Source organism: Cupriavidus sp. IDO (assembly GCF_000812465.1).
GTDB lineage: Bacteria > Pseudomonadota > Gammaproteobacteria > Burkholderiales > Burkholderiaceae > Cupriavidus.
The window spans coordinates 1-56512 of the sequence record NZ_JWMA01000001.1 but is presented as its reverse complement, the minus strand read 5'-3'; the positions used below and the strand labels follow the sequence as shown (position 1 = coordinate 56512).

Annotated in this window: 49 protein-coding genes, 1 tRNA gene and 3 pseudogenes; 16 read left to right on the top strand and 37 right to left on the bottom strand. The window is 65.1% G+C overall.

Features of this window, described 5'->3' with window-relative positions:
• Window positions 1-232: 232 nt before the first annotated feature.
• The 3 genes from RM96_RS00260 (at window position 233) to RM96_RS00250 (ending at window position 3183) form a co-directional block, all read left to right on the top strand.
• Window positions 233-1234 carry an ornithine cyclodeaminase family protein gene (locus RM96_RS00260; protein WP_039006431.1) on the top strand — a complete coding sequence of 334 codons (1002 nt, stop codon included), beginning with the start codon at window positions 233-235 and terminating at the stop codon, window positions 1232-1234.
• On the top strand, window positions 1231-2064 hold the full coding sequence (locus tag RM96_RS00255) for a phosphate/phosphite/phosphonate ABC transporter substrate-binding protein (protein WP_039006429.1): 834 nt from the start codon (window positions 1231-1233) through the stop codon (window positions 2062-2064). The genes RM96_RS00260 and RM96_RS00255 overlap by 4 nt, the downstream gene beginning before the upstream one ends.
• 96 nt (window positions 2065-2160) lie before the next feature.
• On the top strand, window positions 2161-3183 hold the full coding sequence (locus RM96_RS00250) for a tripartite tricarboxylate transporter substrate binding protein (RefSeq protein ID WP_039006427.1): 1023 nt from the start codon (window positions 2161-2163) through the stop codon (window positions 3181-3183).
• 290 nt (window positions 3184-3473) lie between these two features.
• Here RM96_RS00250 and RM96_RS00245 read toward each other — a convergent pair whose 3' ends face one another.
• From RM96_RS00245 to RM96_RS00150, 21 genes and pseudogenes are all read right to left on the bottom strand, one after another.
• Complete coding sequence (locus RM96_RS00245) at window positions 3474-4268, bottom strand: ABC transporter ATP-binding protein (RefSeq protein ID WP_039006425.1); 795 nt, start codon at window positions 4266-4268, stop codon at window positions 3474-3476.
• A gap of 1 nt (window position 4269) precedes the next feature.
• Complete coding sequence (locus RM96_RS00240; protein ID WP_039006424.1) at window positions 4270-5166, bottom strand: ABC transporter permease; 897 nt, start codon at window positions 5164-5166, stop codon at window positions 4270-4272.
• Between the two features lie 167 nt (window positions 5167-5333).
• Window positions 5334-6302, bottom strand: a complete 969-nt coding sequence (locus RM96_RS00235; protein WP_039006422.1) for an ABC transporter substrate-binding protein — start codon at window positions 6300-6302, stop codon at window positions 5334-5336.
• A 252-nt stretch (window positions 6303-6554) separates the two neighbouring features.
• Window positions 6555-7613 (bottom strand): aldo/keto reductase, encoded by a 1059-nt coding sequence (locus RM96_RS00230; RefSeq protein ID WP_039006420.1) that lies wholly within the window; start codon window positions 7611-7613, stop codon window positions 6555-6557.
• Window positions 7614-7644: 31 nt separating this feature from the next.
• Window positions 7645-8679, bottom strand: coding sequence for a quinone-dependent dihydroorotate dehydrogenase (locus RM96_RS00225; protein WP_039006418.1), 1035 nt, complete (start codon window positions 8677-8679; stop codon window positions 7645-7647).
• Between the two features lie 95 nt (window positions 8680-8774).
• Window positions 8775-9575, bottom strand: a complete 801-nt coding sequence (locus tag RM96_RS00220) for an arginyltransferase (RefSeq protein ID WP_052279243.1) — start codon at window positions 9573-9575, stop codon at window positions 8775-8777.
• 71 nt (window positions 9576-9646) lie between these two features.
• Window positions 9647-10399, bottom strand: a complete 753-nt coding sequence (gene aat / locus RM96_RS00215) for a leucyl/phenylalanyl-tRNA--protein transferase (RefSeq protein WP_039006416.1) — start codon at window positions 10397-10399, stop codon at window positions 9647-9649.
• A 28-nt stretch (window positions 10400-10427) separates the two neighbouring features.
• On the bottom strand, window positions 10428-11012 hold the full coding sequence (locus RM96_RS00210; RefSeq protein ID WP_039006415.1) for an NUDIX hydrolase: 585 nt from the start codon (window positions 11010-11012) through the stop codon (window positions 10428-10430).
• Window positions 11013-11230: 218 nt separating this feature from the next.
• Window positions 11231-11306, bottom strand: a tRNA-Met gene (locus RM96_RS00205).
• Between the two features lie 123 nt (window positions 11307-11429).
• Window positions 11430-12182, bottom strand: a complete 753-nt coding sequence (locus RM96_RS00200) for an RES family NAD+ phosphorylase (protein WP_082016371.1) — start codon at window positions 12180-12182, stop codon at window positions 11430-11432.
• Window positions 12142-12531, bottom strand: a complete 390-nt coding sequence (locus RM96_RS00195; protein ID WP_039006409.1) for an MbcA/ParS/Xre antitoxin family protein — start codon at window positions 12529-12531, stop codon at window positions 12142-12144. Before RM96_RS00195 ends, RM96_RS00200 begins: the two co-directional genes overlap by 41 nt.
• Window positions 12532-12617: 86 nt before the next feature.
• Window positions 12618-12809, bottom strand: a pseudogene (locus tag RM96_RS40760) (IS3 family transposase); the annotation flags it as partial.
• A 112-nt stretch (window positions 12810-12921) separates the two neighbouring features.
• A pseudogene (locus tag RM96_RS00190) lies at window positions 12922-13322 on the bottom strand (transposase); the annotation flags it as partial.
• A gap of 21 nt (window positions 13323-13343) precedes the next feature.
• Window positions 13344-14579, bottom strand: a complete 1236-nt coding sequence (locus RM96_RS00185) for an adenylate/guanylate cyclase domain-containing protein (protein WP_039006407.1) — start codon at window positions 14577-14579, stop codon at window positions 13344-13346.
• Between the two features lie 214 nt (window positions 14580-14793).
• Window positions 14794-15738: a SphA family protein gene (locus tag RM96_RS00180; protein ID WP_039006404.1), complete on the bottom strand. Its 945-nt coding sequence runs from the start codon at window positions 15736-15738 to the stop codon at window positions 14794-14796.
• 44 nt (window positions 15739-15782) lie between these two features.
• On the bottom strand, window positions 15783-16562 hold the full coding sequence (locus RM96_RS00175) for a cyclase family protein (protein WP_039006403.1): 780 nt from the start codon (window positions 16560-16562) through the stop codon (window positions 15783-15785).
• A 27-nt stretch (window positions 16563-16589) separates the two neighbouring features.
• The gene (locus RM96_RS00170) at window positions 16590-18188 is read right to left on the bottom strand and encodes a phytoene desaturase family protein (protein ID WP_039006402.1); all 1599 of its coding nucleotides are present in this window, start codon (window positions 18186-18188) and stop codon (window positions 16590-16592) included.
• A 100-nt stretch (window positions 18189-18288) separates the two neighbouring features.
• Window positions 18289-18813, bottom strand: a complete 525-nt coding sequence (locus tag RM96_RS00165; protein WP_039006401.1) for a flavin reductase family protein — start codon at window positions 18811-18813, stop codon at window positions 18289-18291.
• A 76-nt stretch (window positions 18814-18889) separates the two neighbouring features.
• Window positions 18890-20179 carry a styrene monooxygenase/indole monooxygenase family protein gene (locus RM96_RS00160; RefSeq protein ID WP_039006399.1) on the bottom strand — a complete coding sequence of 430 codons (1290 nt, stop codon included), beginning with the start codon at window positions 20177-20179 and terminating at the stop codon, window positions 18890-18892.
• Between the two features lie 80 nt (window positions 20180-20259).
• On the bottom strand, window positions 20260-21048 hold the full coding sequence (locus RM96_RS00155; RefSeq protein WP_039006397.1) for an SDR family oxidoreductase: 789 nt from the start codon (window positions 21046-21048) through the stop codon (window positions 20260-20262).
• A gap of 305 nt (window positions 21049-21353) precedes the next feature.
• Entirely contained in the window at window positions 21354-22433 is a 1080-nt protein-coding gene (locus RM96_RS00150; RefSeq protein ID WP_039006396.1) for an AraC family transcriptional regulator, read from the bottom strand.
• 199 nt (window positions 22434-22632) lie between these two features.
• Between RM96_RS00150 and RM96_RS00145 the strand changes: the two genes are divergently transcribed.
• Window positions 22633-23091, top strand: a complete 459-nt coding sequence (locus RM96_RS00145; RefSeq protein ID WP_039006394.1) for a MarR family winged helix-turn-helix transcriptional regulator — start codon at window positions 22633-22635, stop codon at window positions 23089-23091.
• A 27-nt stretch (window positions 23092-23118) separates the two neighbouring features.
• On the opposite strand, the gene RM96_RS00140 is transcribed toward RM96_RS00145, so the two are convergent.
• The 10 genes from RM96_RS00140 to RM96_RS00095 form a co-directional block, all read right to left on the bottom strand.
• The gene (locus RM96_RS00140) at window positions 23119-23736 is read right to left on the bottom strand and encodes a flavin reductase family protein (RefSeq protein WP_039006393.1); all 618 of its coding nucleotides are present in this window, start codon (window positions 23734-23736) and stop codon (window positions 23119-23121) included.
• 59 nt (window positions 23737-23795) lie between these two features.
• Window positions 23796-24569 (bottom strand): maleate cis-trans isomerase family protein, encoded by a 774-nt coding sequence (locus tag RM96_RS00135; RefSeq protein WP_039006391.1) that lies wholly within the window; start codon window positions 24567-24569, stop codon window positions 23796-23798.
• Window positions 24569-25603 (bottom strand): carbon-nitrogen hydrolase family protein, encoded by a 1035-nt coding sequence (locus RM96_RS00130; RefSeq protein ID WP_039006390.1) that lies wholly within the window; start codon window positions 25601-25603, stop codon window positions 24569-24571. Before RM96_RS00130 ends, RM96_RS00135 begins: the two co-directional genes overlap by 1 nt.
• Window positions 25604-25655: 52 nt before the next feature.
• Window positions 25656-26567: a fumarylacetoacetate hydrolase family protein gene (locus tag RM96_RS00125; protein WP_039006386.1), complete on the bottom strand. Its 912-nt coding sequence runs from the start codon at window positions 26565-26567 to the stop codon at window positions 25656-25658.
• Window positions 26568-26637: 70 nt separating this feature from the next.
• Entirely contained in the window at window positions 26638-27762 is a 1125-nt protein-coding gene (locus RM96_RS00120; protein ID WP_039006385.1) for a cupin domain-containing protein, read from the bottom strand.
• A 57-nt stretch (window positions 27763-27819) separates the two neighbouring features.
• Window positions 27820-30141 (bottom strand): bifunctional salicylyl-CoA 5-hydroxylase/oxidoreductase, encoded by a 2322-nt coding sequence (locus tag RM96_RS00115; RefSeq protein ID WP_039006384.1) that lies wholly within the window; start codon window positions 30139-30141, stop codon window positions 27820-27822.
• Window positions 30142-30203: 62 nt separating this feature from the next.
• A complete protein-coding gene (locus RM96_RS00110) occupies window positions 30204-30659 on the bottom strand; it encodes an acyl-CoA thioesterase (RefSeq protein WP_039006383.1) in 456 nt (151 codons plus the stop codon).
• Window positions 30660-30687: 28 nt separating this feature from the next.
• Window positions 30688-32148, bottom strand: a complete 1461-nt coding sequence (locus RM96_RS00105) for an indolepyruvate oxidoreductase subunit beta family protein (RefSeq protein ID WP_052279247.1) — start codon at window positions 32146-32148, stop codon at window positions 30688-30690.
• Window positions 32149-32227: 79 nt separating this feature from the next.
• Entirely contained in the window at window positions 32228-34423 is a 2196-nt protein-coding gene (locus RM96_RS00100; RefSeq protein ID WP_039006380.1) for a thiamine pyrophosphate-dependent enzyme, read from the bottom strand.
• 137 nt (window positions 34424-34560) lie between these two features.
• Window positions 34561-35898: an MFS transporter gene (locus tag RM96_RS00095; protein WP_039006374.1), complete on the bottom strand. Its 1338-nt coding sequence runs from the start codon at window positions 35896-35898 to the stop codon at window positions 34561-34563.
• A 297-nt stretch (window positions 35899-36195) separates the two neighbouring features.
• Between RM96_RS00095 and RM96_RS00090 the strand changes: the two genes are divergently transcribed.
• A complete protein-coding gene (locus RM96_RS00090; RefSeq protein ID WP_082016369.1) occupies window positions 36196-36546 on the top strand; it encodes an amidase family protein in 351 nt (116 codons plus the stop codon).
• A gap of 406 nt (window positions 36547-36952) precedes the next feature.
• On the opposite strand, the gene boxA is transcribed toward RM96_RS00090, so the two are convergent.
• From boxA to RM96_RS00070, 4 genes are all read right to left on the bottom strand, one after another.
• Window positions 36953-38200 carry a benzoyl-CoA 2,3-epoxidase subunit BoxA gene (gene boxA, locus RM96_RS00085; RefSeq protein WP_039006372.1) on the bottom strand — a complete coding sequence of 416 codons (1248 nt, stop codon included), beginning with the start codon at window positions 38198-38200 and terminating at the stop codon, window positions 36953-36955.
• 222 nt (window positions 38201-38422) lie between these two features.
• Entirely contained in the window at window positions 38423-39847 is a 1425-nt protein-coding gene (gene boxB / locus RM96_RS00080; RefSeq protein ID WP_039006370.1) for a benzoyl-CoA 2,3-epoxidase subunit BoxB, read from the bottom strand.
• 43 nt (window positions 39848-39890) lie between these two features.
• Complete coding sequence (gene boxC / locus RM96_RS00075; protein WP_039006369.1) at window positions 39891-41561, bottom strand: 2,3-epoxybenzoyl-CoA dihydrolase; 1671 nt, start codon at window positions 41559-41561, stop codon at window positions 39891-39893.
• Between the two features lie 119 nt (window positions 41562-41680).
• Window positions 41681-42619 carry a helix-turn-helix transcriptional regulator gene (locus RM96_RS00070; RefSeq protein WP_039006368.1) on the bottom strand — a complete coding sequence of 313 codons (939 nt, stop codon included), beginning with the start codon at window positions 42617-42619 and terminating at the stop codon, window positions 41681-41683.
• Window positions 42620-42871: 252 nt separating this feature from the next.
• Between RM96_RS00070 and RM96_RS00065 the strand changes: the two genes are divergently transcribed.
• The 8 genes from RM96_RS00065 (at window position 42872) to RM96_RS00030 (ending at window position 52316) form a co-directional block, all read left to right on the top strand.
• Window positions 42872-44524, top strand: a complete 1653-nt coding sequence (locus RM96_RS00065) for a benzoate-CoA ligase family protein (RefSeq protein ID WP_039006366.1) — start codon at window positions 42872-42874, stop codon at window positions 44522-44524.
• Window positions 44525-44538: 14 nt separating this feature from the next.
• Window positions 44539-45354: an alpha/beta fold hydrolase gene (locus RM96_RS00060; protein ID WP_039006365.1), complete on the top strand. Its 816-nt coding sequence runs from the start codon at window positions 44539-44541 to the stop codon at window positions 45352-45354.
• Between the two features lie 86 nt (window positions 45355-45440).
• Entirely contained in the window at window positions 45441-46628 is a 1188-nt protein-coding gene (locus RM96_RS00055) for an ABC transporter substrate-binding protein (protein ID WP_039006363.1), read from the top strand.
• Between the two features lie 76 nt (window positions 46629-46704).
• Window positions 46705-47571: a branched-chain amino acid ABC transporter permease gene (locus tag RM96_RS00050; RefSeq protein WP_039006361.1), complete on the top strand. Its 867-nt coding sequence runs from the start codon at window positions 46705-46707 to the stop codon at window positions 47569-47571.
• Between the two features lies 1 nt (window position 47572).
• Window positions 47573-48640, top strand: a complete 1068-nt coding sequence (locus tag RM96_RS00045) for a branched-chain amino acid ABC transporter permease (protein ID WP_039006358.1) — start codon at window positions 47573-47575, stop codon at window positions 48638-48640.
• The gene (locus tag RM96_RS00040; RefSeq protein ID WP_039006357.1) at window positions 48637-49404 is read left to right on the top strand and encodes an ABC transporter ATP-binding protein; all 768 of its coding nucleotides are present in this window, start codon (window positions 48637-48639) and stop codon (window positions 49402-49404) included. The genes RM96_RS00045 and RM96_RS00040 overlap by 4 nt, the downstream gene beginning before the upstream one ends.
• Window positions 49401-50114 carry an ABC transporter ATP-binding protein gene (locus RM96_RS00035; RefSeq protein ID WP_039006355.1) on the top strand — a complete coding sequence of 238 codons (714 nt, stop codon included), beginning with the start codon at window positions 49401-49403 and terminating at the stop codon, window positions 50112-50114. The genes RM96_RS00040 and RM96_RS00035 overlap by 4 nt, the downstream gene beginning before the upstream one ends.
• A 294-nt stretch (window positions 50115-50408) precedes the next feature.
• The gene (locus RM96_RS00030; protein ID WP_039006350.1) at window positions 50409-52316 is read left to right on the top strand and encodes a potassium transporter Kup; all 1908 of its coding nucleotides are present in this window, start codon (window positions 50409-50411) and stop codon (window positions 52314-52316) included.
• A 109-nt stretch (window positions 52317-52425) separates the two neighbouring features.
• Here RM96_RS00030 and RM96_RS00025 read toward each other — a convergent pair whose 3' ends face one another.
• Window positions 52426-53406: a hypothetical protein gene (locus RM96_RS00025; protein WP_039006346.1), complete on the bottom strand. Its 981-nt coding sequence runs from the start codon at window positions 53404-53406 to the stop codon at window positions 52426-52428.
• A 444-nt stretch (window positions 53407-53850) separates the two neighbouring features.
• Between RM96_RS00025 and RM96_RS00020 the strand changes: the two genes are divergently transcribed.
• The 3 genes from RM96_RS00020 to RM96_RS00010 all read left to right on the top strand — a co-directional run bounded on the left by RM96_RS00020 (window position 53851) and on the right by RM96_RS00010 (window position 56288).
• Window positions 53851-54282, top strand: a complete 432-nt coding sequence (locus RM96_RS00020) for a hypothetical protein (RefSeq protein ID WP_039006345.1) — start codon at window positions 53851-53853, stop codon at window positions 54280-54282.
• 217 nt (window positions 54283-54499) lie between these two features.
• A complete protein-coding gene (locus tag RM96_RS00015) occupies window positions 54500-54898 on the top strand; it encodes a hypothetical protein (protein ID WP_052279241.1) in 399 nt (132 codons plus the stop codon).
• 310 nt (window positions 54899-55208) lie between these two features.
• Complete coding sequence (locus RM96_RS00010; protein WP_039006531.1) at window positions 55209-56288, top strand: alpha/beta fold hydrolase; 1080 nt, start codon at window positions 55209-55211, stop codon at window positions 56286-56288.
• Between the two features lie 4 nt (window positions 56289-56292).
• On the opposite strand, the pseudogene RM96_RS00005 reads toward RM96_RS00010, so the two are convergent.
• Window positions 56293-56512 (bottom strand): annotated as a pseudogene (locus tag RM96_RS00005) (bifunctional UDP-4-keto-pentose/UDP-xylose synthase); the annotation flags it as partial.

Here is a 56512-nt window from a genome sequence, read left to right as displayed (position 1 = left end):
ACTTGATGTTAAGGCTGGCGGACATATAAGCATATGACAGTCAATGGCGCCATACCTACACTGGATTCCATCGATACACGCTTTGCTCGCAGGGCAGCGACCCGGTAACTGCTGCACCGAGGCGGAGCGCACCGGCGGCGCGAGGCACCTGAAGTGTGAGTGCCGGGCTGCAGTCCGGTGCACGACGCACCTGCGGCGTGCAGGCATTTTTATCTTGGAGGCAGGGGACTGTATGAGCGACATCCATCTCACCTATATCAACGGCAACGACATCGCGCGGCTGGAAATGACCGACGCCGAAATCCTCGACGCGGTCGAGCAGGCGCTGGTAGCGCAGGGCAACGGCCAGACCGTGATCGAGCCGCGCGTGCACCTGATTCCGGATCCCGCCTTCAACGGCCATTTCAATGTGCTGCGCGGCTACGTTGCGCCGCTGGGGCTGGCCGGCGTCAAGATCGTCGGCGACTTCGTCGACAACTACAAGCTCGGCCTGCCGTCGGAGATGGCAATGCTCAACCTGTTCGATCCGCGCACCGGCATGCCGGTGGCGATGGTCGACGCGACCTTCATCACTGATGCACGCACGGGCGCGCTTACCGCGCTCGGCGCCAAGCACCTGGCACGCCGGAACAGCAAGGTGCTGGCCCATATCGGCGCGCGCGGCACCTCCTACTGGAATGTGCGCCTGCTGGACAGCCTGTTCGACTTCGACGAGATTCGCGTGCACTCGCGCCGCCCGGAAAGCCGCAATGCCTTCGCCGCGCGTCTGGAGCGCGATCTTGGCAAGAAGATCGTGGTTACCGAAGACTGGGAATCGTGCGTGCGCGGCGCCGACATCGTGGTCGAGGCCTCGCGCCTGGAGCGCCCGACGCCGATGCTGAAGACGGAGTGGATCAAGCCGGGTGCCTTCGTCGTGCCTTACGGCACCATGAGCGCGGTCGAGCTTTCGCTGACCGACATCATGACGAAGATGGTGGTGGATGACTGGGGCCAGTGCAAGGGCGGGATGTTCGGCTCGCTGCGCGCGCATGTGGAAGCTGGCAAGCTGTCGGAGCAGACGCTCCATGCCGAGCTGGGCGAGATCGTGGCCGGACGCAAGCCGGGCCGCCAGAGCGACGACGAGACCAACCTGTTCTGGCACCGCGGGCTGTCGCTGAGCGATATCGCGCTCGGCCACGCGATCCTGAAGAAGGCCGAGCAGCGCGGCCTGGGCCAAAAGCTGCTCTACGCATGATCGCCAACGCTCGCATGTACTCGGTCACTGCCTTGGCGGAGCAGGCATGGCGCGCGCTGCTCGCGCACGTGTCCGAGCGCGCCGGCGTGGCACTGCCCTATGTCGAGCATGCCGCGCCGGCCCCGGTCAGCGCGCTGTGGGCGCGGCCGGACTGTGGCTGCGTGTTTATGTGCGGCTATCCCTATGCCCGCGCCGCGGTGGCGCCGCAGTTGCTGGCCGCTCCGGTGCCGGCGCTGGCGCGCTACGAAGGGCGTCCGGTCTACTTCAGCGAGTTCATCGTGCGCGCGGATGCTCCGGTGCAGACGCTGGCGCAGACCTTCGGCAGGCGGCTCGCATGCATGCTGCCGGAGTCCAACTCAGGCTACAACGCACCGCGCCACCACCTGATGCGGCAGGCACCGTCGGGCACGCGCGCACTGTACCGGCCCACTGCCCGGCCCACGCCGACCCCGCGCGAGGTGATCGACGCGGTCATCGGCGGGCATGCCGAGGTGGGCGTGGTCGACAGCTATGTGCTGGACCTGCTGCGGCGCTTTGAGCCCGCGCTTGTGGCGCGACTGAAGACGCTGGACGTGACCCCGGCTGCACCGACGCCGCCGCTGGTCGCCTCCGCGCAAGCGGACCCGCACGAGTGCGAGCGCGTGCGTGCGGCGCTGCTGACGCTGCACGAGGGCACAACGGGCACTGCGCTGCTGGCCATGCTGGGGCTGGCACGCTTTGCCGCGGTGCAGCCCGCCGACTATGCCGACTTGCCCGCGCTGGCGCGCGAGGCGGACCAGGCGGGCTTTGCCCTGACTGACGCCGGCGTCCGCAACCGGGGGCTGGAATGACGCAGCACGTGTGACCGGGCACGGCCAGGCACGAAAACAAGAGTGCCGGCGCGGTGGGGGAGCCAGGCCAGATCAATGCCAATTGGGGAAACCGTCATGAAATCCGCTGTAGAAGCTGTTGTGAAATCCGTCTTCCGGCATCTTGCCGCGCGCTTCCTGATTGCCTGCGTGGCGGTCTGCTCGCCATGGCTTGGCGCCGCGCCCGCCCTTGCCGAAGCGCACGCCTATCCCGCCAGGCCGGTGCGTATCGTGGTGCCGTTCGCCGCCGGCGGCCCGGCCGACGTGCTCGCCCGTGTGGTCGGCGAAGGCCTGGCCAAGGCCACCACCCAGAGCGTGCTGGTCGACAACAAGGCCGGCGCTGCCGGCACCATTGGCGTTGACATGGTGGCCAAGGCCGCGCCCGACGGCTATACGCTGGCCCTCGTGCCGGTAGGCAATATCGCGGTGAACCCCACGCTGATGCCGAAGCTGCCGTACAAGCCGGCAGACCTGGTCCCCGTGGCGATGCTGGCTACGGCCGAGAACGTGCTTGTGGTCAACGCGGCTACGCCGGCAAGAACGCTGGCGGACCTGCTGAGGCTGGCCGCGCAGAAGCCCGGCGAGCTGAGCTTCGCCTCGCCCGGCGCCGGCAGCCAGGCCCATCTGGCTGGCGAGTTGCTGCAGCTCGACGCCCATATCAAGCTGAATCACGTGCCATACAAGGGCGTCAGCCCGGCCATGACCGATGTGGTCGGCGGCCAGGTAACGATGATGTTCGCCCAGCTATCGGCCGCGCTGCCCTATATCAAGGCCGGCAAGCTGCGCGCATTGGGCGTGGCGAGCCCCAGGCGCTCGGCGGTGCTGCCCGATGTGCCGACCATCGCCGAGCAGGGCTTCCCGAAGTTCGAGGCGGTGTCGTGGTATGCGCTGATGGCCCCGGCCGGTACGCCCCCGGAGGTGGTGCGCAAGCTCAGCCTGCATCTTGATGCGGTGCTGGCCGATGCCACGCTCAGGGAAAAGCTGGCCACGCTGGGCATGGAAGCCGCGGGCGGCACGCCGCAGCAGCTTGCCGCCACCATCCAGAAGGAAAGCACGCGCTGGGCTGGCGTGATCCGCCAGCGGCATCTCACCGTCGACTGAGCGTCGCGTGCCGTTCTTCGCCGATTTGTGTTGCTGGGGTCTTGGAGGGGCTGCTGCTGGTGCGCCTCAGGTTAGTGGCTGCGGCTGGTCGCTGTCGAGGGTCGACGGCCTCAGGTTTCGCCCCTAAAGGGGCGACCTACTTTTGGGCGCCGTCAAAAAGGAGGTCGCCGGCTACGCCGGCGAAACAGCCACGCATCCAAGAACCACAAGAACCAAACCCGCAATCCGGCGAAGAACCATGAAGAAGGGGAGCCGTATGGCTCCCCTTCTTCATTGCACGCTGCGAATCTTCAGCCCAGCAGCAGCGCGTCGTCGTCCAGCTGCTCGTGCCGCGTCTGCTCGAACATGCGCAGCAGGTCGGGCACATCCAGCCCCTTGCGCTTGTCGCCCGACACATCCAGCACGACCTGGCCCTGGTGCAGCATCACCGTGCGCTGGCCGTAGTCCAGTGCCTGGCGCATGCTATGCGTGACCATCATCGTGGTGAGCTTGCTTTCCTCGACGATGCGCGCGGTCAGTTCCAGCACGAACGCGGCGGTCTTGGGGTCGAGCGCGGCGGTGTGCTCGTCCAGCAGCAGGATGCGCGAAGGCTGCAGCGATGCCATCAGCAGGCTTACCGCCTGGCGCTGGCCGCCGGACAGCAGGCCAATGCGGTCGGTCAGGCGGTTTTCCAGGCCCAGGTTCAGCAGGCGCAGCTTTTCGCGGAACAGCTCGCGCGAGGCGCGGTTCAGCGCCGCGCGGAAGCCGCGCTTCGAGCCGCGCGCCATTGCCAGCGCCATGTTCTCTTCGATCGTCAGCGCCTCGCAGGTGCCGGCCATCGGGTCCTGGAACACGCGCGCCACCAGGTGGGCGCGGTCCCACGCCGGCTGGCGCGTCACATCGGTTTCAGCGATGGTGATGCGTCCGGAGTCGACCATCTGGTCGCCGCTGATCGCATTGAGGAAGGTCGACTTGCCGGCTCCGTTGGAGCCGATCACGGCCACGAACTGGCCGCTCGGGATTTCCAGGCTCAGGCCGCGCAGCGCGCGGGTCTCGATCGGGGTGCCCGGGTTGAAGGTGAGCTTCAGGTCTTGTGCGCGCAGCATCTCAGGCACCTCCGTTCTTGCGGGCAAACAGCTTCTTGCGGGTCGCCGGCAGTACCAGCGCGATCGTCACCAGCGCGGCGGTGACCAGGTTCAGGTCCTGTGCCTTGAGGCCGATGAAGTCGCTGTTCAGCGCCAGCGCGATGAAGAAGCGGTAGAGGATGGCGCCCAGCACCACGGCCAGCGTGGTCCAGATCAGGCGGCGCGCCGGCAGGATGGTCTCGCCGATGATCACGGCGGCCAGGCCGATCACGATGGTGCCGATGCCCATGGAGATATCGGAACCGCCCTGGGTCTGCGCGAACAGCGCGCCGGCCAGTGCCACCAGCGCGTTCGACAGGGCCATGCCGGCCAGCGTGGCGCGGCCGGTGGGGATGCCCTGGGCGCGCGCCATGCGCGGGTTGGCGCCGGTGGCGCGCATCGCCAGGCCGAGCTGCGACGAGAAGAACCAGTCCAGGCCCACCTTGGCGACCACCACCACCACGAACAGCACCAGCGGGCGCAGCACGTAGTCAGGCAGCCATTCCGGCTGCAGGATGGTGAACAGGGTCGGCTCGGTGATCAGCGGCACGTTGGGGCGGCCCATGATGCGCAGGTTGACCGAGTACAGCGCGATCATCATCAGGATACTGGCGAGCAGATCCATGATCTTCAGGCGCACGTTCAGCCAGCCGGTGACGAAGCCGGCGAAGGCGCCGGCGACGATAGCCGCGGCGGTGGCGACGAACGGATCCTGGCCGGCGGAGATCAGCGTGGCGGCCACGGCGCCGCCCAGCGGGAAGCTGCCGTCAACGGTAAGGTCGGGAAAGTTCAGGATGCGGAAGGAGATCAGCACCCCGAGGGCCACCAGGCTGAAGATCAGGCCGATCTCCAGGGCGCCCAGAAGGGAAAAGAGGGACATGGGGGAAAATCCTGTTGCGGGTTCCGGCGGCTGCCTTGGCGCCGGATATGAAGCGGGCGGCAGGGTGCCCGGGTGGGGCGCCTTGCCGCCGCGCGTTCAGGTCTGGCCCGGATAGGGCCTGGGGGCGCACAGCCGTCCGCCGGAGCGGACGGCGAAGCTGGCAGTGCTTACTTGATGACCGTCTTGGCTTCCTTGATCAGCTCCGGCGACAGCGTGGCGCCTTGCTTCGCGGCAGCGCCCGTGTTCACGAACAGCTCGAGGTTGTCGCTGGTCTGCGAGGCGATCGCGCCCGGCTTCTCGCCCTTCAGGATGCGCACCACGACCTTGCCGGTCTGGTGGCCCAGGTCACCGTAGTTCACGCCCAGGGCGGCGACGGCGCCGCGCTTGACGCTGTCGGTGTCGGCGGCGATCAGCGGGATCTTCGATTCGTTGGCCACCTTGACCAGCGCTTCATAGGCCGACACCACGTTGTTGTCGGTGTTGGTGTAGATCACGTCGACCTTGCCGATCAGGCTCTTGGCGGCCGGGCCGATGTCAACCGTACGCGGGGCGGCGGCTTCCTTGAGCGTCAGGCCCTGCTTGGACAGCAGTTCCTTCAGTTCCTTCACGACCACGACCGAATTGGCTTCGCCCGGGTTGTAGACCATGCCCACGGTCTTCGCCTTGGGCACCACGCGCTTGATCAGGGTGACCTGCTTGTCCAGCGGCAGCTTGTCCGACACGCCGGTGACGTTGGTGCCCGATGCGCTCCAGCTCTTGACCAGCTGCGCGGCGACCGGATCGGTCACGCCCGAGTACACCACGGGCACGCTCTTGGTGGCGGCAACGACGGCCTGGGCCGACGGGGTGGCGATGGCAACGATGGCAGTCGGGTTGTCGCCGACGAACTTGCGCGCGATCTGCGCAGCCGTACCGGTGTTGCCCTGGGCGCTCTGGTATTCCCACTTCAGGTTCTTGTCGGCGTCGTAGCCGGCGGCCTTCAGTTCATCGCGAACGCCATCGCGGATGGCATCCAGCGCCGGGTGATCCACGATCGACAGGACCTTCACGGTCTGGGCCTGCACGGCGCCGCCGTACAGCAAAGCCAGCGCCACTGCGCTGCCGAGAATGGTCTTCGATGCCTTGAGACACTTCATTTATCTGTTCTCCCCCGAATTTCGGTTCTGGATGAAACGGCCGCTAAATATCCTGGTCCGCTGTCCTGGCAGTGCCGGTCCGTGGCGCATGCGGCACTTCCTGCGGCGATGGGAAGGCAGCATCATCGCTCCGGATGCAACAGCGATAAGCCTGCGAGGATACCATTTCTCGCGCACGAAATGCGTAGTCATAGTGCGGAAGTGGGGCATCCGATGCCGCCGAAAGCCGTCAGGAAGCCATCCAGGCGCAGATTATTGCGCGGGATTGCAGATTTGGTTGTGGATTACCCCGATTGCGCTGACGACATCTTCATGCAATTGCGTCTGCCGCGCGTCGATGTCTTCCTCGAGTTGCGCCAGCGTGGTGGCGCCGATGATGGTGCTGGCCGCAAACCAGCGCGAATAGCACCACGCCAGCGCGAGCGTGGCGGGCGAGAGGCCGGCGTCGTTTGCCAGCGCCACATAGCGGGCGCAGGCGGCCATGGTCTCGGCGCGCATGTAGCGCGGGCTCCAGTCCGCCGGGAAGCGCGACAGGCGGCCCTTCGCGGCGGCATTGAAGACGGGGCGCGCCGGATCGCCGCCGAGGTACTTGCCGGTGAGCTGGCCGAACGCCAGCGGGCTGTAGATCAGCAGGCTGACGTCGGTATGGAAGCAGGCCTCGTCCAGTCCCTGCTCGAAGCTGCGGTTGACCAGGTTGTACGGATTCTGGACGGTGGCGATGCGCGGCAGGCCGTGCAGCTCCGCCTGCTTGACGAACTCGGCAACGCCCCAAGGCGTCTCGTTCGACACGCCCACATAGCGGATCTTGCCCGCGCGCACCAGCTCGCCCATGACTGCAAGCTGCGCCTGGATCGAGGTGCAGGCGCGCTCATTGGCCGGATCGAAACTCTTCTGGCCAAAGATCGGCGCGTTCCGCGCGGGCCAGTGGATCTGGTAGAGGTCGATGTAGTCCGTCTGCAGGCGCTTGAGCGATTCATCCACCGCGGCACGGATGCCATCTGGCGTGAAGTCGTCGCCATTGCGTATCCACGGCATGCGTCCAGGACCGGCTACCTTGGTCGCCAGCACCACGCGGTCGCGTGGCTGGCGCTTCAGCCAGCTGCCGACGATCCGCTCGGTCCGGCCGTAGGTCTCCGCGCTCGGCTTGACCGGGTACATCTCGGCGGTATCGATAAAGTTGATGCCGCGCGAGAAGGCGTAGTCGAGCTGGCTGTGGCCTTCGGCTTCGGTGTTCTGCTCGCCGAAGGTCATGGTGCCAAGACAGATATGGGAGACCTGCAGGTCGCTGCGGCCAAGACGGATAGTTTCCATGGCGTTTTCCTGATGTCAGTTGCTGTCGGACTTATGCGCGCAGCGCCGCGGCACACTCGCGCACCAGTGCCGGGCCGCGGTAGATCAGGCCGCTGTAGACCTGCACCAGCTTCGCGCCGGCCTCGATCTTGGCGCGCGCGTCGGCGCCGCTGAAGATGCCGCCCACGCCGACGATCGGCACGGCATCGCCCACCACGTTGCGCAGGGCACGCACGACGTGGGTAGAGGCCTCGAACACCGGACGGCCGGACAGGCCGCCGGCTTCCTCCGCGTGCGGCAGCCCCTTCACGGCCTCGCGCGAAATCGTGGTGTTGGTGGCAATCACGCCGTCGATCTTGTGGCGCACCAGCGCGTCACCGATATTGCCGATCTGGTCGGCGTCGAGATCCGGGGCAATCTTCAGCGCCAGCGGCACGTAGCGCTTGTGCTGGTCGGCCAGGCGCTGCTGCGCGGCCTTGAGCGTGGACAGCAGGCTGTCGACTTCGCTCGCGCCCTGCAGCTGGCGCAGGTTCTTCGTGTTCGGCGACGAGATATTGACCGTCACGTAGCTCGCGTGTGGGTAGACCCGTTCCAGGCAGTACAGGTAGTCGTCGGCCGCGCGCTCGATCGGCGTGTCGGCATTCTTGCCGATATTCAGGCCCAGCACGCCGCCTTCGGCCTTCCAGCGCGATGCCCTGACGTTGGCGATAAAGGCATCCACGCCGCCGTTGTTGAAGCCCATGCGGTTGATCAGCGCGTCGGCCTGCGGCAGGCGGAACATGCGCGGGCGCGGGTTGCCCGGCTGCGCGCGCGGCGTGACCGTGCCGACCTCGATGAAGCCGAAGCCGAATGCCGCCAGCCCGTCGATATAGGCGCCGTCTTTGTCCAGCCCGGCAGCCAGGCCGACCGGGTTCGGGAAGCGCACGCCCATCACCGTACGCGGATCGTCGGCAATCCTGTTACCGATGCAGCCGGCCAGGCCCAGGCGCTGGGCGCGGATCAGGTTGTTCAGGGTGAAATGGTGGGCGTCCTCCGCATCCATCGAGAACAGGGCGGGGCGAAACAGGGGATAGAGCGCGTTGAGCACGGGGGCAGGCGGCCGGGAAGCGGGCGCAGAGTGAAAACCAAGCCGGCATTGTAGCGGCTGGGGCGTTCTGCAGGCACGGCCGGCGGGGGGCGGGGCTATTCCTGCGCCGGTGGCGGGTTCGGCGTGTCGGCAACCTGCGGGCCGTGCGGCTGGTCGTCCTCGAAGGCGTGCCACTGGTTGCCGCTCAGCACCTGCAGCGGACGGAAGCGCGCCTTGTAGGCCATCTTGCGGCTTTCGGCGATCCAGTAGCCGAGGTACAGGTGCGGCAGGCCCAGCTCGCGGGTCTGGCTGATCTGCCAGAGGATGTTGTAAGTGCCGTAGCTGGCGCCCAGCTCCAGCGGGTCGTAGAAGGTATAGACGGAGGACAGGCCGTCATCCAGCACGTCGATCATGCTGACCATGCGCAGCCGGCCGGCCTCGGGCGACCCCGGCGGGTCGCGGAATTCCACCAGGCGCGAATTGACGCGGCTCTGCAGCAGGAACTGCTCGTACTGGTCGCGGCTGTCCTGGTCCATGCCGCCGCCGGCGTGGCGCATCGACTGGTACAGCAGATATAGCGAATAGTGTTCTTCGACGTAGGTCAGCGGTGCCACCAGCGCCTGCAGGTGTTCGTGCTGGCGCCACGCGCGGCGCTGCGAACGGTCAGCCTTGAACTGGTCCACCAGCACGCGGCACGGCGTGCAGGCGTGGCACTCGTCGCAATAGGGGCGATAGGTAAAGATGCCGCTGCGCCGGAAACCCGCGCGCACCAGCCGCGAATAGACGTCGGCGTTGATCAGGTGAGCCGGGGTGGCAACCTGCGAGCGCGCCATGCGGCCTTCGAGGTAGCTGCAAGCATAGGGCGCCGTTGCATAGAACTGCAGCGCGGAAAGAGGAAGTTCCTTCAGCTTGCTCATGGATCAGTGGCAGAATCAGATGCGGCCAGGGTTGCGCCGGAGCGGCCGGCGCAGGGGCGCAACGGGCCGATTCAGGCGGCGGGACCGGCTGGCGATGCGGTCCAGCGTTCCAGCACCGATTTGTCGAATCGCCACGGCGTGATTTCCGGTTGCATCGTGGCGGCCCGCACATGTGCCACGAACTCCGCACGCGCGATCGGGCGCGCGCCGAGCGAGGCCAGGTGATCGGTTTCTTGCTGGCAGTCTATCATCGCCACGCCGTGGTTGCCGAGGAATGCGCACAGCGCCGCCAGCGCGATCTTGGAGGCATCGGTGCGATGGGCGAACATCGACTCGCCATAGAACATCCGGCCCAGCGCCACGCCATACAGGCCGCCGACGCGCTCGCCGCGATACCAGCTTTCGACCGAATGGGCCATGCCGTTGCGGTGCAGCGCGCCGTATGCGGCGATGATCTCGTCGGTGATCCAGGTGCCTTCCTGCCCGTCGCGCGGCGTCATGGCGCAGGCGTGCATCACGGCGAGGAAATCATCGTCGACGCGGATTTCCCAGTCCGGATCGCGCAGCGTGCGGCGCAGAGTCTTGCGCAGCGTGCTGGAGATGCGCAGTGCATCGGGTGCGAGCACCATGCGCGGGTCGGTGCTCCACCAGAGCACTGGCTGGCCGGCGGAATACCAAGGGAAGATGCCTTGCCGGTAGGCCAGCAGCAGGCGCTGAGGGGAGAGTTCGCGACTGGCCGCCAGCAAGCCCGGGGCGTCCGAGGCCGGGCCGAGCGCCCGGTCCACCGGCGGAAACGGATCTTGCGGGTCCAGCCAGGAAATCATGCGGGTGCTGCCGAAGAGAGGTGGCGGCTCAGGGCGTTACCGTGGCCCGGCTGGTAAGCGGGCGCATCGGCTTGTCGATGTCGAGGCTGTGCAGCCGGAAGCTGCTGTCGCTCAGGCGCCCGGCCGCGCGGTCGGCGAAGAAGCAGCGCAGCGTATGGATCACGGTCGGGAAGGCCAGTTCATCCCAGGGCACATCGGCTTCCTCGACCAGTTTCACTTCCAGGCTTTCCTCGCCCGGCGCGATGTCGAGGTCATCGAGCGTCGCCAGGTAGAAAAGATGCACCTGATGCACATGCGGCACGTTCAGGATCGAAAAGAGCTCACCAACTTGCACGCGGGCCCCGGCTTCTTCCAGCGTCTCGCGCGCGGCGGCCTGCGCGGTGGTTTCGCCAATTTCCATGAATCCGGCCGGCAAGGTCCAGAACCCGTAGCGCGGCTCGATCGCGCGCTTGCACAGCAGGATCTTGTCTTCCCACACCGGAATTGTGCCGACAACGTTGCGAGGGTTGACGTAGTGGATGGTGCCGCAGTTGTCGCAGACACTGCGCGGGCGATTGTCGCCTTCGGGTACGCGCAGTACGACCGCATGACCACAGTTCGAGCAGAATTTCATGAGGGGCGTCCGGGAGGAATGGCGAAAGTGTATCACCCCCGCCGGGGGCTGCCGGAGTGCTAGCGCACGAAGAGGGGCAAGCCGAAGAGATGTGCTGGAAAGCGGCAAAAACTGCTTCCGGCCGAGTCGTCGTTCCGACACGCCGGGCAAGCCAGATGCGTTAGACCGGCGCACAAAACAAAAAACGCCCGGAGTGGGCGTTTTGCTTTCGAGGGTTTTGGTTGCGGGGGCAGGACTTGAACCTGCGACCTTCGGGTTATGAGCCCGACGAGCTGCCAACTGCTCCACCCCGCGTCCGTCGAAGATGTGATTATATGGCAACTGCTTGCGCATTGCAACACCAGTCTTCGAATTATTTGGAGACCTGCTGCAGGGGCGCCTGCCATAACCATTAGATGCCCGTCCGGACCGCATGGTTCAGGCTGGTTTCCGGCTTTCGCTTGTGCGCTGCCACAAGGCGGCTTCGAACTCGAAGCTGTCGCGTTGCTGCAGGTCGTCGCGCTGCCAGATGACGCGGTCGCGGCGCACGGTCAGCATCCAGGTGGTGGTGGCGAGCGGCTGCGGATGGGAGAAGGCGCGCGGCGTCAGTACCGCCGCACATAAGCCCTGGTGCGGATCGCGCACCGAGATGTAGCGGATCAGGCCGAGGCCCGCTTCGCGCACGATCCGGCCGAATTCCTGGCAGGCCTCATGGCTGTCGGGGTTGGTCCAGTGTGCGCTGTCCTTGTCGAAAGGCGGTGCATCGAGCGCGATGCCGTCGGTGCGCACGCTGACCTCGAACAGCGTCTGCGCCCGCGCGTCGATGCGCGGCAGCGCCGGGCTGTCATTCAGGAAGCGCCAGCGCCAGTAGCCAAGTTCCGCGCACGCAGTGCGAATCTCGGCAGCGCCGTAGAACACGCCCGGATCCTGGCTGGCGCGAAAGCGCGAGCCCCACGGCGACGGCGGGTAACGAAAGGGTGTGAAGAGGAGATAGTGAAGGTGGCGTGCGTCGGCGGGCACGGCGGGTTTGCCGGCGTCGAGTACGCGTTCGAGCACGGCCTGTTCGTCGAGGCTGTCGACCAGCGGCATGGTCGAGACCACGTGCTGGGCCTCCACGGCTCGCCACAACGTGAGCGCGAACGGCTGGCGCTCAGATGCGACCGCGGGTGGCGTCCAGGTAGTGAACGACACGAACCAGACCTTCAGTAGTGCGGATCATCTCGAGCGGTTTGCCGCCGAGCGCCAGGTTTTCGTTGGTCAGCCACAGGCGCGCCTGGTCGCCGTGGCCGAGGATGGCGTCCAGCGAGCGGAACAGGCGCACGAACAGGACGCCGAATTCCCACTCCTTGCGGTGTGCATCGAGCACATATAGCCCGGACGCCATACGCGAAACCGAGGCCGTGCTGATGCCCAGCACGCTGGCCACGATGGCCTGGCTGATGCCGAGGAAGCCTGCCGCGCGCATGACAGCCTTGGTCAGCGTGGTGCCGGGATCGGGGCTGCCGCCGGGATCCGTCTCCGGAATCTGCCTGGATTGCATCGCCTTGCTCCTGTTTCTTGAGAAACATTATAGGCGACTGATTTCAGAAGGGAAGGGATGAGTGCAAAACCGATGCGGCCGCGGTCGATGTCCCAGCACCAAACCTGGTTCGGCCCGTCGGCACGGTGCGTGGTCGGCGCTCGGGGCTTGGCATTGTGGCTGCGGCCGCGCCGCAGGCCTTGGCCTTCAGCCCTGAGCACCCGGTAGAACGTCGATTCCGAGGCCAGGTAGCAGCCCTCGTCGGCCAGCTTCGGCACAATCTGGTGCGGCGTCAGGCTCTCGTAGGCGCCAGCGCTGCAAGGTACGCTCATTCAAGCCCAGTTCCTCGCAGGCGCTGGATTGGCGCGCGCCGTTCTGAACCGCTTCATCGATCAACACAATGGCTTCGCGGCGATCCGAGACGTTGATCAGTCCTCCTCGTCCCTTCCCCAGATCGCCTCGGCTTTTTTTCTCAGCACCAGCAGCGCCGCCGTCTCCGCCAGGGCTGCATTCTTGCGCTTGAGTTCGCGCTCCAAGTCCCGGATCCGCTTCTGTGCAGTCTCTTCCTCGCGGCGCTGCGCCAGGCCAGCCTTGCCCTGCGTCTTCGCGTTGGCCTGCTCACAGGCGGCACGCCACTGCCGGATCTGTTCCGGCTGAATGCCTTTCCTGCGGCAGTACTCGGACAGCTCCGCCTCGCTCAGGGGAGCTGTCTCCAGCACCTCCCGGAATTTGTCCGCGCTGGACCACTTGTCACTCTGCTTGCCGTTGCCTGGCACAACCCTTCCTTGCTCTCGAGCTTTGTTGCGCCAGGCGTCAGGGGAAAACAACTATCGCTATAGCGGCTCACGGCGGCCGGTCAGGAACCAGGTATGCACGGCACCGATCCCCTTTGTCGCAATGGTGCCGCGTTCTTCGAACAGAAAGGATTCTCCCAATCGATTGCGAGTTGCGTCGGTAACTTGAATCCGTCCAGCCAAACTATGGGACTCCATCCGACTTGCAGTGTTGACGGCATCGCCCCATAAGTCGTAAATGAACTTGCGCTTACCGATAACGCCGGCCACTACCGATCCACTATTGATGCCAATTCGCATCCGGAGGTTATAGCCGGTACGTCGATTGAACAGTCTGAGCGCGTCTATCATATCCAGTGCCATGTCGGCAGCTCGGACAGCATGGTCAGAAACCGGTTCCGGTAGCCCAGCTGCTGCCATGTAAGCGTCCCCGATTGTCTTGATCTTCTCAAGTCCGCGGCAATCCGCGATTGTGTCGAATTCGGTGAAGATCTCATTGAGCACTGCGACCAGGCGCTCGGCGCTCATGCCCACCGAGAAATGGGTGAATGCCACGATGTCCGCAAACAAGACCGTCACTTCCGGGAAGCTGTCGGCTATGACTTCAGGAATGCTGTTGGCTACGATTTCCGGACGTGCTTTTAATCGTTCAGCTATCGGAGAGGGCAGCAGATTCAAAAGCAGCCGCTGCGAAAGCGTCTGCTCGACCATGAGTCGATCGTAAAGACTCTGAAGTTCATCGCGCTGACGGCAGATTAGATCCCGGCTGGCTTGGAGCTCCTCGTTTTTCCGCGCAAGCTCTGCTTCGGTGCGCTTCTTTTCCGTGATGTTGCGCCCTTCAGGCAGCAGGAACACCACCTTGCCATCCGAATCTCTAATAGGTAATAGCGAGAAGTCGACAATGATCGTCTCCTCGCCCATCTTTTGGCCGTATACCTCGAAGTCACCGCGGACGAACTCGCCTTGGCTTGCGCGCCGGATCAGCTGTTGCAAGACGCGCTGGGTCTGCGGAGAGATAACCCACCATCTGGCCTCCCAGAATGGCATTCCGCGAATGTCATCCATTTGAATGCCGATTCCCTCGAGCGCTGCGCGATTGATCTCGAGCATCTTGCCGTCGACGTCTAGCAGGCCGACGAACTGGTACATTGCGTCCAGCATGATGCTTGCAAGCTTGGCTCGCTGGGTTTGGAAGTCGTCGTGTGCGGAAAGCGTTACATCTCGCACCCGAATTTGCGGGCTGGCCGAGAACAGCTGGCGGCTAATAAGGGCCATGCTTCACCTCTTCCGCTCCGCCGCAAACTCATATAGGAGTCAGCCTAACGGGCTGGCTTTCGACGGCAGGGCTTTTGCTATTGGAGCATATCTGCAACGGCGCGGCACGCCCTGACCGGCAGGCCACGTTGCCGTTCGCACCGAGGCGAAAAATCAGCGCCACCTTCTCGCATGGCTACAGAAGCACAGCACAGGGCCTCGCGGGCCCATTCCGTCAGAAAGCGGTGACCACCTTGACCCAGAATTTGTCGCCGCCAAACCGATTCCTGGCATACGCTTCATGCTGCCATTGGGTGATGAAACTAGTTCCCTTGGCGTTGGTGTATGAGACGCTAGGGCCGATAGCCAGCACCTCGCCGCGACGGCCACGGCTCCACACGCCAGGCACTTCTGGCACCACGGTGCCATTGAACTTGTCGTCCGTGACCTGTTTCAGGTAGTACCCGCTCAAGCCGACAGTCCACGGGCCGATGTGCTTGCCCAGGGCGTAATCGACGTGCAATTCCTGTCCGGACTGGTAGCTTCCTGTCATGCCGCCGAAGTTGGAGTCCTTGTTCTTCCCTTTAATGTTGTACATGAACTTGGCAGAGATTTCCCAGCCACTCTGGTTCAGCCAGGTGAATGCCGCAACTGGCTCGAAGGCCCAGTAGTTCGCGCCGATGCTGGCCCTGGGATCATTCTGGTCGTAGCGGCCCGTGGGCGCGTAAATGTCCAGACCCGTCGTGACATGCCAGTTCGCACCATGCCAGCCGAGCACTATCGGGTCGATCGTGATGTCACCCAAGCCAGTGGCGTTGCGACGGCCGCCCATCTGGGGCAAATTCATGGACTGGTAGACGAGCGGAACGATGGCCTGCATGCCCCAGCTCGCGCCAAGAAGCGTGATGTTGGTGACCTTCACCACCCGCAACGCGTCGAACCAGGCGTCAACCTTTGCAGGATTGCCGGCGATGTTTGCGTTGTCGCCGTTGCCGTCTTTGAGCTCACCGCCGTAATAGCCGGTGTAGTTGAGGAGATAGGTGCCGGGCGGGGGCAAAGCTCCCGACATCCAGCTTTCAGCTCCATTGGGATACTGGTCTGCGCCCTCCTTTGCGAGCGCCTGATTGCCGACTAGCGCAAGCGAACCGGCCAGCATGGCCGAGATTGCTCGTTTCTTCACTTCGTTCTCCTCCTTTTTGTGGTGATGGGCGGGCTAGCGGAATATCAGCCGGGAATAAGAGCCAGGACGCGAAGCGGGCTGCCGGAACCGTCCTTGATCTTCAGCGGGGCGGCGACAATCAATGCACCCTGCGGCGGGAGTTGGTCGAGATTGGTCAGGCATTGCAGACCGTAGCGGTTGTTGCCATGCATGAGGTAATGGCACGGGAACGGTAACTCCCAGCCATAGGACTGGCCCGCGTCGGTGCCAATTGCTTCGACGCCAAATCCATGGACATCGCGCTCTTCAATCATCCACTGGACGACGCCCAGGTCAGGGCCAGGTGTGTGCATGCCGTCGTCACGCGCATTCAGGTACGCCTCGGGACTATTGCGCTTGGACCAGTCGGTGCGCATCAGGACCCAGGAGCGCGGAGGGATGCGGCCATGCCGTGCTTCCCAGGCTTTGACGGCGTCGACAGTGAGCAAGTAGTCCGGGTCTTCCGCGGCCTCCCTTGAGCAGTCGATGACGCAGGCGGTGGCGAAGAATTTTTCGGCAGGGATGGTGTCGGTCGTATTGTCCGGCAAGTCCTTACCAGAGATCCAATGGACTGGTGCGTCGAAGTGAGTCCCTGTATGTTCGCCGCAGGAGAAGTTATTCCAGTACCAGTTCGGTCCGCGATCGTCGTAGCGCGAGATAGTTTCTTGCCGGAAGGGCCAGGTCTGGCCCATCTCCGGAGGCAGCGAGATGGTCGGAAATTCAGAACTCAAGGTCTGCGTCAGATCCACCACGCGGATGCGGCCGGACAGCAGGTCTGCTGCAAAGTGGGCGAGGCTGTTGCTCATGGTTGTTGTCTCCTGTGGTTGCTTCACTTATGAGTTAGATTTCGCCCGTTTCTTTGCGAGCGCATTTGCGACGTGGTAACCGGAGGTACCGCCAAGACCGGGTCCTGGATGGGTCGAGGCGCCGATGTGGTGCAGATGTTTAACCGGGGTAGCGTGATCCTTGACGCCAGGGACCGGACGCCAGAACATGAACTGGTCGATGCTGCATTCACCGGAATAGGGATCACCGCCGACGAGGTTGACGTTCATCGACTCAAGATCCGCCGGGGAGATGACCGTACGCCCGACGACGCTCGCTTTGAGATCTGGAACCTGGCGGGCAATGCGATCGATAATCCGGTCGGCGTAGCGCTCACGGAGTTCGGCGGTCCAGCGACCATCCGCGGGAACAGCGATCTCTCCAAGCGCATCGCCCTTGACTTGACGCGGACACTCCGGAACCTGAATCCAGAGCACCCAGCCTCCGGCCGGGCTTCTGGAAGGGTCAACAGCGCAAGGCTGGGCAACGCAAATCGTGCCTTCGGCTGGAAGCAGGCCTCGCTCTGCTTCGCTGACTGCCCTGGAGACACCGTCCAGCCCCGAGGTAAGGTGCAGGTAGATGACATCGCGCAGATGTTCTTGGGGCCAGTCCGGAGGGGCGGACAGCGCCAAATGGATCTGCATGTTCCCCTTGCCGTAGCGGTACTCGGCTGCCTGCTGACGTAGGCCAGGGGGAACGTGCTTGGCGGCCAGCAGCTTTCCGTAAAGCTGGCCGGGCGTGACGTTGCAGATGATCTCCTTGCCCATGAAAACGCGGTTGTCCCGCGTCCTTACGCCGCGCGCCGAGCCGCCCTCGACCAGGATGTCCTCGACGTCGGCATTAACGTGGAAAGCACCACCCCGGCTCTCGATGACTCTGCGAAAGGCGTCGACAGTACGGGCATTGCCGCCTTGGACGATAGGCAGGCCAACCGCCTCCAGCGTGAAGGCGACGACTTTTCCCATCAAGGCAGACATGGCGCTTTCCGGGCCAAGGCCTGTATGCAGTACCCAAGGCGCGAGCAGCGCCTGGACCAGGTCGGATTTGACCCGGGTCTCCAGCCAGCTGCGGCAACTCATCAGGGCAGGGGAAAAGAAGGCGACGGTGTCATGCACGCCTTGTTTCCACAGGCGGCCGGCCACGGTCTTTGCAACACCGGCACTCCACAGTTCGTTGCCAAGCAGCGAGAACACCAGGCCGGCGTTTTGCTCGACCTCTTGCATGGCGGACTGGAAGGCATCACCGTCGCCGCTTGCCAGCGTATTGAAGGTGCTGACATTGCGCTCACGGGACGTGCTCAGAATCAGCGAACGGTTATCGGGCAACAGTACGCCAGTGGGCGTACTGTTATTGCGGTAGCTGAGTCCTGCCTGATGAAGTTCATCCTTCAGCTCCGCGTAGCCTGGCGACGTGACAAACAGCGGATGTGCCGTGGACAACGTGTCGTGGAGATAGCCCGGTGCATTCAGGGCCTCCGTGCGAATGCATCCGCCCAGCGTGCTATTGCGTTCCAGCACGCAGACACGCTTGCCGCGTCTGGCTAGAACCGCAGCGCAGACGAGCGAATTGATACCACTGCCGACAATGACGGCGTCATACGTACTCATTGGAGTATCCCGGGGGCAAGGATAAGAGAGGCGGGCAAATACGTTCGGGCGCGGCGTTGGCCAGCTTCCTTTGGACGGATTGCCGTGTGCGGTACCGGTATTAGGTCGCGGCGACGTATTCGGTGCGGATCAGCTCTGACAGCTCCGTAAGAGCGTTGGCGGTACGCGCGTAGTTTCCCTTGTAGAAGAGCAGGGATTCCCGATTCGATGTGTCAAAGTGCCGGACCTCGCCCAGGAAGATGATGTGATCGCCGCCGTCATACTGATGCGTGTTGCGGCATTGGAATACCGCTGCGCAACCTGACAGGACCGGCGAGCCATCGAGGCCATCCGTGCAGGGGACGCCCGAAAACTTGCCTTCCGCGCCTCGTGCGAAGCGGTTGGAGACATGTTCCTGGTCGGCTGCCAGGACGTGGATCACGAAACTCCCGGTCTTCTGGAATGCCTCGAGGCTGTAGGACTTCTTGGCGAGGCTCCACAGAACCAGGCGAGGCTCCAGCGATACCGAGCTGAAACTATTCACGGTCACGCCCCAGGGTTCTCCGTCGGGGGTGCGCGTTGTGACGATGGTTACGCCCGTGGCAAAGCGGCCGAGGGCATTCCGAAATTCGCGAGCGTCGGTCATTGTTGTCTCCTGTCGCCTGCTCAACCGTTGCGCGGTGAGCAGATTGCTTGCTTTCGTGTGGGTGACTTTTCTTGCCTCAGGCGGCCTTGGACTGCGACTCTTCAGCGATCCAGGCCTCGGTGGCTTCCTCGTTGAACCAGTAGCTGCCATAGTCGCGCGGATCGTTGAATCCGTTGGCGATGCGCTGGGCGATGCGCGGCGCGTGTTGCGCTGTGGCCAGCAGTTTGACGATGTGGTCTGGCGGCGGGAACAGCAGGGAATTTGTCCAACGGATGACCGGTTCGGCATAGCCTTCGTAAAGGCCGTCGAAGGTCTGCTGCATCCATGCCTTATCGAAGGGCTTGTCCCCATGGCGCAGGATGGCCTCGAAATAGTGCAGGGCGCCCTTGGTGGCGTTGTTCGAGCCCTGGCCGGTGATCGGGTCGTTGACCATGACCGCGTCGCCGAGCCCCATTACAAGCCGGCCGGAAGGCAGGGAAAGGGTAGGGTTGCGCACGGTCGGGGTGACGCGCCCGCTCAGGATCCCGTTGGCATCGGTGAGTCGTACATTGGCACAGCGCTCGCTTTCCCACGGCAGGTAGTCGCGCAGGATGCCCAGGCAGACATCCAGATGCTGATCGGCGGACTTGACGTCTGCCCAGCGGTCCATCGGGCCGCCAGGAATGGCTTCGAAGACCATGATGTCGCAGGCTTGAGTTTCGCAACTGCCCTGGGTGGTGAGGGCCGGGAAGACAAAGTACTCGCCGATGCCGGGAATCAGATTAAAGTTGACGCACTCAAACGGGCCACTGCGCTGCATGCCCGTCACGTAAGCCAGTGCCAACTGGCGTTGGGGGTGACGAACAGGCGAGCGTGCATCATTGCGTGTCAGCAGATTGACGATCTCTCCCTTGCCACCGGCCAGGAGAACAAGATCATGACTTTCGGCCAGGGCTTCAAGCTGGGGAATCTCGACATTTTCGATACGCAGAATGCCGCCACGGCTTTCGAACTCCGCCATCCAGCCTGGCATCTTTACACGTTGATCGACAGACTGGGCGTAGGCATTCAGGCGGGCGCGCCAGTGGATGGCAATTTCGCCCTCGCCGTCGTCGGTAGGGATGGTCAGGCCGATGCCGTCCACCGTGGGGCACTGCCTTTCCCATTGATTCATCCGGAAATTGCGCTCGATCTGGAGTGCCTGGTCGAAGATGCACTGGGACGACATCACTTTGCCGCTCCATACCTCGTCAGCGGTGCGGTTTGTCACTAGCGCGACCTCGTAGCCTTGATCCAGCAGGCCGCACCCGAGCAATAGTCCTGCCTGACCCGCGCCAACAATCGCAATTTTGCGCGGCGTGATCTTGTCGATGGAATGGGGGATCATGTGTCTCTCCTGTGGGATTGTCTTGCGTGCAATTAACTTCGTGCCGGGCGAACCGAGGTCGCCCAGAATCACCGGCCGGTTTATGCCGTCAGCCGGTTGATGGCTGCTTGCCGACCCTCGGGACCGAGGGCGCCGTATCCGCCGTCACATGCATAGTCGGCGCCGGTAACAAAGGCGGAAGCATCTGACAGGAGGAAGCGAACCACTTGCGCGACTTCTTCTGGCTTGCCGAGCCGGCCGAGTGGGTGGAAATCTGCGGCGATACCGTCGGCTTTCGCCCTGTCGCCGCCGCTCAGCGCGCTGATGACGGAGGACCACGTCCAGCCCGGCGAGACGGAGTTGACTCGAATGTTGTCCGGGGCTAGATCCAATGCGGCGCTACGTGTAAATTGCTGCATCGCTGCCTTGGTAATCGGGTACAGCCAGCGCCCCGACTGCGCCACGCCCGCGGAGATCGAGGCAAAGTTGACGACCGCTCCGCCGCCGCGCTTTTTCATCTCCGGCACGCACGCCTTCAGCATCATCGCCGCGCCGACGACATTGACGTTGTAGGACTCCAGCCACTGCTCGCGTGTGGAATCGGCACCGTTATCCACGTAGGTGCAGGCGCAGTTGACGAGCAGGTCGATGCCACGGAAGGTCTCCATGGTGTCGGCGATACAGGCAGCGATGTCGGCATCGCTGGTCACGTCAACGGCCACATAGCGGCAGCGCTCCGGATGCCGCTCGGCAACATTGCGGCCGCCTTGCTGGTCGATGTCGACGACAACGACGTTGGCGCCAGCCGAGACCAGGGCCGATACCACGGCCTCGCCAATCATAGTCGCGCCACCGGTGACAATCGCCGTCTTGCCTTCGATTCCTTGCATGTCCGTCTCCACTTGTTGTATTGGCTCGCATGTAGCCATGTGCAACGTAGTTTGGTGTAACGGTGATGACGCTGCTATCCGCAATCCGCCGGCCAATATCCAGATAACGAGCCGTCGCCGGCGGACCGGGAAAAGGGGGCGGTGGAGTCAGGAAAGGGTGGGGCGGCAGCCTTGCCGGATGGCCGGGCGTGCAGGTATCCGTACACCCGCGAGCGCGGGGTGGCGTTGTTTTATCAACGACTGCAAGTCAGTGAAACGGGTCGATGCCGCAGAGGTATTGCGAGGTCTGGAGAGCCCGCTGATTTTCAATGCCCGGCATCGTTGCCATGGCGCTCCGCTGCACCCCTGCGCAGGGTCGCCGACGGAGAAACGCCGAAGCGCTTCTTGTAGTACGCCGCAAACCGGCCGAGATGCGTGAAGCCAAAGCGATATGCAATATCCGTGATGGAGGCCTGCTCCGCTCCGGCGGCAGCAATCAACGCTTGCCGGACGCAGTCCAGTCTGGCGTCCCGCAGATAGACTAACGGCGTCGTATTGAGATGGCGGCGAAAGCCTTCTTCCAGCGCCCGGATGCTCACGCAGGCGACTTGCGCCAGGTCGGCGACAGTCAGCGGTGTGTCGGCATTCGCGCGGACATAATCTATCACCCGCTGCATATGACGTGGCCTGGCGGGCTCGGCGCTGCGCGCAAGGAGATAGGTGTGGGTGTGCGGTTGAAGCAGCAGCAGCGTCCGCAGCAGGTAGTCCTCCATCGACGCCACCGCGGCCGGAAACTGGAGCCAGTTGGTGCCGTGCTGGTCGATATTCTTGGTAAGGTCGAGTACGGCCTGGCTCCATGGACTCGAGAGCCCAGCGTGCTGGGGCAGCGCCGGATCGAATGAAAGGGGGCCGCTGGGATCGCGCCCGGTCAGCAATGCGAAACGTTGCTCGATGGCTTCCTTCTGGATCCAGAGCAAGACTTGCGCACAATCCTCGTGCCAGTGCATTCGGGTTGGGGTGTCTGGACTCAGCAGGCTGGCTGTGCGGACGTCGGAAAGTATCTCCTGCGAGCCACACTTGATTTCGGCATGGCCCGCAACCGGGATCTGGGCGAGATAGAAGTGCTCTAGGCAGCCAGGGTCGATCTCTACATGGGCGCCATAGGCAAGGAAGTTGATGGCGGTCTCATGCAGCCGCACCAGATTGTGCTGAACGTGCAATTGCTGTAATGCACCAACCACGCGCAGCTCATGCGGGCAAAAGACCGCAGCGATCTTGCCCTGGGCCTCCTTCACATCCTCGGAGCGAAAGGAGGGGTAGTTCGCCAGCATGCCTCGTGGCGCGCAGTTGTCGTCACTCGCCGGAGAAGACGTTATGTCGGCGGGTGACTGGGGGGCGGTCTGCATCGTCTCACTCCTGCAGGATTGCAGCGTGTCTGGCTCGCCTGCGAAGCCAGGGAGCCGCGCAATCAGTTACTTTATACCTAAACTTATTGCGCACGCCAAGACGGCTGCCAGGCCTGCCTTGCCGTGGACGAACTCTCCCGCCGTGGTATGTTCTGCCCGTCGCGCGGCCGACGAGGCCGCTTCCCGAACACCGGACCGCATGAACCAGCCCATCGACACCGCCGACGACGAATTCGTCGACAACTACACCCCGGCCCTTCTGGCCCAGGCCAGCCAGCTGATTTCGGGGGAATTCCACGTGATCGTGCAAGCCAATGGTTTCACCATCTCAGACTGGCGCGTCCTGTCTACGCTGTCCGGCGGCAAGCCAATCAGCATCGGAGAGCTGGCGCAGATATCGGTGACCAAGCAGCCCACCGTGACGCGCCTGCTCGACCGCATGGAGGCGCAGGGCTACGTCAAGCGCATTCCGCACGAGACCGACCGGCGCATCACGCTAGTGCGCATCACGCCGCGCGGGCAGAAGCTGACCTCCAGCCTGATCGCACAGGCCCGGGCCCACGAGGACCACGTGCTGGCGCCGCTCGGCAAGAAGAAGGCCGACGAATTGCGCGCCACGCTGAAGCGGCTGATCCACCTGCACCGCCCAGCCAACTGAGGCCAGAACTGAACCCAGCTTCGCGCCTCAGGCCGGCCGGCGCATCTGGAACAGCGTCGATTTGCTGACCTCGTAGTAGTCGGCCGGGCCGCCACCGCGCAGGATGGGGCGTGCGGCGGCGGTGTCATAGACACCGTCCTGTACGTAGGCGCGGTCGATATGCACTCCGACGACCTCGCCCAGCACCATCCACGTCTCGAGCATGGCGCCGTCGGCCTGGTTCAGTTGCATGACTTTGGTCGCGCGGCATTCGAACGATACGGGGCTTTCCTGCACGCGGGGCACGGACACCAGCCGCGACGGTGCCGGCGTCAGGCCCGCCAGGCCGAATTCGTCGACTTCGGGCGCCACGCCGGCGCTGGTCATGTTCATGCGCTCGGCCAGCGGGCGCGTCACCAGGTTCCAGACAAAGTCGCCGTTGTCCTCGACGTTGCGCACGGTGTCCTTGTAGCCGACGCTGGAGAACGCCACCACCGGCGGCGTGTAGTTGAAAACGTTGAAGAATGCGTAGGGCGCCAGGTTGGCGCGCCCGGCCTTGTCCACCGTCGAAATCCAGCCGATCGGGCGCGGGCCCACAATGGCGGCCAGCGGATCATGCCGCAGCCCGTGGCCGCGCGTGGGCTCGTAGAAGTGAATGTCGTCCATATGCGTGTGCAAAGCGTCGTCCCCGCACGGGCAGGGACGACGAAAGCGTGGGCTGGCGCTCAGTACTTGCCGCTCAGCAGCTCGCCGCAACCGGCGACCTCGGTGCGCAGGTCCAGCTTGCGCAGCATCTGCCAGGTGGTGGCCACGGCGGCCGATACCGTCGGGATGCCCGACTCGTCCTGGACCTTCTGGATCGACGGCAGCGACTGCATCTGCACGCAGGCCGACAGCACGATGGCATCAACGCCGGTGGTGTCGATGCGTTTGTAGATCTCCAGCAGATTCGCCGGATCCTGCGCGGCGACCTGCAGGTTGTCGGGGATTTCCAGCGCGCAATAGTCCTTCACCTCCACGCCTTCGCTCTCGATGTACTCGACTACCATTTTGGTCAGCGGCTTCATGTACGGGCACACCACCGACACGCGTTTGGCGCCCATCGCGCGCAGGCCGTCCACCAGCGCGCCGGCGCTGGTCACAACCGGCGCGGGGTTGCCGTTCTCCACGGTGCGCTGGGTCAGGCGCGCTTCCGAGACGCGGTGATAGCCCTTGCCCATGCTCATGATGGCCACCAGGCAGGCGTAGCCCAGCACGTCGACGCGCGCGTCGGAGAGTTCGATGGCGCAGCGGTCGCTGTCGCGGTCCATGGCTTCCAGCTCTTCCTTCACCACCTTCTTCATGCGCATGCGGCTGGAGTGGAAGGTGAAGCGCTCGGCGAAGTCGAGTTCGCGCGCGCGGAGCATGGCGGGGATCTCCGTCTCCATCGTGGTATTGGACGACGGCACGATCTGGCCGATGCGAATGGGCTTCTGCGGGGTAAAGATCGGGGACTGCATTACTTGGTCTCGGTCAGGTCGAATGCGTTGAGTTCAGCGTCCTCGGCGTCGAGGTCGGGTTGCTGGGCGATGCCGTCGAGGAACTGCGCCGGCTGCAGCGGGCGGCGGTTCACGCGCAGGTCGAACACGTCGAAGCGGTTGTAGTGGCCGGTGATGTCGTGCATCTGGCGCGGCTGGATGCCGCGCGACAGGTCGATGTCGGCGTAGACGATGCCTTCGGTATCGATCAGCGGCTCGCCGATCACGCGGCCATCCGGGCCGAGGAAGCCGGAGAAGGCGCTGTTGCGGCGCGACAGCAGTTCGCGTGCCTTGGGATTCAGCGGGCTCATCGCTTCGATGATCTCTTCCGAAACCGTCGAGCACGACACCGCGGTGAACACCTTGCCCTCGAAGCAGTGGGCGGCGGCGCGCACCTTGATGGCCTCGGCCATGTCGTAGTCGGCCGGCGCCACCGGTAGCGCGATATAGCTGGCCACGTGCATCAGCTCGCCCTGCGACAGCAGCGAGAAGCGCGCCAGCGTGTTGGTGTTCTCGCCGCAGGCCAGCGAGCCGAGCGGGCCGACGCTGGTCTGGTGCACGCGCAGCGCCGAGGCGTCGCCGTTGGCCCAGGTCAGCTTCTCGGCCCAGGTCGGCACCAGCTTGCGGTGGCGGCCCAGGATGCGGCCTTCGTCGCTGATGGTCACCAGCGTATTGAAGAGGGTGCCGATGCCGGTGCGGCTGCGCTCGTTGACGCCAACGATCACGTTGATGTGATTGACCTGCGCGGCCTGCGCGATCTTGCGGATTTCCGGGCCGGGGATCTCGATCGAAGCCTTGACCAGCTTCTCGAACCAGGGGCTGGCGTCGACCGGGTTGGTCAGCCAGCTCCAGTACGGGTAGCCGGCCACGAACACTTCCGGAAAGGCGACCAGCTTCGCGCCGTTGCCGGCGGCTTCCCTGATCAGGCGGCAGACCTTGTCGACGGTCGCGTCGGCATCCAGGAAGACGGGGGCCGCCTGGACGGCAGCGGCCTTGAACTTGGGCAGGTTGAGCATGTGTGTGCCTCGCTTGAAGCGGTCCTCCCCGCTTGCGCGGGGAGGACGGGATTTAGACAGCCACCACCGGGTGGCGCAGTTCGCCGATGCCTTCCACCGTGGCCACCACGGTGTCGCCCGGCCACAGCCATTCCTGCGGGGTGCGGCCAGCGCCCACGCCGTCCGGCGTGCCAGTGGCGATGATGTCGCCGGGTTCCAGCGCCATGCCCTTGCTGATGTCCGCGATCAGCGCCGGCACCTTGAACAACATGTGGCGGGTGTTGGAGCTCTGCTTGGTCACGCCGTTGACGGTCAGCGACAGGTCCAGCGTGTGCGGGTCGGGAATCTCGTCGGCGGTGACGATGACCGGGCCGAACGGGGCATAGGTGTCCTGGCCCTTGGAATAGATCCACTGGCCGGCGCGGCGGCAGTCGCGCGCCGAGATGTCGATCATCACGCTGTAGCCGAACACATAGTTCAGCGCGTCGGCTTCCTTCACGCCCTTGCCGCGCGTGCCGATGATGACGGCCAGCTCGACTTCCCAGTCCATCTGCTGGGTGATCTCTTTGTTGTGCTCGATGGCGTCGCCCGGGCCGATCACGGTGGTGGGCGGCTTGGAGAAGATCACCGGCTCCTTGGGCAGCTCCTTCGAGGTGTCCAGGCTGCGGCTGGATTCGGCGACGTGCTCGACGTAGTTCAGGCCGATGCCCCAGATGTTCTTGCGCGGGCGCGGGATCGGCGCCAGCAGCTTGACGTTGGAAGCCGGCACGGCCACGCCGAACGGGAGCTTGCCGCGATATTCGTTCAGCAGCGCGCCGGTCGCGCGGACCGCCTCGGGGCCCAGGTCGATGAACTCGAGCATGGTGGAGGGAATCGCCACGCCGACGGCGGCGCCGAAGCGGGCGAGGTCCACGACATTGCCGTCGACGATGGCGCCCAGGCGGGCGGCGGCAGCGACTTCAGCGCGATAGGTTACGAGACGCATGGTTTGATAACTCCGGAAAAGGCCGCAATGGGTGCGGCTGCATAACTTGGAAAACAGGTACTGCTGAGGTTTAAAGGACCACCTGATGCCCGCCGTTCTCTGCCAGGGCTTGCTCGCGGTACAGGCCCAGCGAATGCATCACCGGCAAGTCGTTGAAACAGAACAGGACGGCGTCATCGCTGGCCGACGCGTTCGCGTGCTCATGGAAGGCCCACGACGGCACGCAGAAGATGTCGCGCTCGGTCCAGTCGAAGCGCTGGCCATTGATGACCGAATAGCCACTGCCCTTGGCTACCTGGTAGATAAAGCTGCCGGTGTGGCGGTGGGCCTTGGTGGCTTCGCCCGGACGCAACAGCTGCATGCTGGCGCCGATGGTCGGCATCACTGGGCCGCCGGTGACCGGGTTGACGTAGTGCATCAGCACGCCGTCGAACGGGCTGCCATCGGTGACCTTGCTGTGGCGCGCCAGCGCCTCGTAGGTCGGCGCCCATTCGTACTTGTACAGCGGCGAATACGGCTTGCTCCAGTTGCCCTCGTGCGGGCGCAGGCCCTTGCCGCCCCAGATCGCCGGCATGTCGTCCACCGGATGCGTGACAGCCTGCTGCAGGTCCGGGTGCACGGCGTAGAAGCCGGCTTCCATCGCGTTGACCAGCGGAATGTCCAGGCCGTCCTGCCAGATGCAGGTGGTGCCTTCAGCCGCCACGCCATGCTCGTGCCAGGTGCCGTTGGGCGTGAGCACGAAGTCGTTGGCGTTCAGCGTCATCTTGTGGCCGTCGACGATGGTGTAGGCGCCGCTGCCTTCCATGATGAAGCGCAGCGCCGAGGACGAGTGTGCGTGCGCGGACGCGGCTTCGCCTGGATGCATCACCTGCAGGCCCGAATAGAGCCAGCCCACCGCTGCCGAAACGTCCTGGCGGCCCGGGTTGTTCAGGTAGATCACGCGGCGGCCGGCTTTCTCAGGCGTCACCAGCTCGACCGAACGCAGCACGTGGTCACGCAGGTCGCGGTAGCGCCATAGCACCGGCACCGATTCGGACTTCGGCTGCCACGGCTCGATCTTGTTGGCGACGGTCCAGAGCGCGCCGGTCTTGAGCGCGTCGAGCTCCTTGTAGTAGGCGACCAGCTCGGGCGTGTCTTCCACGTCGGCGCGGCCGGCTACGTTCTCGCGGTAGGTGTCATATGAGGTATTGGACATAGTCTTCCTCTCAGGAGTGCTTTCCCCCCTCCTACTTGCAAGAGAGGGGAGAAACCATCAGGCCGCGGCGCGCTTGATATTGCGCTCCAGCTGGTCCTTGGCGAACAGGTACTGCTTTGGCCATTCCACGCGGCGGAAACCCAGTTGCGCCGTTTCGCGCAGCAGCCAGGCCGGGTCGGCCAGGTGCGGGCGCGACAGCGCGCACAAGTCGGCGCGGCCGGAGGCGATGATCCCGTTGACGTGGTCGGCTTCGGTGATCGCGCCCACGGCGATGGTCGGCACGCCGGCCTCGTTGCGCACGCGGTCGGCGAACGGCGTCTGGAACATCCGGCCGTACACCGGCTTCTGCTCGGGCGAGACTTCGCCGGAGGAGCAGTCGATCATGTCGGCGCCGGCTTCCTTGAACAGGCGCGCCATCGCCACTGCATCGTCGGCGCTGTTGCCGCCTTCGACCCAGTCAGTGGCGGAAATACGCACCGACACCGGCTTGTCCTGCGGCCATGCCGCGCGCACCGCGCGCAGCACTTCCAGCGGGAAGGCCATGCGGTTTTCCAGCGAGCCGCCGTATTCGTCGCCGCGCTGGTTGGTCACAGGCGAGAGGAAGTTCGACAGCAGGTAGCCGTGGCCGGCCTGCAGCTCCAGCCAGTCAAAGCCGGCGGCGGCCGCACGCCGGGTGGCGGCGACGAAGTCCTCGCGCACGCGGTCCATGTCCTCGCGGGTCATGGCGCGCGGCGTCTGCGAGACGCCCGGCAGGTATGGCAGCTCGGAGGCCGAGATCAGCGGCCAGTTGCCTTCCGCCAGCGGGTGGTCCATCTGCTCCCAGCCCAGCTGGGTCGAGCCGCGGCGGCCGGCGTGGCCGATCTGCACGCCGATGCGCGCGCTGGTGTGCTCATGCACGAAGCCGACGATGCCGGCGAATGCCGCTGCCTGCTGGTCATTCCACAGGCCCGGGCAACCCTGCGTGATGCGGCCCTCCGGCGACACCGCCGTCATTTCCACCATCACCAGGCCGGCACCACCCAGTGCGCGGCTGCCAAGGTGCACCATGTGGAAATTGCCCGGCACGCCCATCTGGCACGAGTACATGGCGGTGGGCGATACCACCACACGGTTCTTCAGTTCCACGCCGCGCACGGTGTACGGCGTCAGCATCGGCGGTACGGCGGCGGCATCCGTGCCGGCGCGTTCGGCCAGCCACGATTCGTAGCCTTCCAGCCAGGCCTTGTCGCGCACACGCAGGTTCTCGTGCGAAATGCGCTGCGAGCGGGTCAGCAGCGAGTAGGCGAACTGCTCGGGCTCGAGGTCTTCATAGCGCCTGACGTTTTCGAACCATTCGGTCGAGTTGCGCGCGGCGTTCTGGATCTTGAGCACTTCCACCGAGCGCACGGCTTCATAGTGCTTCAGTGCATCTTCCAGCGAGCCGTCGATGTTCCGGAGGGTGCGCGCCAGCTCAATGGCATCTTCCAGCGCCAGCTTGGTGCCGGAGCCGATCGAGAAGTGCGCGGTGTGCGCGGCATCGCCCATCAACACCACGGGCACCTTCTTCTCCAGGCCGCTGTCGCCGCTCAGGTTGTTCCAGTGCACCCACTTCTCGCAGATCACGCGCGGGAACTGGATCCAGATCGCCGAGCCGCGCAGGTGGCCGGCGTTGCTGATCAGCGGGTTGCCGTCCAGGTACGGGGCGAACAGCTTCTCGCAGTACGCGATGCCTTCTTCCTGGCTCATCTGGTCGATGCCGGCGGCCTTCCAGGTTTCTTCCGGGGTCTCGACGATGAAGGTCGAGGTGCCGTCCTCGAAACGGTAGGCATGTGCCTGGAACCAGCCATGCTCGGTCGGCACGAAGATGAAGTTGAAGGCGTCGAACACCTTTTTCGTGCCCAGCCAGACAAAGCGGCAGTTGCGCGTGTCGATGTCGGGGCGGAAGGTGTCGGCATAGCGCTTGCGCACCACGCTGTTGAGGCCGTCGGAAGCCAGCACCAGGTCGGCGTTGTACTTGCGCGCGATGGCCTGGTCGTCCTCGACGTAGTTCTCGAACACCAGTTCCACCCCGACTTCCTCGCAGCGCGCCTGCAGGATGTTCAGCAGCTTCTTGCGGCCGATGCCGATGAAGCCGTGCCCGCCGCTGCGCACCGCGCGGCCCTTGAAGTGGACTTCGACATCGTCCCAGCGGTTGAACGCATCGCCGATGGTCTCGGCCGAGACCGGGTCAGCCTCGCGCAGGTTGTCCATGGTGGCGTCGGAGAACACCACGCCCCAACCGAAGGTGTCATAGGGACGGTTGCGCTCGACCACCACGACCTTGTTGGCGGGATCCTGGAGTTTCATCAACAGGCCGAAATACAAGCCGGCGGGGCCACCGCCGATACATACAATGTTCATGGCTGCTTCCAATCAGGTTACTACCGGAGCCCTCGGAACCCGCGCAGCGGGTCCGTCGGCATTCAGACGGTGATTTCGGGAAAAGGCCGGTCTGCGGGGACAGGGCCGTGTTCGATGGCGGCCCGCAGGTCATCGGGTACCGGAATCGCCTGGTGCGTGTCCAGCGAAGTCATCACGATGGTCTGCGTGGCCGCCATGCGCAGCTCGCCGTCTGCGCCGGTGCAGCGCCAGGCCAGCGTGATCGACTTGCCCCCCAGGCGCACCACTTCCAGCTCCAGCCAGACCTGGTCGCCAAAGCGGCTGATCGCCTTGAAGTCCACCTCCAGGTGCACGGTCGGCATGCCCAGCCGGCGCGCGCCGATCACGCCGTGGTAGCCGTCCGGCAACAGGGTGTCGACCCAGCGTTCGATGAGGTCGTTGAACAGCACGAAGTACTGCGGGTAGAAGACGATGCCGGCCGGGTCGCATTCCGAGAAATGGATCTTGTGCTGGCGCCGGAAGGTATGCGTAGGGCTCATGGTCTGCGGTTCCTGGGTTTGCGAGTGATCACGCCAGCGCGTGGCGGGCGAGGGCTTCCTTCAGCTTCTTGCCGTGCTCGTCGGCCAGCGCGGCCTCGCGCAACTCGCGCAGCGTGGCCGGGGCCAGGCGGGCACCGGCGCGCATTACGGCGTTCATCAGGGTCTGGTAGTTGGTCAGGCCGCGCACATGGGTGTCGCTGTAGCCCTTCACCAGCCGCTGGCACTGCACCACTTCCAGCGCCAGCGCCGGATTGAGGCGCGCGGCGGCCAGCACCTGGGCCAGCCAGCCTTCGATGCGCTCGGTTTCGAGTGCATAGCGCAGCGTGCTGCGGCGGATGCCGCGCAGGCGCGAGACCGCCCACAGCATCAGGTAGCCGCGCAGCGAGCTGGTGGTGACCACGCGGCCAGAGGTGGTGAAACGGCGCACCAGGCGATGCACGAAATGCGGCTGCATCAGCCAGCGGCCGAGTCCGGCCGGCAGCGTCTCGCAGATTTCTTCCAGGCGCGGGTGCATGAACTCGTTGATCGCCAGCAGCTGCTTGTCGCTGGCGCGCACCTCGCCCCGTACCCGGGCGAAGCGCGAGTCGCGGGTCTTGAGGTCGGCCACGCGAATGGTGTCCTCGTACGACATCCACAGCGCCAGGTGACGCGCGGTTTCGCGCAGCAGCGCGACGTCGTCGTTGCCGACGGCCCGGCGTACGGCCGCCAGCCGATCCAGGTACAGGCCGGCGTAGGCCACGTCCTGGTAGTCGATCATGCGGCGCACGCCTTCTACCACCACGGGCCAGTTCCCGGCCGGCTGTTCGGTGCGCGCGCGCTGCAGCAACCGCGCAACCCCGGGATCCTGAGGCTTGAGTTCGCCCAGCGGCTTTGCAGCTTCCGCGGCGGGCGTCTCGGCGGCCTCGGCGGTGGCGAACGCCGCGCCAAAAGCGCGCAGGCTGGGCTTCACGCCCACGCCGCCGCGCTCGATCGTGGCTTCGAACTGCGCGCGGCTGAACGGCAGCACGCCGGTGCCAGCCAGCGCGCCGAACAGCACGGCGCTGATGACGCTGCCGCTGGCTTCGGCGGCCTGTGCCATGTCGAAGCGTACAAAGCGTTTGGCGGCCTTGCCGGCATGGGCGATCAGCTCATTGCTGTCGACGCGGCCATCGCCCATCGCGGATTTCTCTGCGATGGAGTACACGCGGTGCGTGGAAGACACCAGCGTGGTGCGATCCGGCGTCACCAGTCCGCGCTGCACTGCGCGGCCGGCTTCCATCAGTTCCGAGGCGAGTACCACATCGACATCGCCAGGAGTGGGCATCAGCGCCAGCACCGGCTGGCGTCCGGCCTGCTCGGCCAGATCGCGCGGGAACAGCTCGACGTAGTAGATGGTGGCGCCGGTGCGCTGCGCCACGCCGGGCACCGACGTGGTTTGCGCGATATAGCCGTTGTGCTCGCCCAGATCCACGATCCAGTCGGCCAGCACGCCGCCGCCTTCGCCGCCCATGGCTAGGATGGCGACTTTGATCGGCTTGGCGCTGAGGTTGTTGGGTGCGTTCACGATTGAACCTCTCGAGGCTTGGTGTTCAGAATGCAAGGCGGGTGCGGCGCGCGGCATCGCGGCGCTGCAGGAAGCCGATCACGCTGTCGCGCAGGCGCTGGCGCAGCTTGTCGATACGGGTCGGGTTGGTGACGATCTGTGCGCGGTAGAAAGACGGGCACAGCACCGCTGCATGCGAGACCTCGCCACACAGACCGCAGCCCACGCAGCTGTCGAGCACGGCGGCGACCGGGTCGGTGCGCAACGGGTCCGGGTTGGGCTTGATCGTCAGCGAAGGGCAGCCGGACAGCCGGATGCACGAGTGATCGCCGGTGCAGGTATCCGAATCCACGCCAAAGCGCTCGCGCACCACGCGCTGGCCGTCGGCGATCGCCTTGCGCGTCTTCGGTTTCTCGCGTCGCTGCTTGTTCAGCATGCATTCGCTCTGCGCGATCAGCACCTTGGGGCCCTTGGCGCCGGTGGTCAGCGCTTCCTTGAGGGTGGCCTTCATCGCCTTCAGGTCATAAGTGCGGCGGATGGTGCGCACCCACTTGACGCCTACGCCCTTGACCGCGTCCTCGATGGCGTGGCCGGTGCTGCGGGTGTCGTTCAGCGCGGTCGAGGACAGGATGTCCTGCCCGCCGGTGGCCGACGTGTAGCTGTTGTCGACCACGATGGTCAGGTTGTCGCTCTTGTTGAACACCGCGTTGGCGATGCCGCTGGTCAGGCCGTTATGCCAGAAGCCGCCGTCGCCCATCACGGAAATGGCCCGCTTGCCGCCGGGCGCGTTCAGGGCCGCGGCGCTGGCGCTGCCCAGGCCATAGCCCATGGTGGTGTTGCCCAGGTTGAACGGCGGCAGGATCGAGAACAGGTGGCAGCCGATGTCGGCACTCACGTGGTGCTCGCCGATCTCGCGCTCGACCAGCTTCATCGCGGTAAAGATCGGGCGCTCCGGGCAGCCGGTGCAGAAGCCGGGCGGGCGCGCATGCACGCTCTCGTCAAGCAGCTTCTGCGGTTCCAGCACCTCGGCGGCCACGGCGTCGACGGTGGCGGCGGGCGCCTGCACCAGGGGGATCACTTTGCGTGCAGGCTTAGGTTCCGGCAGCGGCTCGATCTTGCCGTACTGCTCGAGGAACGCGCGCAGGCCCTTGAGCACGGTCGCGGTGTTGTACTCGCCAGCCAGCGGCAGCAGGTCCTTGCCATGCAGCGTCGCGGTGGTGCCTGCCATGCGCAGGATGTTGGCGGCGTTCTGCTCGATAAAGTTGGGCTGGCCTTCTTCCAGCACCAGCACGGCGCGCTTGCCCGCGCAGAAGCGTTCCCACTCCGAATCGATCAGCGGATAGGCCACGTTCATCACGTACAGGGGGATCTTCGACTCGCCGAACACGTCGGCCAGGCCGAGCCGCTCCAGTGCGCGGATCAGCGTGTTGTAGCTGCCGCCCTGCACGGCGATGCCGATGTCATCCATCTCGCCCTGGAAGAACTCATTGAGCTGGCGTTCCTCGATGAACTTCACGGCGGCGGGCCAGCGCTGTTTGATCTTCTCGTGCTCGTGCACGAAGCTCGCCGGGGGCAGCACGATGCGGCTGAGGTCGCGCGTGGGATGGTCCAGCGCGTCCTGGATCGAGAAGCGGCTGCGGCGGTTGTCGGAAGCGACGAACTGGCCATGTACGTGGCACGAGCGCACGCGCAGCTGGAGCATCACCGGCGTATTGGAGGCTTCGGACAAGTCGAAGCCGTCCTTCACCGCCTGCACGATGCACGGCAGGTTGGGGCGCGGATCGAGCAGCCACATCTGCGACTTCATCGCGAACGCGTGGCTGCGCTCCTGCATGATCGAGGAACCTTCGCCATAGTCTTCGCCGACGATGATCAGCGCGCCGCCGGTGACCCCGCCCGAAGCCAGGTTGGCGAGCGCGTCAGAGGCCACGTTGGTGCCGACGGTAGCCTTGAACGTGACCGCGCCGCGCAGCGGGTAGTTGACCGAGGCCGCCAGCGACGCGGCCGCGGTGGCTTCACTCGCGCTGTTCTCGAAGCGGATGCCATGCTCGGCAAGGATGTCCTGCGCATCGGCCAGCACGTCCATCAGGTGCGAGATCGGCGAGCCCTGGTAGCCGGCCACGTAGGCGACGCCGGATTCCAGCAGCGCCTTGGTGACCGCGAGGATGCCTTCGCCGCTGAATACCTCGCCGGAACCCAGGCGCAACTTCTTGACTTCTTCGACAAACGAACGCTCAGCCATGGCTTTTCTTCCTGACGCTCACGTTGGGGTGAGACGAATATAGTTTAAGCAGAAACATTTCCATAATCATATATATGCACGGAGCTCGAGATCACGGGGACGGCTTTCGTGGAAGCCGAAGTCCCTCCTCAGGCGATTTATGCGTTGCTTTGCTGGCCTGCGCGGGCCACGACGACTGGTTGCCGTGCCGATGGCAGCAGCGCCACCGCCAGCGCAGCGGCAAGGCCGGCAATGGAGAACGTGATGAAGTTCCAGCCGAAACTCAGGCCTGAGCCGGCCACGTAGCCGCCGACGAGCGGGCCGCTCATGGCGCCGAATCGCGCGAAGCTCAGGGCCCATCCAGTTGCCGCGGCCCGTGCGTGTGCCGGGTAGTAACCGGCCAGGTAGCCGGTAAGAATCAGGGATGCCGAGACGCTGCCCACGCCTGCCAGCGCGACCAGGAGGTAGTTGACGGCAACGGAACTGCGGAACATCAGCGCGCCGATGGCGAGAGCGCCGATCAGGTAGAAGAGCGCGACGGTGCCACGTGCGCCCATTCTGTCCGCCGCGCTGCCAAGGAAGAGACCGCCCACCGCGGAAGCAAGGCTGAAGATAACCAGGAAGGAAAGGCTTGAGCCGAGGTCGTAGCCATTCTTGCGCATGATGGTCGGCAGCCACGTATTGAGGCCGTAGACGAGCAGCAAGCCGAAGAACAGTGCGATCCAGAAGCACGCTGTCGCGCGTAGTTGGTTGCGGGAGAACATGCTAGACATCACGTCGCGCCAGGTGGCGCGGGCGGCGCTGTTGGCGGGCCGGGATTGTGACGGCAGCCGGCCATGACCAGTGCGATCGGCCAATGCCTGCGCTTCATCGATCCGACCTTGCCCCACCAGGTACTCCAGCGACTCGGGGAGCAGCCACGCCATTAGCGGTATTAACACCATGGGCACGGCACCCAGGCCAATCACGCCACGCCAGCCAAGATTCGGCAACAGCCACATCGCGATCAGGGCTGCGCAAAGAATGCCGACCGAATACCCCGAGTACATCAACCCATAGTTGAAGCTGCGGCGATGCGGCGGCGAGTACTCGATGGTCAATGCGGCGGCGACCGGAATGACGCCGCCGAGGCCGAGCCCGCCCATAAAGCGCAAGACGCCGAAGATGGCGGGCGTCGGCGCGTAGGACGCACCCAGCATGGTCAGCGAGAACAAGGAAACGCAGAGCAGCAGCATGCGGCGGCGGCCGATCATCTCGCTCAGCGTGCCGATCAGGAAGGCGCCAAAGAACATGCCGACGAGGGCATAGCTGCTGAGGGCACCGAGTTCCAGCGGCGTCAGGCTCCAGTTGCGGTCGTCGGCGAGCGCGGGCAGTACCGCTCCCATGACGCCGACGTCATAGCCTTCAAAGAGAATCGCAAGAAAGCATACGAAAAGTACCGTATAGGTCGCACGAGAAGTGGAATGCCAGGGCTGAGCGCTGCCAGCTGGGGTCATTGTCTGTCTCCTGATGGGTGGCGGATATGGAACCGGAGAAGCCGCCTGGGAACCTGTTTCGCGCGATCGTCGCCACGCGCTCGTTGTTGTTCCACATAGTTTAGGCATAAACATATGATTGTGGAAGTATTTTTTTGGAGAGGCGAAGGTGGTCCGGTCGGCGCCTCGACGGGGAGGCGCCGAGGTCGCAACTAGAACTTGTGGCGCAGGCCCAGGCCGAAGGTGTTGCCCGGGTTCTCCCACTCCCACGCGGGCAAGAACCGCCTTGCCGCCGCAGTAATCGCAGAGGGGCTAAGGATGTGCAGTTCGCTTGGAGGGCAGACGCGAAACCCCTATGACCTAACTCAGACGCCAGGAGGATCGAGCGGTGGTACGGGCGCGGGTCTGGCCGCCAACTACGCGATGCTCGGCGTTGGAACCGACACGGTCAACTCAATTCGTTCCCCTGCGTCGGCGAACAGCATCGTCGGCATTCGGCCAACGGTGGGCTTGGTCAGCCGCGCAGGGATCATTCCGTACTCGAGCGTTCAGGACGCGGCTGGCCCCATGGCAAGAACCGTGACTGACGCGGCCAAGATGCTCAATGTGCTTGCTGGCTACGACACTGACGATGCAGCCACTGCATGGAGCGCTGGCCATTACTATTGAGCTTTCCATAATTCGCGAGCGTGACAACAACCATTGTCGTTCCCGCGAAGGCGGGAACGACAAGCAGAAGCGTCGTCGAACGTACCTGAACTGGCGAACGAGGGCAGCATGCCCATGGGTGGAACGCCCAGGCAGTTCGGGGAGTACATCCGCACCGAGCATCAGATGTGGGGCGCGCTGATCCGGGAGCGAATATCAAGCTCGAGTGAGTGTCCGGATTCGGAATGCTTCGCCCGCTAACGCTACTGGCGCGCGCACCTGACCGCGCGCAAAAGCGAAAGATTCCCTGCACCAATCTCGCCGGCCTTTACGGAATCGGTCCGTTCGAGTCTTTGCGCTTCAACACTGGAATGTCATGCTGCGTGCCAAGGGCCTGCCGGTCTGAAGTGGGCCGCTCGAAGGAGAGTCAGTACGTTTCGATATGGAGGCGGCCCTCCGCTTTCATGGCGGCTTCCAGCGCTGGCCATGACCGCCCGCTGCCAGTGCATACCTCGTCAAACGCCGCCAGCACACCTTCCTCCATCCCTTTCAGCCCGCAGATATAGACGTGGCCGTTGGGGTCGTCGAGCAGGGTGGAAACGGCCGCGGCGGCCTCGCGGATGGCGTCCTGCACATAGCGCCGCGGCGTGGCCGGGTCGCGGGAGAAGGCGAAATGGATGTCGAGGAAGTCCCTGGGCAGCTTCAGCAGCGGGCCGAAGTAGGGCAGCTCCTGCGCGTTGCGGGCGCCGAAGAACAGCATGCGACGCCCGCCGAAGTGCTCTATATTGCGGCGCATGCGTTCGGTCATGGCGCGCATCGGCGCCGAACCGGTGCCGGTGCAGATCATCATGATGCTGGCTTCGCGGTGGTTGGGCATCAGGAAGGTGCTGCCGAACGGACCCACCACCTGCACTTCGTCGCCCTTGGCGAGGTCGCACAGGAAATTCGATGCCACGCCGAGCACCGGGCGCCCGTCGTGATCCTCTTCGACGCGCTTCACCGTCAGCGCGAGGTTGTTGTAGCCCGGCCGCTCGCCGTCGCGCGGGCTGGCGATCGAATACAGGCGGATGTAGTGCGGCTTGCCGGCGGCATCTGTGCTAGGCGGCACGATGCCGATGGCCTGGCCTTCGAGCACCGGGAAGAACTGCGTGCCGAAGTCCAGCACGATATGGTGGATATCGCTCGAGGCATCTTCGGCGGTCAGCCGGTAGTTGCCGGCCACGGTCGCCCTGACCGGCGCGCGCACGCCATGCAGGTTCACATACGGATGCGCGGCGGACCACGGCGCCCTGGACGACGTGTGCCGGCTGGTTTCCACCGCCTGTACCGCAGCGACGCCTTCGCCCGCTGCCGCGGCGGCAGCATCATCCTTTGCTGCATCGGCGGCGTCGAGCGCGGCCTCCGGCAGCGGCACTTCCGCCGGGAGTTCGTCCCACAACAGTTGTTCCCCGATCGGATACGCCTGCCCCTTGAGCATGGTGCGCCAGTTGTCGATGGCGCCGGTCGGGCAGGGCGACAGGCAGGCGTTGCAGCCGTTGCAGACATCGGCCTTCACGACGTAGTTGCGGTCGTCGTGAGTGATGGCGTCGATCGGGCAGGTGTCTTCGCAGGTGTTGCAGCGAATGCAGATTTCCGGGTCGATCAGGTGCTGCTTGATGATTTCGGGGGCGCCCATGTCGTGTCTCCGCGCGTCTCCATTTAGCGGAGACGCTATCAAAGCGAAGCGAAGCGGTTCTGGCTAAGGTGTAGCAGGGGTTTCGGATCGCAAAGCGATCAGCCTGCGGAACGGCATGCGCCTGCCAGCGCAATGCGCGCCCTGCAAGGGCGCGGCCGCAGACAGTACTAATTGGTACGGCAAGGCCGCGCAACGACGCCAGAATCGTTTTGATAGTGTCTCTTAATTAAAACGTACGTACTCGAAGTCCATGGGCTGACGGTTGATGCCCACCGCCGGCGGCGCAATCCAGTTGGCGTACTTCCCGGGCTCCACCACGCGGCCCATCAGCGATGCCACGAAGGCGCGGTCTTCGGCGGTGGCCAGCCAGTTGCGCTCGTTGGCCTGCCATTCCGCCTCTGACACCAGCTCGCCAGTCGGCGATACACGTACATTGGACAGAGTACCGATCCTGCGGTTGAACGCCTTGTGCGGCACCGTGAGCCGGAACGGAATGCCGGCCTTCTCGATGACCTTGTTCCAGCGCGACACGCCGCCCACCGAATCGCGGATGTAGTCGTCGCGCAGCACTTCGTTCAGCGCGTTGAGCATCGGCGCCTCGCGCTCGCCGAGCTTGCCGTCCTGCACTTCCAGCACGCGATAGACGTCGCCCTTGAGCATATGGTCGTCGCTGCGCTTGCCTTCCTCGAAGCGGCCCTTGAGCCCGGCGCTGTAGAACGTGGCGGCATTGGATGACTGGTCGGCGCCGAACAGGTCGATGGTGACGCTGTAGTGGAAGTTCAGGTAGCGCTGGATGGTCTCCAGGTCGATCACGCCGGCGGCGCGCAAATCGGCCGGATCCTGGATGCCGCGCTCGCGCATGACTTCGCAGGTGCGCTGGATCACGCGCGACACGCCTGATTCGCCCACGAACATATGATGGGCTTCCTCGGTCAGCATAAAGCGCGTGGTGCGTGCGAGCGGATCGAATCCGGATTCGGCCAGCGCGCACAGCTGGAACTTGCCGTCGCGGTCGGTGAAGTACGTGAACATGAAGAACGACAGCCAGTCCGGCGTGCGCTCGTTGAAGGCGCCCAGGATGCGCGGATTGTCCTCGTCGCCGGAACGGCGCTCCAGCAGGGCTTCGGCTTCCTCGCGGCCGTCGCGGCCAAAATGGCGGTGCAGCAGGTACACCATGGCCCACAGGTGGCGGCCTTCCTCCACGTTGACCTGGAACAGGTTGCGCAGGTCGTAGAGCGACGGGCAGGTCAGGCCAAGGTGGCGCTGCTGCTCGACCGACGCCGGCTCGGTATCGCCCTGCGTGACGATGATGCGGCGCAGGTTGGCGCGATGCTCGCCCGGCACTTCCTGCCAGGCGGCCTCGCCCTTGTGTTCGCCGAAATGGATCTTGCGCTCGGCATCGGCGGGCTGCAGGAAAATGCCCCAGCGGTAGTCGGGCATCTTGACGTAATCGAAATGCGCCCAGCCAGACGGATCGACCGAGGTCGCGGTGCGCAGGTAGACGTCGAAATTGTTCGAACCCTCTGGCCCCATGTCGCGCCACCAGTCCAGGAAGGCCGGCTGCCAGTGTTCGAGCGCGCGTTGCAGGGCGCGGTCGTCGGAGAGGTTGACGTTGTTGGGGATCTTCTGGCTGTAGTCGATGCTCACGCGTATCTCCTCGAATTTTGTGCGACGTGTGCGGCGGCCGGGGTCAGACCCGGTCCCAGTCGAAGCGGGCCTTGTTGCCGGTGCCGAATACCTTGAGCGCACCGTTTTCGCCCACCGCGTTGGGCCGCTGGAAGATCCAGTTCTGCCAGGCGGTGAGCCGGCCGAAGATGCGGGTTTCCATGGTTTCGGCGCCGCCGAAGCGCAGGTTGGCCTCCAGGCCGGTAAGCGCGTCCGGCGACAGGCTCGCGCGCTCTTCCATGGCGATGCGGATTTCGTCTTCCCAGTCCATGTCGTCGGGCGCGGCCGTGATCAGCCCGAGCGAGTCGGCGCTGAGGGCGTCCAGCGGCGCGCCGACATGTTCACGCGCGGCTTCGATCGCCTTCTCGTCGCCATAGAAGCGCGCCGCCAGCCGGGTCAGGCCGTTCGGCATCGGGTAGCGGCCGAAGTTGGTCGGGGAGAGGAAGACTCGCGGAGCATCGTCGGGCGCATCGGGCAGGTGGAGCATGTAGCTGCGGTCCGCCGCCAGCGCCAGTTCGAGCAGTGTTCCGGCGAAGCAGGAATCCGGCTCGATCAGCGCGAACAGGCTGCGCGACGACACGTCCAGCCGTGCCAGCGTTCGCCGCAGCATGCCGATGGTTTCGCGCACGAACCAGTGGCTCGCGTGCGCTTCCAGCAGGGCATCGGCGGCCAGCACGGCGGTGGGGTCGCCGTCGGTCTTGATGACCCACATGCCGATGTCCAGATGGTTGGTGCGCAGCGTGAGGATGGCATCGTCGAGTTCGCGCGCCATCTTCAGTGGCCACCACTGCGCGCCGGCCGTGACCGCGCCGGCCAGGTCGGCGGGCTGGTGGCGGTCCGGCCCGAACACTGTCAGCGTGGCCTTGCGGGCGGCGCGGTCAAGGTGCACGCGCACGGTCTCGTAGCGATAGCCGTCGGGTTCAACGGTGCGCGACAGTGGCGTGAGTTCGATGCCGTGATGGCCGTGCGGACGGTCGCTGCCTGCGGCCAACGCCGCGGCGCGCCCGGCGACGTATTCGGCAAAGCGCGCCGGCTTGACCACTTCGTCGACCAGCTTCCAGTCCCTGGCGCGCTGGCCGCGCACGCCTTCGGTGGTGGTGCAGAAGATATCGGCATGGTCGCGGCGCACATGCCGCTTGTCGGTCACGCGGGTCAGGCCGCCGGTCCCGGGCAGCACGCCCAGCAGCGGCACCTCCGGCAGGCTCACGGCGGAGGAGCGGTCGTCCACCAGCACGATCTCGTCGCAGGCCAGCGCCAGCTCATAGCCGCCGCCGGCGGTGGTGCCGTTGCAGGCGGCAATGAACTTCAGGCCGGAGTGACGGCTGGCGTCCTCGATGCCGTTGCGGGTCTCGTTGGTGAACTTGCAGAAGTTCACCTTCCAGGCATGCGAGGACTGGCCGAGCATAAAGATGTTGGCGCCCGAGCAGAAGATGCGGTCACGCGCACTGGTAATGACCACCGTGCGCACTTCCGGATGCTCGAAGCGGATGCGCTGCAGGGCGTCGTGCAGTTCGATATCGACGCCCAGGTCATAGGAATTCAGTTTCAGCGCGTAGCCCGGGCGCAGTCCGCCTTCTTCGTCGACATCCATGCTCAGCGTGGCAACCGGGCCGTTGAAGCTCAGTTTCCAGTGGCGATAGTTGTCGGGGTGGCGCTCGAAAGTGACGGGTTCCTGCGTGGGGGCCGGCGCGGACATAACTGTCTCCTTGATGCACTATAGTGCCTTGCGGCTTTTAGTGAAATATAGTGCACAGGACGGGGCGGCGCAATCCCTCCTGATCCCTCCGTGTCACGCGGAGGCCGCGAGCCGCCTGTTCAGGCGCCGATCAGAAGAAGCTGGGCGCGCAGCGCCTGCAGGGAAGTATTGGCATCCTGGCCGCTGGTGTCGATCGATACGTCGGCACGGGCATAAAGCGGTGCGCGTGCCTGCAGGATACGGCGCAGGTCGGTCATGGCCTCGCGGTTGCCTTCCATCGGACGCATGTCGCCCTGGGCAACCACGCGTGCCATGTGCTCTTCGGGCGAGGTCTTGACCCACACCGTGTAGCAGCGCGACAGCAGCAGGTTGAAGGTGGCGGGCTCGGATACCAGGCTGCCGGGGGTGGCCAGCACCATGTCGTCGTGCTCGCGCAGGACGCGCTCCAGTGCGCGCATTTCGTAGCGGCGGTAGGCGGCCTGGCCGTAGAGCGAGTGGATTTCCGACAGGCTGGCGCCGGCTTCCTGCTCGATCACGTTATTCAGTTCGACGAAAGGCAGATCCTGCGCCGCCGCGAGCGCACGGCCCAGCGTGGATTTGCCCGCGCCGCGCAGGCCGATCAGCGCGATGCGGCGATGGCGGGCATCGCGCGACTCGGCCGGCGCCAGCGCGTGGCGGCAGGCTTCGCGCACGCGCCCAAGCTCCGTGGCCGGCAGTTGCGCCAGCCACTGCACCATCTGCGCGAATTCGGTTGCCTGCTGCCCGTTCAGGCCGTCGACTTCCGCCAGCACCACCGGCAGCGGCACGTCCAGCGCATGCGCAACCTGGCGCAGCAGCAGCACCGAGGCATTGCCGGTCCCTGTCTCGAGGTTGGCCAGGTAGCGTTCCGAGACGCCGGCGCCACGGGCGAGGTCCTTGCGCGACATGCCGCGCGAGGCGCGCAGCGAGCGGATGCGCTCGCCCAGTTGCGTCAGGTAGGGGTCGCGCTCGCCAGGGGTGCCGTTCGCGCCATTGGCTGGGGCATCGGATGTGAGCTGCGGATCAGGGTCGCGGCGCATGTCGGGCGTGTGGGCTAGTTCGGCCAGTATTCGGCAACAGGGAGGCGGCATTATACGGGAGGCGCAGCGTGCGGCACTGCGCGTGCCATATAGTGCATCTACCTGCTTGCATAATAGGCGATATGAAATAAAATGCATCGACAAGCTGATGCCTTTTCCTCGAGGGACATCGGCAGACAAGAGCGACCGGCCTGACGCCGCACCGCTGCCGGCCCTCCGAGGCTGTGGCGGGCGACACCAAGGAGTGGAGACATGACGCCCCCGAATACCGCCGCCGGCACGCCGGCGGGCGCAGCGCTTTCACCCTCGGCGCCTGGCAACATCACGCCACTGCCAGCCCAGTACAACGCTGCCGCTGACCTCCTGTCGCGCAACATTGCCGCAGGGCGGGGCGACAAGATCGCCTATATCGACGATGCCGGCACGCTGACCTTCGCTGAACTGGACGAGCGCAGCCGCCGCTTTGCCGGTGCGCTGCGCGATGCGGGATTCAGGCAGGAAGAGCGTCTGCTGCTGTGCGCGCTGGATACGATCGATTTCCCCACGGTATTCCTCGGTTGCCTGCTGGCCGGCGTGGTGCCGGTGGCTGTGAACACGCTGCTGACTGTTGACGATTACGCCTACATGCTCGGGCATAGCGGCGCACGCGCGGTGGTCGTATCGGAAGCGCTGGCGCCGACGATGAAGGCGGCTATCGGGAAGAGCGGCCTGGCACCGATGGTGATCGTGGCGGGGCCGTATACGGAATCCGCGCCCAGCTGCTGTGTCGGCGCGATGATCGCGCGGACCCGTTCGCCCGCGCAGCCGGTGCGCACCGGCCCGGACGACATGGCGTTCTGGCTCTATTCGTCGGGCTCGACCGGCCGGCCGAAGGGTACGGTGCATACGCACGGCAATCTCTTCCATACCGCCGACCTGTATGCGCAACGCGTGCTCGGCATTCGCGAGGACGACATCGTCTTCTCGGCGGCCAAGCTTTTCTTTGCCTATGGACTTGGCAATGCGCTGACGTTCCCGCTGACGGTCGGCGCAACCACCCTGCTGATGGCCGAACGTCCCACGCCTGCCGCGGTATTCCGGCGCCTGACCGGGCACCGCCCTACCATCTTCTGCGGCGTGCCGACGCTGTTTGCGGGCATGCTGGCCGCGCCCGACCTGCCTGCTCGCGAGTCCGTGGCGCTCCGTGTATGCACCTCCGCCGGGGAGGCGCTGCCCAGGGATATCGGCGACCGCTTCCTCGCCCACTTCGGTTGCGACATCCTGGATGGCATCGGCTCCACGGAGATGCTCCATATCTTCCTGTCGAACCGGCCCGGCGAAGTCCGCTACGGCACCACCGGCAAGCCGGTGCCCGGCTACGACCTGAAGCTGCTCGACGAGAGCGGCGAGCCCTGCGCGGATGGCGAGATCGGCGACCTCTATATCAAGGGGCCGTCGGCGGCGCTGATGTACTGGTGCAACCGCGACAAGAGCCGCGATACCTTTGTGGGCGAGTGGACTCGCAGCGGCGACAAGTACGTGCGCGACGCCGATGGCTATTTCACCTACGCGGGGCGCAGCGACGACATGCTCAAGGTGGGCGGCATCTACGTCTCGCCGTTCGAGGTCGAGGCGGCGCTCGCCCAGCATCCGGCGGTGCTGGAAGCCGCCGTCATTGGCGTGGCCGATGCCGACGAATTGATCAAGCCGAAGGCCTTCGTGGTGATGCGGCCCGGGCAGCAGTGGCATGAAGGCATGGAGGCCGAGTTGCAGGCCTTCGTCAAATCGCGGCTGGCGCCATACAAGTATCCGCGCCAGATCGAATGCGTGGCCGAGCTGCCCAAGACGGCAACCGGCAAGATCCAGCGCTTTCGCCTGCGTCAGCGCGAGGAAGCGGCGCGGCAGACAGTTTCAGCAAAGGCATAGGGAACGGGAAGAGCATGCAGAGCGAGTTGGTGGAGATTACGTTTGACGTTCGGCGTATCGAGGTTGAAATTCAGTGGCTGCGCCCCGAGCGCGCGCAGCGGCCGCTGGTGGTGTTCCTTCATGAAGGGCTGGGTTCGATCAGCCTGTGGCGCGACTTTCCGCGCAATTTCTGCGAGGCCGGCGACTATCGCGGGCTGGTGATCTCGCGCTACGGATACGGGCGTTCCACGCCGCGGCCGCATGACGAGAAATGGGGCGTCGATTTCATGCACCGCCAGGCGCGCGAGGCGCTGCCGGCGCTGTTCGATGCGCTGGAGATCGGGCCCGGCCGCGCGCGCGGCATCCCCTGGCTGCTCGGGCACAGCGACGGCGGCTCGATCGCACTGATCTACGCCGCGAGCTTTCCGCAGGCGGTGGACGGCATCACCGTGCTGGCGCCGCACATCATTGTCGAAGACCTGTCGGTGACCAGTATTGCTGCCACCCGCCAGACCTATCTGGAAACCGACCTGCGCAGCAAGCTGGGGCGCCACCATGACGACGTGGATTCCGCCTTCTGGGGCTGGAACGACATCTGGCTCGATCCGGCCTTCCGCCACTGGGACCTGCGTCCCTTGCTGCCGCAATTGCGTTGCCCAGTACTGGCGGCGCAGGGCGAGGACGACGAGTACGGCACCATGGAGCAGATCGAGGGTATCCATCGATATGCCCCGCAAACCGCCTTGCTTAAACTCGCGCGGTGCGGCCATTCGCCACATCGGGATCAACCCGAGGCGTTGACGCAAGCCGCGGTTCGGCATATAAACGCGCATACTTCATACCTAAAATAATTCGCGTCCCGCCCGTGCCACACTGGCCTGCGGGTGGGCACCGGAACCGGTTCACGAGCCACCGGCTTTGACCACCAGGAGACATCATGCATCGCTTCACATCGCGCAGGCTGGCGCCTGCCTGCCTTGCCGTCGCTGCAGTGCTCGCCGTCGCGGGAGGCGCCCAGGCGCAGACCGGCCAGGGCGGAAAGATCAAGGTCGGATTCATGCTGCCGTACACGGGCACCTACGCGGCGCTCGGCACCGCCATCGAGAACGGCTTCCGCATGTACGTGCAGCAGCAGGGCGGCAAGCTGGGCGGGCGCGACATCGAATACTTCAAGGTCGACGACGAGTCCGATCCCGCCAAGGCGCCTGAGAACGCGACCAAGCTGATCAAGCGCGACCAGGTCGACGTGGTGGTGGGCACGGTCCACTCGGGCGTGCAGATGGGCATCGTCAAGGTGGCCAAGGAAAACAACACGCTGCTGATCATTCCCAATGCGGGCGTGGACGAGGCAACCGGCCCGCTGTGCGGCGCGAACATCTTCCGCTCGTCGTTCTCGAACTGGCAGCCGGGTTATGCGATGGGCCACGTGCTGGCCGATCGCGGCATGAAGAAGGTGGTGACGCTGACCTGGAAGTACGCGGCCGGCGAGCAGTCGGTGAAGGGGTTCAAGGAAGCCTTCGAGGCCAAGGGCGGCAAGGTCGTCAAGGAGCTGAGCCTGCCGTTCCCGAACGTGGAGTTCCAGGCGCTGATCACGGAAGTGGCTTCGCTCAAGCCGGATGCGGTCTTCGTCTTCTTCGCCGGCGGCGGCGCGGTCAAGTTCGTCAAGGATTGGGCGGCGGCCGGGCTCAAGGACAAGATCCCGCTGTACGGCTCGGGCTTCCTGACCGACGGCACGCTGGAAGCGCAGGGCACGGCGGCGCAGGGGCTGGAAACGACGCTGCACTATGCGGACGGCCTTTCCAATGCGCGCGACAAGACCTTCCGCCTGGACTACGCCAAGACCTACAAGCTGCAGCCGGACGTGTATGCCGTGCAGGGCTATGACGCCGCGCAGCTGTTGGCCGCGGGCGCCACTGCCGTGAAGGGCGACATGTCCCGCAAGGCCGACGTCTACAAGGCCATGGAGGCTGCCAAGGTCGACAGCCCGCGCGGCGCCTTCACGCTGTCGAAGGCGCACAACCCGGTGCAGGACTTCTATCTGCGCAAGGTGGACGGGCGCGAGAACAAGGTGAGTACCGTGGCGGTGAAGGCGCTGGCCGATCCGGCGCGTGGCTGCCGCCTCTGACTTTTTCCCGACCCCGGTACTGCGCCTTGTCATCGCGGCCCTTCGCGGACGCAAGGCGCAGTCATCTTGCAGCAGCATGGATATCGTCTCCTTCCTGATCCAGTGCCTGAACAGCGTGCAGTACGGCTTGCTGCTGTTCCTGGTGGCAAGCGGCCTGACGCTGATCTTCGGCATCATGGGCGTGATCAATCTTGCCCACGGCAGCTTCTACATGCTGGGCGCGTACCTGGCGTTCACGCTGGCCAGCCTGACCGGCAACCTGTTTATCGCGATCCCGCTGGGCATCGTGCTGGCGGTGGCCTTCGGCTATGTGCTGGAGTGGGTGTTCTTCAGCTACCTGTATGAGCGCGACCACCTGCAGCAGGTGCTGATGACCTACGGCCTGATCCTCGTCTTCGAGGAGCTGCGCAGCCTCCTGGTCGGCGACGATGTGCACGGCGTGCCGATCCCGGCCTTGCTCGACAGCGCGCTGCCGATCGGCAACGACATGACCTATCCGGTGTACCGGCTGTTCATTTCCGCCGTCTGCCTGCTGGTGGCGGCGGCCATGTATTTCGTGATCCGGCGCACGCGCCTGGGCATGATGATCCGCGCCGGCGCCACCAACCGCGAGATGGTGCAGTCGCTGGGCATCAACGTGACGGTGCTGTACCGCTTCGTGTTTGCGCTGGGCGTGGCGCTGGCGGTGCTGGCTGGCATGATCGCGGCGCCGGTGTCGTCGGTCTATCCGGGCATGGGCGGCCAGGTGCTGATCGTCTGCTTCGTGGTGGTGGTGATCGGCGGGATCGGCTCGGTCAAGGGCGCGTTGGTGGCGTCGTTGCTGCTGGGCTTCGTGGATACCTTTGGCAAGGTGTTCTGGCAGGACGCCGCAGGCGTGCTGATCTACCTGCTGATGGCGGTGATCCTGCTCTGGAAGCCCCAGGGACTGTTCAAGGCAGGATGACATGAACCCGACGCCGATGCCTTCGCATTCCCGCCATGCCATGCTGCTGCTCGCCGGCTGGCTGGTCACCTTTGCCGTGCTGGCCGGGCTGCCGCTGCTGCTGACCGCGGACAGCCACAAGTTCTATATCGAGCTGCTGAGCAAGGTCATGATCATGGCCATCTTCGCGCTCTCGCTGCAGCTGCTGATCGGTTACACCGGGCTGGTGAGCCTTGGCCATGCGGCCTATTTTGCCGCCGCGGCCTACGCCACCGCGATGCTGGCGCCGGAGTCGGGTCCCGGCAACGGCTGGCTGCTGCTGCTGGGCGCGCTGGCCGCGGCCGCGGCGCTGGCGCTGGTGGTCGGCATGCTGGTGCTGCGCACGCGCGGCGTCTATTTCATCATGGTGACGCTGGCATTCGCTCAGATGGTGTACTTCGTCTTCCACGACACCAGGCTGGCTGGCGGCAGCGATGGCACCTATATCTATTTCCGGCCCGAGTTTGCCGTGGCCGGCGACCATCCGCTGACGGTCAACGATCCCACCCATTTCTACTGGATGGTGTTGCTGGGCCTGGTCCTGACGGTAGCGCTGCTGACGCTGGTGCTGCGCTCGCGCTTCGGCCACGCGCTGGTGGGCATCCGGCATAACGAGCAGCGCATGCGTGCGGCAGGCTATGCCACGTATCGCTACCAGCTCGGTGCTTTTGTGGTCGGCGGCGTACTGGCGGGGCTGGCCGGCTTCCTGTATGCGATCCAGTTCGGCTTCGTCAATCCGGAGATCGCATCGTGGCACCAGTCGGGCAATGCGATGCTGATGGTGATCCTGGGCGGCATCGGCAGCTTGGCCGGGGCGGTGCTGGGCGCATTTTCCTTTGTGCTGCTGGCTGAGTGGTTCAGCACATTGACCAGGCACTGGCAGTTGCTGATGGGCGGCTTCATCATCGTCGCAGTGGCATTGCTGCCGCGCGGGCTGGTCAGCCTGCCGGCAGTTCTGCGGCGTAGCCGTGGGCGGCGGCAGGGTATCCATAATGGCGGCCCTGCGGGCGAGAGCGATGCCAAGGGCGGTCGCAATACGGAGGCGGCATGAGCGTACCGGTACTGCAGGCGCGTAAGCTGACGCGCCGCTTCGGCGGCCTGACCGCCGTGTCGGGCGTGGACCTGTCGCTGGCGCTGCATGAAATCCATGCCGTGATCGGCACCAACGGTGCCGGCAAGTCGACCCTGATCAATATGCTGTCGGGCGAGCTGCCGCCCTCGGACGGGCGCCTGCATCTGCAGGGCCAGGACGTCACCGGCTGGTCGCAGCCGCGGCTGGCGCGCCACGGGGTGGGGCGCAGCTACCAGCGCAACAATATCTTCCTGCCGCTGACCGTGCGCGAGAACTGCCGGCTGGCCGCACAGTCGCGCGCGCAACGGGCCTGGCGCCTGTGGGAGGGCGCGCAGCGTTGCCGCACCAGCACCGCGCTGGCCGACGAGGCGCTCGAGCGCGCCGGGCTGGCGGCCCATGCCGGGCGGGTGGCGAGCGAGCTCGCGCATGGCCAGAAGCGCCAGCTGGAAGTGGCGATGTGCCTGGCCACCCAGCCGGTGGCACTGCTGCTCGACGAGCCGCTGGCGGGCATGGGCGCGGAGGAGTCGGCCCGCATGCTGGACCTGCTGCGCGGCCTGCGCGAGGGCCACGCCATCCTGCTGGTGGAACACGATATGGACGCGGTGTTCTCCGTTGCCGACCGCATTACCGTGATGGTGAACGGCACCGTCATCGCCTCGGGCAGCCCGGCCGAGATCCGCGCCAATCGCGAAGTCCAGCTCGCTTACCTGGGCGAGGAAGAGGACATGGAGGAGCCGGCATGATCGCACCCATGATCGAGGCCACCGGCATCAACGCATGGTACGGTTCCAGCCACGTGCTGCGCGATGTCGATTTCGAAGTGGGTGCCGGCGAGACCGTCGGCCTGCTCGGCCGCAACGGCATGGGCAAGAGCACGCTGCTGCGCACGCTGCTCGGCCACGTGCGCCAGCGCCAGGGCGCGATCCGCGTCGCTGGGCGCGACGTTTCCCGCGCCCAGCCTTACGAGGTAGCGCGGCTGGGTGTGGCCTACGTACCGGAAGGCCGGGGCGTCTTCCCCAACCTGTCGGTGCGGGAAAACCTGATCATGGCCGCCCGCAAGGGCTGCAATGGCCGCCATGACTGGGACGAAGCCCGCGTGCTGGATCTTTTCCCGCGGCTCAAGGAACGCCTCACGCATGGCGGCCAGCAGCTTTCCGGCGGCGAGCAGCAGATGCTGTCGATCGGCCGCGCGCTGATGACCAATCCCGATTGCCTGGTGCTGGATGAAGCCACCGAAGGCCTTGCGCCCAGGATTGTGCGGGAAATCTGGCAGGTGATCGCTACTGTTCGCCGCACCGGCATCGCCTCGGTGGTGGTCGACCGGAACTTCCGCTCGGTGCTGGCGCATGCCGACCGCGTCGTGGTGCTGGAAAAAGGCCGGGTCGTCCTGACCGGGCCGGCCGCAGACCTCGCGGCCAAGCCGGAAGCGTTGGATCGATACCTGGGTGTCTGAATGTGGCTTAATATGCGCTCGTGTGGCGATCCCGCAACGCCGGCTTGCCGGCAAGGCATTCTTGTGGATTTCCTGCCAGGGCTTGACCATCCGTCACTTCCCTCCCATGCTTGAACGGTCACGGAGACTGCGGGTGGCACCGTCCCAGTGGTCGTCTGGCAGTAGTTCATCTAGAATTGCGCGCGTTTGTGCAATGCAATAGAACAAAGGGAGCGGACGCATAGCCGCTGCGTCAGGACCGAGCCGCCGGAGAGCCATCCACCGCCCGCGAGCCGGTCAATCAGACCAAGATCCATGAGCCAAGCCCAATCCGCAACAACCAGCCATTACTTTGTCGAGAGTCCGAGCACGCGCGCTCTGGTTATCGGCGCGATCGGAGTCGTCTTCGGCGATATCGGAACCAGCCCGCTTTATGCACTGAAGGAGTGCTTTAGCCAGGAGCACGGCATTCCGTTCAGCCCGGATGCCGTGCTCGGCATTATTTCCATGCTGTTCTGGGCGATGATCATCGTGGTCTCGCTCAAGTACGTGCTGTTCGTGATGCGCGCCGATAACGATGGCGAAGGCGGGGTGCTCGCGCTGATGGCGCTGGCGTTGCGCACGGCTGCGCCGCGCTCGCGCATGGCCAAGCTGCTGATGATGCTGGGCATCTTCGGCGCCTGCATGTTCTATGGCGACGCCGTGATTACGCCGGCCATTTCGGTGCTGTCCGCGGTCGAAGGGCTTGAGATCGCGGCGCCGGGCCTGTCGCATTTCGTCATACCGATCACGCTGGTTATCCTGTGCGCGCTTTTCGTCATCCAGCGCAGCGGCACGCACACCGTGGGCAAGCTGTTCGGGCCCATCATGGTGGCGTGGTTTATCGCACTTGGCGCACTTGGCCTGTTGCACCTGGTGCAGGCGCCGATGATTCTGATGGCGGTCAGTCCGCACTATGCGGTCAGCTTCCTGATGGAACACTCGTTGCAGGCCTTTGTCGTGCTGGGCTCGGTGTTCCTGGTGCTGACCGGCGCGGAAGCGCTGTATGCGGACATGGGCCACTTCGGCGCACGTCCGATCCGCTACGGGTGGTTTGTGCTGGTGATGCCTTGCCTGATGCTCAACTACTTCGGCCAGGGCGCGATGCTGCTGAACAATCCGGCCAATGTCGCGAACCCCTTTTACCTGATGGTGCCCGAGGCGCTCCAGCTGCCGATGGTGCTCCTGGCCACATGTGCGACGGTGATTGCATCCCAGGCAGTCATTTCGGGAGCCTTCTCGCTGACCAGCCAGGCCATCCAGCTCGGGTTCGTGCCGCGCATGCGCATCCGCTATACGTCTGCCGCGGAAATCGGCCAGATCTACCTGCCGGTGATCAACTGGATCCTGCTGGTGCTGGTGGTGATCGTGGTGGTGGCGTTCAAGAAGTCCGACAACCTGGCCGCCGCATACGGCATTGCCGTGACCACCACGATGGTGATCACCACCTTCCTGGCGGCAGTCGTGATGCGCAATGTCTGGAAGTGGAACCCGGTGCTGGTGACGCTGATCGGGCTGTCTTTCCTGCTGGTCGATCTGGCGTTCTTCTCCGCCAACCTGCTGAAGATTGCCGAAGGCGGCTGGTTCCCGCTGTTGATGGGCGGGACGGCCTTCTTCCTGCTGATGACCTGGCACAGTGGCCGCAAGCTGCTGCGCGCGCGCAGTCTCGAGGATGGCATTCCGCTGGAGCCGTTCATTGCCGGCCTGCTGGCGCACCCGCCGCACCGCGTCGAAGGCACGGCCGTGTTCCTGACCGGCAATACGGAATCCGTGCCGGTGTCCTTGCTGCATAACCTCAAGCACAACCGCGTGCTGCACGAGCGCGTGGTCTTCCTCAGCTTCGTCACGCGCGACATCCCCTACGTGGACGATGACCAGCGGGTGGCCTGCAAGGACCTGGGCGGTGGCGTCTATATCCTCAAGTCCGAGTATGGCTTCAAGGAAACACCCGACGTGCAGAAGGTGCTGGAACTGGCGCAGCGCAAGCTCGGCATGCACTTCGAACTGATGGAGACCTCGTTCTTCATCGCGCGCGAATCGGTCATTCCGTCCAAGCTGCCCGGCATGTCGATGTGGCGCGAGAGCCTGTTTGCCTGGATGCATCAGAACGGCGCCAAGCCCTCGGACTTCTTCCAGATTCCGGCCAACCGGGTCGTGGAACTGGGGACGAAGGTCGAGATCTGAGCGGCAGGGCCTGTATCAGCCTGTTCCTCCAGACCCCCGGGCATCCCCCGGGGGTCTTGCTTTTGCGGGCGCAGCCTCCCCACTGCGCCCGGCACGGCCCCCCGAAGCCTTATGCGGCCATCGCCCGCAAGGGTTGCCCGCTGGCGGGCATGGCATACATCAACGGTGCCATTGCGGACTGGATGCGCGCCATTTGCGCTTCGCTCACCATATCGCCCAGCAGCTTGCAGAAGCGCGGCTCCAGCACGCCGGTCACGATGTAGGTCCAGCGGTACGCCTTGAGCACGGTCGCCTCGATCTCCATCGCCTGGACCGAGTTCTCCTGTTTCCCGGTCACCTTCAGGAAGTAGCCCGCATCGGCCTTCGCCTGTGCCTGCAGGATCTCGTCCATGCCGGCCACCAGCGCGACCAGGTCGTCGATCGCGGCGTCGCGTTCGGAGTTCTCGATGCGCGCGTCTTCGCGCAGCCACTCCAGCTCGTCCATGATCGCGTGCTGCGATTCCTCGCGCCAGTGGTACAGGAACACGTCCTTGTAGAGGTCCGACAGGCCGGTCGCGGTGCTGATGCTGGCGCGGTAATGGGCCTGCGAGAACAGCTCGAGCTGGCAGATCATGGCCAGCACGGCCCAGTTGCGCTTGCTGAGCACAAAGGCGGCGACATCATTCGGCATTGCGTCGAAGTGGTAGCCGGCGGGCATTTGCACGGCCACCAGCTTCTCGATGCGCCGGAACAGCTCCTGGTGCTTCAGCTCCTCGTCGGTGAAGCGAACCAGGGCCTCCAGCGCAGTCTGGTCGCCGAGACAGTGGTCGCGGCTCAGGTCCGTCACCTTGGCACTGACGAAGCGCTCGACCAGGCCGAACATGTTGGCGTAGGTGCGGCCTTGCACCTGGCTCAGGAAACGCTGCTCGGCAGGCGTCAGGAAGGTCAGCTCATCGACCAGCGACAGGCCGTCGGGCAGGAACTTGTGGCTCAGGTCAAAGCTGCGGCCGCGAATCACGTCGCGGTCGATGTCCCAGCGAATGCGGCGGGATGCGGCGATGCAGCGGGCATAGCGCTGGGTATCGATGGGGTAGGGGGCGGCGGTTTGCATTGAGACTCCTGTGGGGTAGCCCGTCCTGTGGATGACGGTGAGCGAATCATTCCAGCGCTGCCGCGCGAGCGCATGAGGCCCGTGTCCCGGATCGGGCCGCCCAGGGCAAGGTATGTGGCTGCGTGCCGGGACGTCGCCCCAACCCCGTCCCCGCGGAGCCTGCCAGACTGCAGGGATGGCCGTGCTCAGTGCGATCACGCCATGGCTGGTCACCGCACCCGCGGTCGCGCCAGCTCCCCTGTTCCGTTCCGCGCCCGCGCCAGGCGGGCATTGCGCCACCTCTGTGCCAGCATCCGGGGCGCTTGTCCCGGGAGGTCACCCGCGGCCGGACCTGATCCGGGACACCGGCCTCATGCGCCAGGCCCCCTGCGCGCCAGACAATGCATCCTTCAGCTTGTCCCCGGACCGCCTCCCGGTGGTCCTCTTCCAGAAGGAGCCCGTGCCATGCGCCCGTTGCAGCAGTGGTCCCGCCAGGCCAGCCGGTTTGCCGACGATGCCCGTCGCGCCCGCCTGCTGCGACGCGCGTTGCCACAGGTACTGCGACGGATGCTGCGTCATCGCGTGGCGCGCACCGGCGTGGCGTTGTTGCCGCCGGCGCTCCTGCTGCTCTACGTCCTTTGCCATTCACATGCGAACTGGGAATCGTGCCTCGCCTCACTCCGTGAGCTGAATCACGATCACGGCGCGCCGGCGCGCGAGCTGGGACGCGCGCTGTCGCTGGCGCGCTCCCTGCGCGGTCGCCAGACACTGGATTCCGGTGCCTGGCACGCCGCGGTGCGGCTGGCCGCCGACGACCTGTCGGCGCGCCTGGCAGCACTGTGGCGCAGTCCGGCACGGCTGGTCCCGTTGCTCGCGCTGTTCGGATGGCTGCACTGACGCGGATCGCTCCGCGCCGCACGTCACTACTCACCTGACACAGGAGTCGGGCGCAACGCCACTGCCACGATGGGATGGCAGTCGGTCTGCGTCAGGCAAAGGCATTGCACGGTACAGAGGCGATCCCGTGCGGCCGAAGCTTTACCGCACCGGATCGCCTGTACGAGGTCATGCCGCAACGGCCACGCCACCGGCATCCCCTGTTGGAGATAGAACAATGCGTAAGAATCTTGCCAAGACCTTGCTTGCCGCCGCCGCACTTGCCGCCGGGCTCAGCAACATGGCCCACGCCGGTGTGCGTGGCGAAGCCCCATGGACAACTGCCGCACCGGGCCATAACGGCCCGCGCGACCCCCTCACCGATGGCGCACGCAGCGCAAATTCCGAGACCGGCATGCTGCCCGTCGTCGCGCGCCAGGGCATGTCCGTGTGCGCGGTCCGTGGCTTTGATCCCTACCAGGACAGGATGCGCAAGCCCGATCCGCATGCCGATGGCGGTCGCATCAGTTCGCGCGATGGCTACATTGACGGATCGCGCAGCCAGGGCGATGAGCGTGGCGCGGGCGAGTGCCTGTCGGCGCCCGGCCGCGCCGGCGTGATGCCGGCAGCGGCGTAGTTGAAGCGAAGTGGAATCGACCGGTAATGCCTGCGCTGCGCCGGTCGGTTCCGCCGGCATGCGCGGCGAATCCGTGCCCGCGCCGCGAGGCAAGTGCGCCATGACGTTCGTATGCCCCGGCGTGGCGCACGGATGATGCCGGGCGCGCCGGCCGCGATGATTGCCGCGGCCGGTCCTACCCCGAGAACCCGCCTCCGTGCGGGAATTCCTTTGCTAAGCTAGGTTAGTCACGCGGCGCGCCAGACGTGGCAAGCCAGGCCCGAGGGCCATGGCCGCGCCCGCCGGCCGTCCCAGCACCGCGCGACCCGAAATGCCGATGCTCAAGCAGCAAATCCGCCTTTGCACTGCCCGGGAGGGCGTGCGCCTTGCATACGCCATCACCGGAAGCGGCCCGCCGCTCGTCAAGGCAGCCAACTGGATGAGCCATCTGGAGTTCGATATTGGCAGCCCGGTGTGGAGTCACATGCTGGCCGCGCTGTCGAGTGCGCATACGCTGATCCGCTATGACGAGCGCGGCTGCGGCCTGTCCGACCGGGACATCGAAGACCTGTCCTTCGACGCCTGGTTGCGCGACCTCGAAACCATCGTAGACGCGACCGGGGTCGACCATTTTCCCTTGCTCGGTATCTCGCAAGGCGCATCGATCGCCGTGGCGTATGCCGTGGCGCACCCCGAGCGCGTCAGCCACCTTATCCTGCACGGCGGCTATGCGCGTGGCAGGCTCAAGCGTGATCACCTCAGTGCCAGCCTGCTTGAAGAGGCCGAGCTGATGAACAAGCTGGCCGAACTGGGCTGGGGCCAGGAGAACCCTGCCTTCCGCCAGTTCTTCACCAGCCAGTTCATTCCGGGCGGAACGGCCGAGCAGCACCGCTGGTTCAATGAGCTGGAGCGGGTTTCGACGTCGCCGATGAATGCCGCGCGCTTTATGCGCGTGTTCAACGATATCGACGTGGTGCCGCTGCTGCCGCAGGTGTCATGCCCGACGCTCGTGATGCATGCGGTGCGCGATGCACGCGTGCCCTTCGATGAAGGGCGGCTGATGGCCAGCGAAATTCCCGGCGCGCGCTTTGTGCCGCTGGAAAGCGGCAACCACCTGCTGCTGGAGAACGAGCCGGCCTGGCAGCGCTGGCTGGAGGAGATCCGGGCCTTCCTGCCCGCTGCCGGGCCGGTGGCCGATCCGGCCTTCACCGCGCTGACACGGCGCGAGCGCGATATCGTCGAGCTGATCGCGCAGGGCCGCGACAATGCGCAGATCGCCGCGCACCTGGCACTTTGCGAGAAGACCGTGCGCAACCACATCACCAGCATCTTCTCGAAGCTTGAAGTCGAGAACCGCTCACAGGCCATCGTGATGGCACGCAAGGCAGGCTTCGATCGCGCAGGCGCGTAGTGAATCAGGCCTGGTTGACCAGCGTACGCGCGTCTGCGACGTGCGTACGATACGCCTCGAAGATCCGGCGCAGCGCATCCTCCATGCTGACCTCGGGCTTCCAGCCCAGCTCCTGCATGGTGTTGTCGATCTTCGGCACGCGGTTCTGCACGTCCTGGTAGCCCTTGCCGTAGAAGTCGCCCGAGGAGGTCTCGATGATCTTCGTCTTCTTCGCTTCGTCGGCG

Excerpts from the sequence above, each read along its gene's own strand:
- RM96_RS00030 (WP_039006350.1), top strand. The coding sequence starts at position 50,409 with ATGAGCCAAGCCCAATCCGCAACAACCAGCCATTACTTTGTCGAGAGT.
- RM96_RS00060 (WP_039006365.1), top strand. The coding sequence starts at position 44,539 with ATGCAGAGCGAGTTGGTGGAGATTACGTTTGACGTTCGGCGTATCGAG.
- RM96_RS00020 (WP_039006345.1), top strand. The coding sequence starts at position 53,851 with ATGCGCCCGTTGCAGCAGTGGTCCCGCCAGGCCAGCCGGTTTGCCGAC.
- RM96_RS00245 (WP_039006425.1), bottom strand. The coding sequence starts at position 4,268 with ATGCTGCGCGCACAAGACCTGAAGCTCACCTTCAACCCGGGCACCCCG.
- RM96_RS00010 (WP_039006531.1), top strand. The coding sequence starts at position 55,209 with ATGCCGATGCTCAAGCAGCAAATCCGCCTTTGCACTGCCCGGGAGGGC.
- RM96_RS00230 (WP_039006420.1), bottom strand. The coding sequence starts at position 7,613 with ATGGAAACTATCCGTCTTGGCCGCAGCGACCTGCAGGTCTCCCATATC.
- RM96_RS00160 (WP_039006399.1), bottom strand. The coding sequence starts at position 20,179 with ATGATCCCCCATTCCATCGACAAGATCACGCCGCGCAAAATTGCGATT.
- RM96_RS00130 (WP_039006390.1), bottom strand. The coding sequence starts at position 25,603 with ATGCTCAACCTGCCCAAGTTCAAGGCCGCTGCCGTCCAGGCGGCCCCC.
- RM96_RS00120 (WP_039006385.1), bottom strand. The coding sequence starts at position 27,762 with ATGTCCAATACCTCATATGACACCTACCGCGAGAACGTAGCCGGCCGC.
- RM96_RS00035 (WP_039006355.1), top strand. The coding sequence starts at position 49,401 with ATGATCGCACCCATGATCGAGGCCACCGGCATCAACGCATGGTACGGT.
- RM96_RS00090 (WP_082016369.1), top strand. The coding sequence starts at position 36,196 with ATGTGCAGTTCGCTTGGAGGGCAGACGCGAAACCCCTATGACCTAACT.
- RM96_RS00170 (WP_039006402.1), bottom strand. The coding sequence starts at position 18,188 with ATGAGTACGTATGACGCCGTCATTGTCGGCAGTGGTATCAATTCGCTC.
- RM96_RS00220 (WP_052279243.1), bottom strand. The coding sequence starts at position 9,575 with ATGAGCAAGCTGAAGGAACTTCCTCTTTCCGCGCTGCAGTTCTATGCA.
- RM96_RS00105 (WP_052279247.1), bottom strand. The coding sequence starts at position 32,148 with ATGGGCGGCGAAGGCGGCGGCGTGCTGGCCGACTGGATCGTGGATCTG.
- RM96_RS00110 (WP_039006383.1), bottom strand. The coding sequence starts at position 30,659 with ATGAGCCCTACGCATACCTTCCGGCGCCAGCACAAGATCCATTTCTCG.
- RM96_RS00100 (WP_039006380.1), bottom strand. The coding sequence starts at position 34,423 with ATGGCTGAGCGTTCGTTTGTCGAAGAAGTCAAGAAGTTGCGCCTGGGT.
- RM96_RS00135 (WP_039006391.1), bottom strand. The coding sequence starts at position 24,569 with ATGCAGTCCCCGATCTTTACCCCGCAGAAGCCCATTCGCATCGGCCAG.
- RM96_RS00235 (WP_039006422.1), bottom strand. The coding sequence starts at position 6,302 with ATGAAGTGTCTCAAGGCATCGAAGACCATTCTCGGCAGCGCAGTGGCG.
- RM96_RS00015 (WP_052279241.1), top strand. The coding sequence starts at position 54,500 with ATGCGTAAGAATCTTGCCAAGACCTTGCTTGCCGCCGCCGCACTTGCC.
- RM96_RS00195 (WP_039006409.1), bottom strand. The coding sequence starts at position 12,531 with ATGCAATCCAGGCAGATTCCGGAGACGGATCCCGGCGGCAGCCCCGAT.
- boxC (WP_039006369.1), bottom strand. The coding sequence starts at position 41,561 with ATGTCCGCGCCGGCCCCCACGCAGGAACCCGTCACTTTCGAGCGCCAC.
- RM96_RS00165 (WP_039006401.1), bottom strand. The coding sequence starts at position 18,813 with ATGACCGACGCTCGCGAATTTCGGAATGCCCTCGGCCGCTTTGCCACG.
- RM96_RS00175 (WP_039006403.1), bottom strand. The coding sequence starts at position 16,562 with ATGAGCAACAGCCTCGCCCACTTTGCAGCAGACCTGCTGTCCGGCCGC.
- RM96_RS00050 (WP_039006361.1), top strand. The coding sequence starts at position 46,705 with ATGGATATCGTCTCCTTCCTGATCCAGTGCCTGAACAGCGTGCAGTAC.
- RM96_RS00240 (WP_039006424.1), bottom strand. The coding sequence starts at position 5,166 with ATGTCCCTCTTTTCCCTTCTGGGCGCCCTGGAGATCGGCCTGATCTTC.
- RM96_RS00065 (WP_039006366.1), top strand. The coding sequence starts at position 42,872 with ATGACGCCCCCGAATACCGCCGCCGGCACGCCGGCGGGCGCAGCGCTT.
- RM96_RS00185 (WP_039006407.1), bottom strand. The coding sequence starts at position 14,579 with ATGGCCCTTATTAGCCGCCAGCTGTTCTCGGCCAGCCCGCAAATTCGG.
- RM96_RS00140 (WP_039006393.1), bottom strand. The coding sequence starts at position 23,736 with ATGGACGACATTCACTTCTACGAGCCCACGCGCGGCCACGGGCTGCGG.
- RM96_RS00070 (WP_039006368.1), bottom strand. The coding sequence starts at position 42,619 with ATGCGCCGCGACCCTGATCCGCAGCTCACATCCGATGCCCCAGCCAAT.
- RM96_RS00145 (WP_039006394.1), top strand. The coding sequence starts at position 22,633 with ATGAACCAGCCCATCGACACCGCCGACGACGAATTCGTCGACAACTAC.
- RM96_RS00150 (WP_039006396.1), bottom strand. The coding sequence starts at position 22,433 with ATGCAGACCGCCCCCCAGTCACCCGCCGACATAACGTCTTCTCCGGCG.
- RM96_RS00095 (WP_039006374.1), bottom strand. The coding sequence starts at position 35,898 with ATGACCCCAGCTGGCAGCGCTCAGCCCTGGCATTCCACTTCTCGTGCG.
- RM96_RS00045 (WP_039006358.1), top strand. The coding sequence starts at position 47,573 with ATGAACCCGACGCCGATGCCTTCGCATTCCCGCCATGCCATGCTGCTG.
- RM96_RS00115 (WP_039006384.1), bottom strand. The coding sequence starts at position 30,141 with ATGAACATTGTATGTATCGGCGGTGGCCCCGCCGGCTTGTATTTCGGC.
- aat (WP_039006416.1), bottom strand. The coding sequence starts at position 10,399 with ATGATTTCCTGGCTGGACCCGCAAGATCCGTTTCCGCCGGTGGACCGG.
- RM96_RS00250 (WP_039006427.1), top strand. The coding sequence starts at position 2,161 with ATGAAATCCGCTGTAGAAGCTGTTGTGAAATCCGTCTTCCGGCATCTT.
- RM96_RS00210 (WP_039006415.1), bottom strand. The coding sequence starts at position 11,012 with ATGAAATTCTGCTCGAACTGTGGTCATGCGGTCGTACTGCGCGTACCC.
- boxA (WP_039006372.1), bottom strand. The coding sequence starts at position 38,200 with ATGGGCGCCCCCGAAATCATCAAGCAGCACCTGATCGACCCGGAAATC.
- RM96_RS00040 (WP_039006357.1), top strand. The coding sequence starts at position 48,637 with ATGAGCGTACCGGTACTGCAGGCGCGTAAGCTGACGCGCCGCTTCGGC.
- RM96_RS00255 (WP_039006429.1), top strand. The coding sequence starts at position 1,231 with ATGATCGCCAACGCTCGCATGTACTCGGTCACTGCCTTGGCGGAGCAG.
- RM96_RS00125 (WP_039006386.1), bottom strand. The coding sequence starts at position 26,567 with ATGCGTCTCGTAACCTATCGCGCTGAAGTCGCTGCCGCCGCCCGCCTG.
- RM96_RS00155 (WP_039006397.1), bottom strand. The coding sequence starts at position 21,048 with ATGCAAGGAATCGAAGGCAAGACGGCGATTGTCACCGGTGGCGCGACT.
- RM96_RS00025 (WP_039006346.1), bottom strand. The coding sequence starts at position 53,406 with ATGCAAACCGCCGCCCCCTACCCCATCGATACCCAGCGCTATGCCCGC.
- RM96_RS00055 (WP_039006363.1), top strand. The coding sequence starts at position 45,441 with ATGCATCGCTTCACATCGCGCAGGCTGGCGCCTGCCTGCCTTGCCGTC.
- RM96_RS00260 (WP_039006431.1), top strand. The coding sequence starts at position 233 with ATGAGCGACATCCATCTCACCTATATCAACGGCAACGACATCGCGCGG.